This is a genomic window from Agrobacterium vacciniicorymbosi, assembly GCF_040427045.1.
GTDB lineage: Bacteria > Pseudomonadota > Alphaproteobacteria > Rhizobiales > Rhizobiaceae > Agrobacterium.
Genome location: NZ_JBETMF010000001.1, coordinates 511450 through 567637, shown reverse-complemented (window position 1 = coordinate 567637; position 56188 = coordinate 511450). Strand labels below are relative to the sequence as shown.

The following is a 56188-nucleotide window of genomic DNA, read 5'->3' as shown; positions in this document are numbered from 1 at the left end:
ATAACCCGATGCTGACCCGCATCTACGGCACCGCATGGGCCACGCAGGAAGAGCTGGACCAGTATCTCCACATTCTGGCCGAAGCCGAAAAGCGCGATCACCGGAAGCTCGGCCGCGAAATGGACCTGTTCCATTTTCAGGAAGAAGGTCCGGGCGTGGTCTTCTGGCATGGCAAGGGCTGGCGCATGTTCCAGACCTTGACGGCCTATATGCGCCGTCAGTTGGAAGGCACCTATCAGGAAGTCAACGCGCCGCAGGTGCTGGACGCTTCGCTGTGGGAAACTTCCGGTCACTGGGGCTGGTATCAGGAAAACATGTTCGCCGTAAAATCGGCCTATGCCTTCACCCATCCGAAGGACGAGGAAGCGGATAACCGCGTTTTCGCCTTGAAGCCGATGAACTGCCCCGGCCACGTTCAAATCTTCAAGCACGGGTTGAAGTCTTACCGAGAACTGCCTGTTCGCCTTGCGGAATTCGGCAACGTTCACCGCTACGAAGCTTCCGGCGCGCTGCATGGCCTGATGCGCGTTCGCGGCTTTACGCAGGACGATGCGCACGTCTTCTGCACGGAAGAGCAGATGGCGGCGGAATGCTTGCGCATCAACGACCTCATCCTGTCGGTTTACAAGGACTTCGGCTTCGACGAAATCGTCGTCAAGTTGTCCACGCGCCCTGAAAAGCGCGTCGGTTCCGACGACGTCTGGGATCGCGCCGAAAGCGTCATGACCGATGTTTTGAAGTCCATCGAGGATCAGTCCGAAGGCCGCATCAAGACCGACATTCTGCCGGGCGAGGGCGCGTTCTATGGTCCGAAATTCGAGTACACGCTGAAAGATGCCATCGGTCGCGAATGGCAGTGCGGAACGACGCAGGTCGACTTCAACCTGCCGGAACGCTTCGGTGCCTTCTACATCGATCAGGCCTCGGAAAAGCGTCAGCCAGTCATGATTCACCGCGCCATCTGCGGTTCGATGGAGCGTTTCCTCGGCATTCTCATCGAGAACTTCGCCGGTCACATGCCGCTGTGGTTCGCCCCCCTGCAGGTCGTCGTCGCCACCATTACATCGGATGCTGACGATTACGGTCGCGAAGTGGCAGAAGCCCTGCGCGACGCGGGCCTTTTGGTCGAAACCGATTTCCGCAACGAAAAGATCAACTACAAGGTCCGCGAACACTCGGTCACCAAGGTCCCGGTCATCATCGTCTGCGGCAAGAAGGAAGCCGAAGAACGCACCGTCAACATCCGCCGCCTGGGCTCGCAAGCCCAGACATCCTATGCGCTGGACGAGGCGATTGCCAACCTCGTGGATGAGGCGACGCCTCCGGACGTGAAGCGCAAGCGCGCGGCGAAGGCTGCGAAGGCAAAAGCTGGGTAGCTGAGGCGATGCCTCACTCTCAAAGTGGTCCTCGGGCGCGCCCGAGGACACACTACCGGGCGATTTGGATCGTTCAAACTTTGGAAGTGCTGACGCGTCCGGCTCGGACGGCGGCTGCGAGACGCTTTCTTATTTCCAGAAAGAAATCTTTGGGTACGTTTCCGTAGTCGCAGCGAGAGGGATTGTTTGGTAGTGGTTTGATACGGTCTGAAGGCCACTCGAACCGATTTACCTCACTCAGTCGGACGTAATTGATTTCCTCGTCCAAACCTATTGCTTTGCAGATGTCTTCGGGTATCTGTAATGATTGGTCTTCTTCCCCGATATCTGGGTAGGAGTGAGTAATGGGAACAACCGTTACAATACCTGTTTCACTCGAGGCCAGAACGATGGCGCAGGGTCGCTCTTTTTTCAAATGGTTTCTGTGCCAAGTGTAATCGAACCGGATGACGAGACCCGGAGTTGGGTCTGGCAGGGTCACTTGGATATTACGCCATACTCTGCGTTTTCAATCTCATTGAGCAGTTTGTCATCGATCTCGCTAACATGAAGTACTTGGACTTCACGTCGCTTAAGACGGTTAAAATGCTCGAGTTCGGCTGCGCTAATGTACGCGCCGACGACACGGCTGTGCGACGTGACCTCGATCACTCCGGCCTCATGCACTGCTTCACGAATTCGTCCAAAGTGGCGAGAGAAATCTGATGCGGGTATTTGGAGCGCTGAGCCCATAATCTATCTCCTTACTGATCTAGAAATTACGTATTTTACGTAATTATGTCAATGCGGAGGTTTTATTCTTGCGATAGGGGGTCACAGGAGGGCAGAGAACAACCAGAACGACAGCTCAGCCCTACTCAAAATCCCCAGTCGTCTCTTCCGGCGCCTGATCCTTCATCAGCACTTCAACATCCGAGTCCTGGCCACCAGCGACCTTGAACGTGCGCTGGTAGACCTTGTCCTTGTTGCGGGCGATGGCTGTGTATTCACCATCAGCCAGCACCATTGTGGAAAACGCGCTGACGCTTTCGTTGACGATATCGCCGGAGCCGGTCAGGACCGACCATGCGGTGTCGGCAATGGCTTCGCCGCCATGTTCGGATACGAGTTTGAGCGTGACCTGCGCCGCATGGTGCTGGAGCGTCGCTTCTGTGAGCTTGCCTGCTTCCACCTGAATATCGGCGCGCACGACGGCGTTGATGCCGCCATATTCGGATACGACGTGGTAGGTGCCTGCATTGAGGCGGATGACGGTGTTGGGTTTGACATCCGACATGACCAGACGGCGCTCGCCATCTTCCTGCGTGTCGGAGGAGTAGACCGAGAACTTAAGCTGGTTGGGCGAGATGCGTTTGTCCGCGCCAGCCACCGCGTTCAAGACAAAGCCACCGGCATCGAGGATCAGCACCTGTTTGTCGATTTTGCCGCTGGTCGGTATGTTCAGCTTTTTGGTCACGCCCGCGCGGCCGAAGGAGACGTTGACGAAATATTCGCCGGGAGACAGATGAAATTCCGCCGAGCCGCCATCTGAGCTTGCCAGCATGGGCAGCTTGCCGTCCGAACCCGGAATGGGGCTGAACACGCGCCACGCCAGGCCTTCCATCATCGGTTCGCCATCATTTGTAAGTTTTGCTTCCATCACGACATCGCGGGATTTCGTTTCCTGCACGTCGGGCGCGATGGGGGCGCTAAAGGCGTTCAGCTTGGGCATTTTCGGCGTGCCGCCAAGCTGTTTGAATTCCTTGAAGGCATCCTGCGAGAAGGCAACGCCATGCGGCACGACACTGGAAATCAGCGCCACGCAAAGGCCAGCCGCAAATTTGATGGACGTCATTTCTCTCAACCGGATTGACTTCTTGTTTTTCTGGGACCACTTCAAACGCAATGCCGTGGCTATTTCAAGGCCCTTAATTTCATATGTACGACAATGGAACGGTTCTGACATGAAAGACAATATCACGCTCATCGATTATCTGAATGTACGCCGCTCGACACCGGCGCTGCAACTGGCCGAACCGGGCCCGGACCGCGCCGAAATCGAGGAGATATTGCGTCTGACGGTACGCGTGCCTGACCACGGAAAGATCGCGCCATGGCGCTTCATCGTTTACCGCGGCGAAGAGCGCAAGCGGCTGGGCGAGGCGAGTTTGAAGCGCGCGCTGGAAAAAACACCGCAGCTTGGCCCGGACCAGCAGGAAGTGGAACGCACGCGCTTTACCCGTGCACCTGTTGTCATCGCAGTCGTCAGCACGGCAGCGCCGCATGTCAAAATCCCGGAATGGGAACAGGTCATGTCCGCTGGTGCGGTTTGCCTCAACATGCTGTTCGCGGCCAATGCCAATGGTTATGCCGCCAACTGGCTGACGGAGTGGGTGTCATACGACGAAGCCCTCTGGCCCGACCTCGGTCTCAAGGCGGGTGAGAAGGTTGCTGGCTTTATCCATATCGGTTCCACGACATTCCCTGCTGTGGAGCGTCCGCGCCCGGAGCTTGCCGATGTCGTATCATGGGTGGGTGAAGCCTGATGTTTTACGCCACCGACAGCAATCTTCACGGCCTGCCGCATGATCCCTTTAAGGCCATCGTCGCGCCGCGCCCCATCGGCTGGATCGGCTCGAAGGGCAGGGACGGCTCGCTCAATCTCTCGCCCTATTCCTTTTTCAATGCCGTTTCCGATACACCCAAATTGGTGATGTTCTCTTCCAGCGGCCAGAAGGACAGCCTGCGCAATGTGCAGGAAAGCGGCGTTTTCACCGCAAGTCTCGTCAGCCGCCATCTGGTCGAGCAGATGAATGCTTCGTCCGCCCCGGTTGCCTATGACGTCAATGAGTTCGACATCGCCGGGCTGACCGCACAGGCGGGCGAACTGGTGGATGCACCCTTTGTGGCGGAGGCCTATGCCGCGCTGGAATGCCGGGTCACGCAGATCATCCGCCCTGTGGATGTGGATGGTGTGGAGGCGCAAAGCTGGGTCGTGTTCGGGCAGGTCGTCGGCATCCATCTGGATGAAGCTGTCATTGAAGACGGTCGCATCGATATGGCTCGCGCCCGTCCTATCGCGCGCATGGGTTACCGCGATTATTGCGACGGCGGTGTGGACGTCTTCCAGCTCGCAAGGCCGGGCGCACGCGGATCCTGATGTCTCCAGGCGGTTAATTTATATGGTGAACCAAACGTAAACCTTTTGCCCCTAGTGTCGCCGATGGGTGGCAGGGGCAAAAAACTCGCATGTGAGTCGGTCCCCGCCGAAACAGTCGGTATTGTCTGTTGTTGGGGCGCGCAGGGTGATCGTAAAAGCATTTCTTCGTTGGTCTGAAAAGGCCGGATCGAGCGACCGGTCCAAGGCGGCTACCGCGCTGGCGCAGGCCTATCTGCAATCCTCCCTGCCGCAGGACCGTCACGATAGCGCCTATGACGCGATGACCTATCTGCTGGATGATCCATCGCCAAAGGTGCGTCTTGCGCTTGCTGAAACGCTTGCCTTTTCGACGGAAGCGCCGCGCGCCATCATTTTCTGCCTGGCGCAGGATCAGCCCGAAATCGCCTGCCTCGTCATCATCCATTCGCCTGTGTTGCGGGAAACCGATCTGGTTGATCTCGTCGGTAATGGCACCGCGATCACCCGCGCCATGATCGCCGCTCGTCCCTCGCTGGAGGCTGGCGCTTGCGCTGCCCTCGCCGAAATCGGTGAGGTTCTGGAGCTTTCGGTGCTGCTGGAAAACCGCAGCGCCTGCATAACACCCTTTACCTTGCGACGTGTTGCCGAGCGTTTCGCTGATGATGCGGAAATCCGTGATCTGCTGCTGCAGCGCGATGATTTGCCGGCGGACGTACGCTACGCCATCGTCGGGCATATCGGTGCCGCCCTGGCGACGTCCCATCTCGTTTGCTATGCCATGACACCCATGCGGGCCCACGGTGTTATTCGCGAAGCCTATGAAGCGGCCACCGTGGTCATTGCCGGTGATGTTACGGCTGAAGCCATGCCGATGCTGGTCGAACATTTGCGCGAAAGGGGCGATCTGACGCCCGCTTTTCTGATGAACACACTCTGCTCCGGCAAACTGGATTTCTTCGCGCAGGCCATCTCCAATCTCTCCGGTCTTGTCGAACGACAGGTCCGCTCCATCCTCGCAACCGGACGGCATCACGCCCTGAAGGCACTGTTCCATTCCGCCGGTCTGTTCGGCGCAGTGCTGGATATCTTCATGGAAGCGACGTTGCTGTGGCGCGATGTTGTGGAGACGCCTTATTCAAACCCGGTTGCTGACCTGTCTTCCGGCCTGCTGGCAAAATTCGCCCATGTCGATGGTGATGCAACGATGCGCGAGCTTCTGCATATGGTCGAAAAATTGCAGATGTCGCAACACAGACAGCGTGCCCGTTCTCTTGCCAGCGATCTTGTTGCGGAAGCGGCTTAATCGTCATAGCCGCCTACCGTCACCCGCATCGAGTGCGGGATGGCGAAGAGGAGGGTGCAGCGCCGCCAAAACATCTGGCGACCCTAATCTCACTTCGTAAAACGTCGGGCGATCCACGAATAGCTGTCTTCCACCATGCGCACCGGCTTGCCCAGCACTTCCTTCACGCCTTCGGTGGAGGGCAAAATTCTGCGCACGCGGGTTATGGCCCGCTGGGTCAGCGTCTGCTCTTCCTGTGCTTCCAGAGCGGGTGTCGTGGCCGTAGCATCCGGCGTCTGGCTGTCTGTCTTGGCCGTTTCCGTTTTCGGCGTTTCCGGTGTCTGGCAGACCGCAACGACGACAGGATAGGATGCGTTGGCGAAATTGCCCAGCTGCTTTTCCGATTCGGCATCGCAAAGCTCTATGCTCGTCCAGCGCTGCTGCAACGTTGCGATATGCTGGCAATCGGTTGCGGTGTCATCGCAGCCGAGAATGGTCATCAAAACAAGCGCTGTTCTCATTGTCGCTCTGTTGCCTCTGGCAGGGAAAGTGTCTTACAAGCCGCAATGATCTAGCGGAATTGCAGTCTTATTGCGACGCGGAACTCCGCATTCACAAAAATAAACGGGAACCAGCATGCCAGTCTCCATCACCCTTGAAAGCCCACGCCAGCCCGAGATCATTCGTCTTCTGGAGATGTCGGATGCCTATGCTGCGTCGCTTTATCCGCCAGAAAGCAACCATCTGGTCGATATCACCACGCTGGAAAAGCCGAATGTTTCCTTCTTCGTGGCCCGAAATGATGGAGAGATCGTTGGCTGCTGCGCGCTTGTCGAGGCGGGTGATGGCACGGCAGAAATCAAGCGCATGTTCGTTGATCCGCAAGCCCGTGGCCTGAAAATCGGCAGGTTGATGCTGGAGGCCTTGGTGGAGTTTGGGCGGCAGCATGGCGTCACGGCCATTCGTCTGGAAACCGGCATCAGCCAACCGGAAGCCATCGGTCTGTACCATAAGGCGGGTTTCGTGGATATCGAACCCTTTCCGCCTTACAAGCCGGATCCGCTCAGCCTATTCATGGAACTCAAGCTCTGAGTTCTGAAACGACTGTTTCCTAGGAGGCGGTTTTTCGAAGCGGTGGAGGTGCATCGATCTCCACCTCGGCTTTGATTGTCTCCGCTTCGGCTTCTGCTGCGGAAAGTTCGACTTCGCGCACCCATTCGCGCCACACGGCAACCAGCAGCGCCATCAGCACCGGGCCAATGAACAGACCAAGGAAGCCCATCGTCTTCACACCACCGACCAGACCGAAGAAGGTTGGAAGGAAGGGAAGCTTGATCGGCCCGCCGACGAGGCGTGGGCGGATGGTCTTGTCGACGATGAAGAGTTCCACCGAGCCCCAGGCAAACAGAGCGATGCCTGCGCCGACGGAGCCGCTGGCAACCAGATAGACCGACACCAGCGTGAAGGACAGCGGCGCACCGCCGGGAATAAGGGCCATGACGCCGGTCAACACACCGAGCGTGACAGGTGAGGGCACGCCTGCAATCCAGTACGCAATACCGAGAATGATTCCTTCACCGATGGCGATCAGTGTCATGCCGGTGACGGTGGAGCTGATGGTGGCCGGAACGACGCGCGAGATGCGCTCCCAGCGCGTCGGCAGAATACGCTCGCCCACCAGATCGATCTGCCGCGCAAAGGCAACGCCGTTGCGGTAGACGAAGAACAGCGCGATCAGCATGAACAGCAGCGTGAGAATGAGGTGGAACGCGCCGTTTCCGGCGGCGACGATGGCGCGGTAGATGTTGCCGATATTGGCGCCGCTGACCAGTTGAATGACTTCGCCAATGGCACCGGGCGTGCCGATATAACGCACCCATTGCTCGCTCATCCAGGCACCGACGCCGGGCAGCGCGGCGATCCAGTCTGGCACGGGTGCGCCGACCTTGTTGACTTCCACGGCCCAGCCAAACCATTCGCGGATTTCGCTACCCGTGTAGGAAGCGGCAATGAAAATGGGGACGATGAGGAAGGCGATGATGAGAAGCAGGGCGACCGTTGCGCCAACCGTGTTGTTGCCGCCAACACGGCGCAGCAATTCACGATAAACGGGCCAGCTTGCAAAGCCGATGACGAGTGCGGCAAGCACCGGCACGAGGAAGCCGTAGAAGAAGTAGATTCCGGCAGCGACAATCAGAACCAGAAGCCAGCGGGCCGCAGAAATGGACGGCACGAGTGCGGTGCGTGCATGCGTGGCAGGGCCGAGCCAACGTGGCTCACTGGTCTTGCGTGGATTGTCAACCTTACTCAAAATCGCGTCTCTTTCGCATTCCCCGAACAGTTTGCAGTCTGCCATCATTTGGTAGACAGATTACAACATATTCTGCCAGCATTTCGTTTTTATATTGTTCGCACATCTTATTGGACGATTTTGGTAAAAATAACGCAACGCGCCTTGGCCTCTTTACACAAATATGAGAGTTGAAGGCGAATTTTACAATCGCGACGGCGGCAACGCTGTTATGGACACGATCATGCTTGCCCGTTTCTTCGCCTATTATCGTCCTTATCGTGGTCTGTTCATTCTGGACTTTTCCTGCGCTGTGCTTTCCGGCCTGCTGGAGCTTGGCTTTCCGATGGCGGTCAAGGCCTTCGTGGATGTGCTGCTGCCGGCTGGCGACTGGCCGGTTATCGTGCTGGCCTCCATCGGGCTTCTGGTGATCTACGTACTGAATACGGGGCTGATGGCGACCGTGACCTATTGGGGCCACATGCTCGGCATCAATATCGAAACCGATATGCGCCGCCGCGCCTTCGACCATTTGCAGAAACTGTCCTTCCGCTTTTTCGACAATCAGAAGACCGGGCATCTGGTTGGTCGGTTGACCAAGGATCTCGAGGAAATTGGCGAGGTGGCGCATCACGGGCCGGAAGATCTGTTCATCGCCATCATGACCTTCCTCGGTGCATTCCTGCTGATGCTCTCCGTCAACGTGCCACTGGCGCTGGTCACCGCCGCCATCGTTCCCATCACCGCCTGGGTGACGAGCCGTTACGGCAGCCGCATGACCAATAATTTCCGCGCACTTTATGGCCGCGTCGGCGCGTTCAACGCCCGCATTGAAGAGAATGTCGGCGGCATGCGCGTGGTGCAGGCTTTCGCCAATGAGGACCATGAGCGGGCGTTGTTCGAGGCGGATAACCAGCGTTACCGTCGCACCAAGCTCGATGCCTACAAGATTATGGCGGCAAGCACATCGCTAAGCTATATGAGCATGCGCCTGACGCAGATGATCATCATGATCTGCGGCGCCTGGTTCGTGCTGACGGGTGATCTGACCAGCGGCGGCTTCATCGGTTTCCTGCTGCTCGTCAACGTGTTCTTCCGCCCGGTGGAAAAGATCAATTCCGTCATCGAAACGTACCCGAAGGGCATTGCCGGTTTTCGCCGCTTTACCGAGCTGATCGATACCGACCCGGATATTGCCGATGCGCCTGACGCCGTCGAGGCACCGGCTCTGCGCGGCGAGATTGCCTATGGCAATGTCAGCTTCGGTTATAGCGATGGCAAGCAGGTGCTGCGTAACATCGACCTGACCATCCGGGCAGGGGAAACGGTCGCTTTCGTTGGCCCTTCAGGGGCGGGCAAGACAACGCTCTGCTCGCTGCTGCCACGATTTTACGAGGTTACGGGCGGTGCGATCAGCATTGATGGTATCGATATTCGCAAACTGACGCTTGCCTCGCTGCGCAGCCAGATCGGCATCGTGCAGCAGGATGTGTTCCTGTTCGGCGGTACCATTCGTGAGAATATCGAATATGGCCGTCTGGGTGCCAGCGATGCCGACATCTGGGAAGCGGCGCGCCGCGCCCGGCTGGATAGCGTCATCAACGATATGCCTGAAGGCATGGACACGGTGATCGGGGAGCGCGGCGTCAAGCTTTCCGGTGGCCAGAAGCAGCGTATGGCAATTGCCCGCATGTTCCTCAAAAATCCACCGATTCTCATTCTGGACGAGGCGACATCGGCGCTCGACACGGAAACCGAGCGCGCTATTCAGGCGTCCCTAGCCGAACTCGCCAAGGGCCGCACGACGCTGGTCATTGCCCACCGTCTGGCCACCATCCGCGATGCCTCGCGCATTGTGGTGGTGGACGAAAGCGGCATCGTGGAGACGGGCAACCATCAGGAGCTTCTGAACTCCAAGGGCCCTTACAGCCGCCTTTACGAAGCGCAGTTTGGCGCGCAGTTGCTGGTTTAAGGGTTCACTGGCGCTTCGATGCCGGGGTTCGGCTCCGGCTTGCCGGGATGCGAGGTGACGAGATAGGTCACCCCGACGGCGCTGGCCGCGACGATCAGCGTGCCGATGACGATGAGGGTGAATGTCCACGGCTTCGACCGGCGTCGCGACCAGACGATGCGGCGACCGCGCACGCGCTTCTTTTCCGGGTCATCGTGATATTCCGGTCCGAGATTTTCCGTGTTGGCCATGGTTCCCTCCGAATTCCGATTTTCTGTTTAGGCCAACGCCTCAGTGCGAGAGAAGTTCAATCAGCGAACGCCTTGGCCGCTTGCAGACTTGCCGGAGCGGAACGACCGGGCCATTGTGCGCGGAAAGCGAGACGATTTGCCTTGAGGGAGGACAGAGTTGATTTCCAATCCGCGCGCGTTTCTGGAGGAACTGTTTTTTGCTGCGGTGAAGGCAGCCGATCCCTATGAGGCGATCCTTCGCCACCTGCCGGAACCGCCCAAGGGGCGCACCGTCGTCATTGGCGCAGGCAAGGCGGCAAGCCAGATGGCGCAGGCCTTCGAGCGCGCCTGGCCGCACCCTTTCGATGGGCTGGTAGTGGCGCGCCACGGGCCGGTGGCCGAATGCCAGCGCACCAGAATTCTGCAATCCGGCCACCCGGTCCCTGACGAGGCAGGGATTACGGCAGCGCAAGCGCTGATGGCGCATGTGAGCGGGCTGACGGCGGATGATCTCGTCATCGCACTGGTTTCCGGCGGCGGCTCGGCACTTTTGCCCGCCCCGCCCGAAGGTTTTTCGCTGGTCGATGAGATTGCGCTCAATGAAGCGCTGCTGGCTTCCGGAGCGCCGATTTCGGCCATGAATGTGGTGCGCAAGCATTTCTCCCGCATCAAGGGCGGCAGGCTGGCGGCGCTGGCGCATCCAGCCCGAGTCATCAGCCTCGTGGTATCGGACGTACCGGGCGACAACCCCGCCTTCGTCGCTTCCGGCCCGACAGTGCCGGACGAAAGCGATGCGCAGGATGCACTGCGCGCCATCCGCGATTATCGCATCCACTTGCAGGAGCGCATTGTCGAGAGCATCCGCAACGTCGTGGCGCCCAAGCCCGATGACGCGGCCTTTGCCGGACACGAAGTCCACGTCATCGCCTCGGCGCGCGTCTCGCTGGAGGCCGCCGCCGATCTTGCCCGCAGCAAAGGGATTCATCCGCTGATCCTCTCCGATAGTATCGAAGGCGAGGCGAGAGACATCGGACGCATGCATGCGGCACTGGCGCGCGAGTTCGCGGCAAGCACCGCTTTCGACAAGCCTATGGTCCTGCTCTCCGGCGGCGAAACCACAGTCACCATCGGCAGCGGACGTTACGGCAAGGGTGGCCGCAATGCCGAATTTCTCCTCTCCGCCACCCTCGACCTGCAAGGCACCTCCGGCATCACGGCACTGGCAGCGGATACGGATGGCATTGATGGGTCTGAAAACAATGCAGGCGCATTCGCCGATGGCGACAGCATAAGCCGCATCCGCGCCGCTGGCGGCGATGCCCGGGCGCTGCTTTCCGGCCATGATGCGTGGTCTGCGTTTAATCTGGCCGGTGACCTCTTCGTGCCGGGACCGACGGGAACGAATGTGAATGATTTCCGGGCGTTTTTGCTGGAGTGATTTTTGGAGGTGGGCTGTTTAGGCATTAGCTTCCGCCTCGGAATGGATGTGCTGCGTTGCGCCCATCGTCTTTAAAGGATGGTGCCTGCCGCCGCCCGCTCCATAGACCCCATCAAAAACCGCTTGCCTTTGCTCGCAATATGGCCGTTAAGAGTGCGAAATCTGGCCGGGAGGTATTGTCTGGCCAAGAAACACGTTTGCGGCATAGCCATGGAGAGCCGAGATTATCAAGATAATGGTATTGCTGCACAGCGCCAACGGCGTCGAATGGCAGTCACCGCCGAAAGGCACCGGCCTGAAAACACTGGCCGAAGCCGAAGAGCAGGGTTTCATCCAGATCCGCGGCGAGTTTCAAAAACGACAGTTTCGCTTGACAAGCCTGGGTCTGGAATATGTCAACCGCGACAAGCGCCGGTTGGAAGCACGACGGACGTAAATGGATTTGGCTGGATAGGCTTGTTGGCACCAACACAGCCTTCTCAGGCCGCGCCCTTATGCAGCGCTGCCGCTGTGCCAGCCGGATCAACAGAAATCACCTTCAAGTAAGCCCGAGCGGGTTGATCCGGCTCGCTGCGGCTTTGCTCCCAATCCCGCAATGTCCCAAGTGGGATTTGGTAGCGAGCCGAAAACTCTTCCTGAGTGAGCCGAAGCGCCCGGCGGATGACTTTAACCTGCGGCATACGAGGAGCAGACCGAAGTTGCTCTTGCGTCACAGGCGGATTGTCAGCATCGGATTTCGCGTTTGCTTCTGCTTCTTCGTCGGTCATGGCTTCGAGGCAGGTCCACTAGTAATTCATATGATTCAGGTATTTCCACACCCGTCTTTTGTTTCTTGTTGCCTAAGCGTGCTCAGTCGTCTTGGTGAGAAAACAGATCGTCTTCCTTTTTTGTGTAATGCTGGTCGAAATTTTTTATTATGTTCGGGTTATAGAAATTCTTGCTGCTGCTGCCTTTCTTGCTTGGATCAAGGTATCTTTTGAGGCAGAGCTTCGTATCTTTTTCTAGAGTTTTCCTAAGCGTATGATATGTGGAATTTATGATAAAGTTCGAATATCGCTTCCTCAGCTTGCCGCAAAGCGTGTTGTAATCCCATGCATATGCAGGCGGAACCTTTCCATCTTCAACGATTAAAGTCAGATCCGGATCGACATTCACAATAGATGCCTTAACAGCATCATCAGCTTTACTCTTGATAAGGTCGAATTGTACCTTCACTGAGAATGAATAGTCGGACGAAATTGACGCTAAACCAACTTCTGATGCCTTCATATGCGCAAGGAATTTTATTACCGCGTCAGGAGATTTCTTGGCAATCGCCTCCACTTCATTTTGATCAAGATTGAATGAAATTGGAATTGAGGCGATGTTGAGATCCGAAAAGCTGACGGAAAACCACTTCTGAATTGAAATGACGTAATTTTTTACTGATGCAAGTGAGATTTCCACGAGTGCTTGCTGCAGAAGTGGGTTGTTATTGACGAAATGGGTCGCGCTGTCCCTGATATCTACAAGTGCTTCGATGTTTTTGAGGCAGTGTTGGTCAATTCGATTCACTGGATAGCCAGCAACTAGATTACAGCACTTTTCGAGACCAATAGTCATCGGCGAACCCGACTTGGTTGTCTTCAGCTCCTTGAATTTACTGGGAGTTCCATCCTTCCGCTTTTTCTGACGAAACTCATGAAGACTTGAAACTTTTCCGTTGTTAGCTTGCATGATGCGAGCCTTGAGAAGTAGTTCCCAAGCATTAATCATAAGTATGGAAAAAGATTCTTCCCGATACTGACACGATGCTCTGTTGTAAGTCTCAATCGCTGCCACACATGCAGCCCGCGATTTCTCTACAAGCTTAAAATACCCCGCCCGTCTCAAAGTAACTCCCAGCGTTCGAATCTTTACCGATTGATCAGCCCAGCTAGGTTTCAACGTTACGTTTATTTTTTCAATACTAAAATATGCCCGATTGGCAAGAGAGTAGCCGCGAGAATGGTTGTTCGACTTCATTACAAAAAAATATCCGGGCACTTATGGTGTCCGGATATTCATGATGAAAGTTCATTTGTTGTGGAGTGTTAGCTTAACTGCAACCGCTCGTCGCACCACAAGTATCGCATTTCTCACACGTCCCATTACGCACCATCGTAAAGTTCTGGCACTCGGAGCACATGTTGCCCGTGTATCCCTGGGCAATCGAGCGGATGCGGCGTTCGGCTTCCTTCTTTTTGGCTTCCGTCTTGGCGGAGGCGGCGTCTGCTGCTGCCTTGTCGGAGAAGAGGGCCGTTGCGGCCTGTTCGGATTCGGTGGCGATGGCCTCTTCGGCGATGTCTTCGGCCAGTTCCTTGGCGCGCTCCTCGTAGTCACGCTTGAAGGCGACGACTTCGGAGGTGGAGATGGCGACGGTTGGTTCCAGCTTGCGGACCGTGTTGCCGGAGATCGACGTTACGTTGCCGGAGGCGCGGGCAGGGGCGGCTGTTGCCGAACCCTTTGGCTCCGAACCGCTACGCTCGCTGCCGGTGTCGGAAACCAGCGTTGGCTTGTAGCCGCGGGTCCAGCCGGTGGAGAGCAGGTTGGTCTTGCCTTCCTGAATGCCCTTGCCGAGTGCCGTCTGCGAGAAGTCCGACGTATCCACATGGGCCAGATCGTGACGGCCGAGGTAGGAGACGGCGAGTTCGCGGAAGACGTAGTCGAGGATCGATGTTGCGTTCTTGATCGCATCGTTGCCGATGACCATGCCGGCTGGTTCGAACTTGGTGAAGGTGAAGGCCTCCACATATTCTTCCAGCGGCACGCCATATTGCAGGCCAAGCGAGATGGCGATGGCGAAGTTGTTCATCATGGCGCGGAAGGCGGCGCCTTCCTTGTGCATGTCGATGAAGATTTCGCCGATGCGGCCATCACCGAATTCGCCGGTGCGCAGGTACACTTTATGACCGCCGACGGCTGCCTTCTGGGTGTAACCCTGACGGCGGTTCGGCAGCTTTTCACGCTCGCGGCTGACACGTTCGATTACGCGCTCAACGATCTTTTCCGTCAGCGTCACGGCCTGGGCGGCCTGTGGCTGGGCGATCAGATCATCCAATGCGTCTTCGTTGTCGTCATCTTCGACCAGCGATGCATTGAGCGGCTGGCTGAGCTTGGAGCCATCGCGGTAAAGCGCGTTGGCCTTCAGCGCCAGCTTCCAGGACAGCATGTAGGCTGCGCCGCAATCTTCCACCGTTGCATCGTTCGGCATGTTGATGGTCTTGGAAATCGCACCCGAGATGAAGGGCTGCGCTGCCGCCATCATGCGGATGTGGGATTCCACCGAGAGGTAACGCTTGCCGATCTTGCCGCAAGGGTTGGCGCAATCGAACACGGGCAGATGCTCGTCCTTGAGGAACGGTGCGCCTTCCAGCGTCATCGCGCCGCAAACGTGCACGTTGGCCGCTTCGATGTCCTTCTTGGCAAAGCCGAGATGTTCCAGCAGGTTGAAGCTCATGTCGGCGAGTTGCTCGTCGGAGACCTTCAGCGTTTCCTTGAGGAAGTCAGCGCCGAGTGTCCACTGGTTGAAGACGAACTTGATGTCGAAGGCGGCCTTCAGCGCGCCGTTGACGGCTTCGATCTTCTCATCGGTAAAGCCCTTGGCGCGCAGCGTCGAGGCGTTGACGGCAGGTGCCTGGTTGAGATTGCCGTGACCGACAGCGTAGGCTTCGATTTCGGCGATCTGGCTTTCGGAATAACCGAGCGAGCGCAGGGATTCCGGTACGGCGCGGTTGATGATCTTGAAGTAACCGCCACCGGCCAGCTTCTTGAACTTTACCAGCGCAAAGTCAGGCTCGATGCCGGTCGTGTCGCAATCCATGACGAGGCCGATCGTGCCTGTCGGCGCGATAACGGTGGTCTGGGCATTGCGGTAGCCGTTGATTTCGCCAAGCTCCAGAGCCTTGTCCCATGCAGCAACGGCGTGGGTGATGAGGTCCTGATCCGTGCAATCGGTGTGGATGAGCGGAACCGGGTTTACCGACAGGCCTTCGTAACCATAGGCCAAGCCCTGAGCGGCGCGGCGGTGGTTGCGGATGACGCGCAGCATGTTGTCACGGTTCGGTGCAAAGCCGGGGAAGGGGCCGAGTTCGCCAGCCATTTCAGCCGATGTTGCGTAGGATACGCCGGTCATGATGGCGGTCAAGGCACCGGCAATCGCACGGCCTTCATCGCTATCGTAAGGAATGCCGGAGGACATCAGCAGGCCGCCGATGTTGGCATAGCCGAGGCCGAGTGTGCGGTATTCGTAGGAGCGTTCGGCAATTTCCTTGGATGGGAACTGCGCCATCATGACGGAGACTTCGAGAACGACGGTCCACAGGCGAACGGCGTGTTCGTAGTCGGCAATGTCGATGTTCTTGGTCTTGGCGTCCTTGAACTGAAGCAGGTTCAGCGAGGCAAGGTTGCAGGCCGTGTCATCGAGGAACATGTATTCCGAGCAGGGGTTGGATGCGCGGATGGGGCCAGCGGCTGGCGATGTGTGCCAGTCGTTCATGGTGGTGTTGAAGTGCAGGCCCGGATCGGCAGATGCCCAAGCGGCGTGGGAAATCTTTTCCCAGAGATCGCGGGCTTTCAGCGTCTTCATGACCTTGCCGTCCTTGCGGGCGGTGAGGTTCCAGTCGCCATTGTCTTCCACGGCGCGCAGGAAGTCGTCCTTCAGCGAGACCGAGTTGTTGGAGTTCTGGCCAGACACCGTGAGGTAGGCTTCCGAATCCCAATCGGTGTCGTAGGTCTTGAATTCGATGTCCTTGTAGCCCTGCTGGGCGAACTGGATGACGCGCTTGACGTAGTTTTCAGGAACCATGTCCTTCTTGGCAGCACGGATTTCGCGCTTCAAGGCCGGGTTCTTGGCAGGGTCGAAGCAATCGCCATTATCGCCTTCGCAATTGACGCAGGCCTTCATGATGGCCTTCAAGTGCTTGGCGACGATCTTGGAACCGGTGACGAGAGCGGCAACCTTCTGCTCCTCGTTCACCTTCCAGTCGATGTAGGCTTCGATATCGGGGTGATCGGCATCGACGACGACCATCTTCGCTGCTCGACGAGTCGTGCCGCCGGACTTGATGGCGCCGGCTGCGCGGTCACCGATCTTGAGGAAGCTCATGAGGCCGGAGGACTTGCCACCGCCGGACAGCTTTTCGCCTTCGCCGCGCAGGTAGGAGAAGTTGGAGCCCGTGCCGGAGCCGTATTTGAACAGGCGCGCTTCACGCACCCACAGGTCCATGATGCCGCCTTCATTGACCAGATCGTCTTCGACGGACTGGATGAAGCAGGCATGCGGCTGCGGGTGTTCGTAAGAGGACTTGGACTTGGTCAGCTTGCCCGTAAAGGGGTCGACATAGAAGTGGCCCTGGCTTGGACCATCGATGCCATAGGCCCAGTGCAGGCCGGTGTTGAACCACTGTGGAGAATTCGGCGCAACGCGCTGGGTGGCGAGCATGTAGGCAAGCTCATCCTTGAAGGCTGCCGCATCTTCTTCGGTCGAGAAATATTTGCCCTTCCAGCCCCAGTAAGCCCATGTACCGGCCAGACGGTCGAAAACCTGACGCGCATCGATTTCAGAGCCGTAACGCTCGTCTTCGGGAATGTCCTTCATCGCCTTTTCATCGGCAACGGAACGCCACAGGAAGGACGGAACGTCGTTCTCTTCGACCTTCTTCAGGCGGGCAGGAACGCCTGCCTTGCGGAAATATTTCTGCGCCAGAACGTCTGTCGCGACTTGGCTGAACTGCGCGGGAACGTCGATATCCGCCAGACGGAAAACGACGGAACCATCCGGGTTCTTGATCTCGCTCACGGCCTTGCGGAACTCGATTTCCGCATAGGCAGACTGGCCGGGCTTCGTGAAGCGACGTTCGATGCGCATTGTCTTTGTCCTCGTCCTTGGGCGCCTCTGGGCAGGGCGCAAAAATTCGTTCCAGCGTCGCACTTCATCGCGCGCCGCCGGTTTGTGGCCGTATCAGGTAAAACCATCATCCGTGGATGATGCTCCCTCTATCTCGTGGTGATTTCGGCTGCAAGCATACTATATATAGTATTAACAGTTTGTTGTCGCCATATATCCCGCATTTTGTTTTGGCAGCAAAAGCCAGCTCACAGACAACCGATTGCGCTCCATCCCCTCATGGCTGGAACGCATACAAACGCGTGAACTGAAACTGATGAGAACCGAAGGTGGAACACCCGATTCCGTTGCCGCCGCAACATGAGCATTACCTTGCGGATATGCAGTGATTCCGTCAAGGCCTAGTTTGCAATCGTTTGTTAACCACAAGATATTGTGTGGGGTGGCTGTGGAAAACGGGGAAAGAAAAACCGCCCATAAAATTCAGTAACTTGGATGAATTTTAGAAAGTCCGATGCCGACTACCTTACGTTACGGAGGGCCCGTTTATCGCGATTTTCTCGATTTTTTCGAGTGTGGTGTACATGCAACAACACCTGATTTCCACAATTGCCGGTTCATATGCAGTTAGGGCTGGACAAACGAAAAGAGGCAGCGGCAGCGCGCAGGTCCTATCTGAATTGAGGCGACGGTTCTGCCGCAAATGTCGGTTATGTTACTCCCGCTTTGACGATTTTTTTTCCGATAGATACTTTCTGGAAAGATCGGATGATTCCGATTTTGTTGCGAAGACTAGGTGGTTTGAGACAACGCATCCGCTTTGCGCCAATAGGAGACATTGAAAGACAATTCCGTTAGGTTGGCATTCGCGGGGCGGAGAGGAACAATGCTTATAATTTTTGGCGGACTGCCTGGATCAGGAAAAAGCACCGTTGCTCAAGCGTTGGCGCGGAGAATTAGAGCGCTTTATCTGAGAGTGGACACAGTCGAGCAGGCAATCCGGACATCCGCACCATTCGCGGAAAGGCTGGATGTTGGCCCAAGCGGGTATGTGACAGTCTATCGATTGGCGACCGATAACCTGCGGCTCGGGCACACGGTGATCGCAGACTCCGTGAATCCTTTACCTACAACCCGAAATGCATTTCGAGACGTAGCCGCTGACTCTGGTACTAAATTCATCGAGGTCGAAATCGTTTGCTCCGATGCTGCGGTCCACCGCCATCGCGCCGAGACAAGACCACCTTCTGTTGATGGACTATCCCCGCCATCATGGGCGGCAATCCAGAACAGGCACTATGAGGCTTGGATACCCGATCTGCGCATAGATACCTCTCTTCTGTCTGTCGAACAAAGTGTTGTGGAAATCGTGAGGAAACTGGGCGAATGACCGCTATGGGCCAAAAGCGGGCTTTCACGTTTGTCGTAAAACTTCCCATTAGATCGACAGTTTTTCGACGTCGCAAATCGCAAAGACTCGCGACGGTTGGGAGCATAGAATGCTTCTAGAAGATATTTTCAGCGAGATTGATTTAGCGCTAGTATCTGACTGAATTTCAGATCTGAGTTAAGGGCCACCCGCAGGCAGCCCTTTCAAATCCATGAAGCTTGCTTGAAATCAGCCCGGTGCGCCCTTGGCGATGGGTTCCTGATAAGTGAAGCCGAGGTCCCAGGGGAAATAGATCCACGTGTCCTGGCTGACTTCTGTGATGAAAGTGTCGATGGTGGGGACGCCGCTTGGCTTGGCGTAGACGCAGGCAAAATGGGCCTTTGGCAGCATTTCGCGCACTTCGATGGCGGTCTTGCCGGTGTCGGTCAGATCGTCGACGACGAGGATGCCTTCGCCTTCCTTTTCCATCAGCTCCGGCGAAATCCCCTTCAGCAGCAGCGTATCGCCCTGGTTGAGGTAGTCATGGCGGGTAGCGATGCAGACGGTGTCGATGAGGCGGATGTTGAGTTCGCGCGAGATGATCGCTGCCGGAACGAGGCCGCCGCGGGTGATGCAGACGATGGCCTTGAACTCCTGGTTCAGGCCGGCCAGACGCCAGGCAAGCGCACGGGCATCGCGGTGAAATTGATCCCAGGAGACGGGAAAAGCTTTATCGGGAAGGGACATGGGGTGTCTACCATCTGGTCAAAATTGTCGATGGCTTTGGCTAATAGCGGCAAGAATGCCTGAAAAGCAAGCACATCGCGCCGCTCCCCAACGGGTTTCTTGCCGCATTCCTAAAAAAAGAGCGTGTGCCTTCTACTGGTTCTTATCTACGAAAGCGCCAATGACGCGGTTTCGCCCGGCATCCTTGGCGCGGTAGAGCGCGGTATCGGCACGGCGTAGCAATTGCTGCAGGCGCTCGCCGGGGCCAGCCTGCACCACGCCAAAGCTGCAGGTGATGCGACCATGCGGCAAAGGCTCCACATAGCTGGCCTGGAAGGCAGCGCGCAGACGCTCAGCGATTTTCAGCGCAGCTTCGCCCGAGGTACGCGGTAGAACGATGCAGAATTCCTCGCCGCCGATGCGGGCAGCCAGATCATAGGGCCGCAGAGAATCCTTCACGATCTCACCGACGATCATCAAAACATTGTCGCCAGAATCATGGCCGTAATCATCATTGATCTGTTTGAAATTATCGAGATCGAACAGGATGAGGGAAAGCGGCTCCTTGGCACGCTCGGCCTGTGACTGAAGAGCGGGCACCTGTTCTGTCAGCCAGCGGCGGTTTGCCAACCCGGTGAGAAAATCTGTGGTGGCCTGATGCTTGAGCTTCTTGGTTAGCTCCTCAACCTGAAACAACATCGACTTCGTCGCATCGGTCACTATGGCGATTTCATCTGTGCCGCTGGACTGAATTTTAAGAACGCTTTTGTCCTCCGGGTACTTTTTCAAAGCCACGGCAAGGTGGTGCAGGGGGCGAATGAAGTGCCAGATGGCGAACAGGCAGACGCCGGTGCCGACAACGGTGGCCACGAGTATAAGGCCAAAGACCGGAATCGGGCTGGTATCGAAACCAAAAAGCAGATGAACAATCAGTGCGATAAGCGGAACGTGAACGCTCAGGAAAGAAACGAGGAAAATTTTTGCGATCAGGGATCGTTGGAGCATGGGCATTATCCGTCGTTTTCACAGTCGTCATCCGTCACCGCGTCGGCAATGGATCATTCTCTAAAATAGCAAGATCGAAATCAGCCTCGAAAAAAAGCTATTCGATGGCGAGATGTCGGTTAACTTATGATGGGCAACTTATTTTTCAATTCCAGATATTAAATCCCATCTTATAGGCTCCTTTTTCCGATTTTACTATTTTAAGTGGTGCGCCACTGAGGTGTTTCCTCAAAGTGCAAAAGTACACGCTTTTAGCGCTCAAAAACGCAGGACCAGTAAGCCGGATTCGCCGCCATCTCGGCATGAACGAGCCGATTTCCCCTCCAAAAGCTCTTATCCACAGGCAAAATAAGCCTCTGTTTTGAATGGATAATCCTTGTTTTTCAGGGCTTCTCGCCCGGTCCGTCATTTTTTTGTCAAAAGGCGCATTTTCTTGCTTGCGGTATCGAAAAGCTCTGACTATAAGGGCGCCACACCGCAAGTGTTACGCGCCCTTCGTCTATCGGTTAGGACGTCAGATTTTCATTCTGAAAAGAGGGGTTCGACTCCCCTAGGGCGTACCACTTGGGTCTCCTTCATTCAATAAATTGAGCTATGTGCTGCTGTACGTTGTTGAGCCAATGCGCTTTTGCCGTTGAGATTGCAGTACGACGTTTGCCTTCTAAAAGCCGCTGAGAACCTGTTTTTCTACTCGTGACTGGCAAGCGCGATCGTTTCGTCTGTGACAGGTACGGGTCTCTGATCCCAAAGTACTGAAATGCGGGCTAGGTCTCGCATTTCTTGATCGTCAAAAGGAATTTCAACTCCAAAATATTCTTTCATTTTCTTGGCATTGCGGCCGGCAAAATTTAGTAGCCAAGCTGCCAAATTTTCCCGCTGTGCAATCGCCCAAAGCTCTGGAGTTACGGTATCGATCTCGCGGAGTTGCCCAAGCCTTCGGCTGTGTCCTTCGATGTCGGTTATAGGGGAACCAAATTCCTCACGAAGAATCGTGTGTACTTGATTGTGGGCAGTCATTAGGGCACCTTGAATGCCAAACCGGCTCACACACATGTCAAACAAAAAGTATGTGTCCATCCTCGACTTGAGATCAGAAAAATCAATTTTTTGCCCTAACGCTTTATGTTGGTCGATAAGCGCAGAATAAAGACTCCAGACTTTTGTCCATCGATCCTTATCTGCAAATCTACCTTCAGTGATTTTGCTCATGACGGCTTCCGCCGTATAGATGGTCACAACATTTTCTAAACGAGCAATTAGGTCAGCCGCTTCTTTTTGCTTATCTTCCCAAAGCTCTGCCTCAAAACCTAATCCGCTAAAACGTTTGAACCGTGACAAGTTTGCGTAAAGAAAACTGAGAAACGCAAAACCAAACACAACACTTGCTTCGGTAACTTTTCCGCCCTGAAGGAAAAGATAAAAGTGATAGAGCGCGAAAAAACCCACCGCAGAGAAAACAATACCCTGCCAGTTATTTCTAATGAATTTCATCGTCTTCCCCGTTTCCGAGTAACAGATACAGCACAGGGAGCAATTCATTGTCCAGCGCAAGGTATGAGGATTTACCCACTATTATACCGCGCCCCGCGGCTTCAATTACTATTGGCTATTCGCAGCTAAGTCCTCGCCAAATACGGGTTGAGTTTCGCAGTTGACCCGGCGCGCGAGAACGCGATTGTAGCACTGGCATCTTGGAGGAGATATCAGTGACATCAGGCATACCGTTTTCCCTTGTCGGCATCGATCACGTCGTTCTTTTGGTTGATGACATGGACAAGGCGCTTCGTTTTTATCATGAGGTTTTGGGCTGCCGTCCCGGCTACACCTATCCGGCGCTGGGCATGGAGCAGGTGTGGTGTGGAGCATCGCTTATCGTTTTGTGGGATATTACGCATCCGGGCGGGCAGAAGGCGGCACCGCCGGTGACGGGTGGGCGTAATGTGGACCACATCTGCATCGCGACTGGCCCTTTCGAGCATGATGCCCTGCGGGCGCATCTGGAAAGCCACGGCGTGAAAATCCATCGTGAGGCCATGCATGGCGGCGCGCGGGGCATGGGCCACTCCTTCTATATATACGACCCCTTCGGCAACATGCTGGAGATCAAGGGACCGGCTGAATATCCGGACGGGCGATCTGCGGTGGTTTGAGGCCGCAGTCGAACACGGTTTCATGATGGGGCGGCATGCAACCGCGAAGCTGGAATGGCGTTGTTCTGAAAACAGAATTAACGGAGCATTAACCATGTCCAGTTTCCTTCGCCCACTTGCCGCCACGTTGGCCTTTTGCGGACTCAGCGCATGTCTCGTTCAAGAGGCGAAAGCCGAAACGGCAGTGGTGCCGACGCAAATGTCGCATTATCAGGGCAAATGGCTGGAAATCGGCCGCACGCCGATGCGTTTGACCGATGGCTGCGTGGCTGGCTTCACCATTTACAAGAAGGGCTCTGCGCCCAATGAGGTGATGGTGCAGGATGGCTGCCGCGAGGGAACGCCTCAGGGCAAGCTGAAAACCATCGAAGGCATCGGCACGCTGACGGATTACAAGGCGACGAACGCAAAGCTGCGGGTGCGATATCCGCTGTTCATCACCTTCAATTATTGGGTCCGCTATCAGTCACCCGACCGAAGCTGGTTCATCAGTTCCAACCCTGACATGACCAACCTTTGGATCTATTCGCGCAACGTGCCATCCAAGAGCAGGCTGGCGGTGATGGTGAAGAAAGCTGAAGAGCTTGGATATGATACAAGCAAACTGGAATTTCCGAAGTTTTGAGATTGGATTTTTGATGCGAATGAAAAATGCCTGCGGAGACGCAGGCACCTTTGTTTGTGGTGTCGGGTTCGAGTGGTGTTTGCCTCGCGAAAAAAGTCTCTTTGGAACAAAAACTTGGTCTGAAAGTACCGGCTCAGGGACGATGGAAAGAGACGAGGTCGCGTCTTAAGACTAATCCATGCAAAAATGCCCGCGTTTTGCGCGGGCATTTGCAGTCAGTTTTAAGGCCCAAGCCGTTATTCAACGATTGTTTCGCGGCGGCGTTCTGTGTGGGCAGCACCCATGTTGCCGCCGAAGAGGGCCGCGACGGCGCCGAGGAGCAGTGCGCCGAAGGCGACGTAAGAGCCGGTGGAGACTGCTGTCGCGGTTGCCTGAGCAGCTTCCGTTGCGCGGGTCTTGGCCTGTTCTACGGCCTGCTTATACTGGGTCTCATATTGTGTGACCTGCTGGCGGGCCTGATCGACCGGGATGCCCTGCGCGCGTGCCAGAGCATCGGCAGCGCGGTTGCGGGCATCGTCTGCCTGAGCCTGATCACCTGTCAATGCGGCGCGAACGGCGCTGACGGCTGCATCGCGCAGAGCCTGCGGATCATTGCCGCCGCTTGCTTCACGAATGCGCTGTTCGATGGTGGAGACGGGGTCGCTGGCATTGGCAAGCGAAGGCGCTGCGGCTGTCGCTGCCGTGGCAATGGTGGAACCGGCACCGGAAAAAACGCTGGTGACGCCAGAGAATGCGCCGCCGACCAGCGCGCCGACTGATGTCGTCAGAAGGTAGAAGACGACAAGCGTGGTAACGGCCCAGGAGGTCAGACCATGCAGCGCGCCTGTGGAGCGGACGACGCGACCGGACATGCGGCTGGCAACATAGGCACCGATGAAGGCTGCGATGATGCCACTGACGATCATCCAAATGACCGAGCCCATGGAGAGCGATGCGGCGGTGGGCGTGTCGTTCTGTGCAGGGTCGATAACGCCTGCGCCTATTGCCAGGCCAAGAAGGTTCAACAGCAGGTGCAGGGAAAGGGCAATTGCCACACCGGCAAACACGCCGCCCCAAGAAATATTCGTAACAGTGTCCCGCGCTACAGGAGCGTAAACGCCTGCCGTGGATGTCGCATATCTTGTCTGATCAGTCATTTTGATCTCCTGTAACACACGCGGGTTCGCGTTGTGCCACTGAAACGGGCAGAATATGCGTTTGTTCCGCGCTAAAACAGGAAAATCTAATTGTTTTCAGTCGATTCCGTATTCAATATAATCGATTTAATTCAACCATTTGTGGATATTTATTGAATTAATGCCAGGACGCGAAAAAGCTTAGCGCACAATTGGTTTGCGCAGCCTTCCGGCGGCATCCTGAATGTACTGCCACGCCACGCGACCGGACCGACCGCCACGGGTCGTTGCCCATTCCAGCGCCTCGTGGTGCAGCGTTTCGCGCGGCAGGCCGAGATCGAAATAGTCGGCGTACCCATCGATCATTTTCAGATAGTCATCCTGGCTGCATTTGTGGAAACCAAGCCACAACCCAAAGCGATCCGACAGCGAGACTTTCTCCTCTACCGCTTCAGACGGATTGATGGCGGTCGATTGCTCGTTTTCCATCATGTGGCGTGGCAGCAGGTGGCGGCGGTTGGAAGTGGCATAAAAGAGAACATTTTCCGGTCTGCCTTCAATGCCGCCATCGAGCGCTGCCTTGAGAGACTTGTATGCAGTGTCGTCATGGTCGAAGGAGAGATCGTCGCAGAAGAGAATGACGCGCTGATCGGATGATTTCAGAATATCCAGCAGGGCAGGGAGGGTGTGGATGTCTTCGCGATGGACTTCGACCAGCTTCAAAGCCACGCCACTTGCGGTACGCACGTCTTCGTGAACAGCCTTGACCAGCGACGACTTGCCCATGCCACGCGCGCCCCACAAAAGCACATTATTAGCAGCATAGCCTTCGGCAAAGCGCAGGGTGTTTTCGTGGAGAATATCGCGGACATGATCCACGCCGCGAATGAGTTGAAGAGCGATGCGGTTGGGTCGCGGCACTGGCTGAAGCCAGGCATTGGCGGGAACCCAGACGAAGCAATCGGCGCTATTCCAGTCGTTTACAGCGGGAGCGGGGCCTGCGAGGCGCTCAAGGGCGGCCGCAAGGCGGCGAACTTCGGAAAGCAGAGCCAGGTTTGTTTCGTCCGGTGTCATCTTAATGTCTCCTGCAAACATTCAAGGCTGCGCTTCGCACTGTATGGAGGCGGCACAACAGTAGAATTTCTGCGGGTTAGCATGGCGTTTATCGCCTTGAAAGGTTATGAGGCGTGGAAACGGTACGGCGTACTGTCTGTGTCTGTTGCATTCTAGGGGATCGCAACTATATTCCGGCGGCTTGAAAGCTGGCCAGTGGCTAAGACTGTGCCCGAAAATCTGAGGAGTTCTTTATGTTCATTAGCCAAGCGTTTGCCCAGGATGCGGCAGGCACACCATCTGCATTCGGGTCTGGCCTTGAGATGCTTTTCCTGTTTGCCCCGCTGATGGTGGTCTGGTATTTTTTCCTGATCCGTCCGCAGCGCGCGCAGCTGAAGAAGCGTCAGGAAACGCTGACGGCCATTCGCCGTGGTGATCAGGTCGTTCTCGGCGGCGGCATCGTCGGCAAGGTGACCAAGGTCATCGACGACAACGAGCTGGAAGTCGAAATCGCCGAAGGCGTCAAGGTCCGTGCATCGCGCAGCTACATTGCCGAAGTACGCGTCAAGGGCGAGCCGGTGAAGACCGAAGCGCCTGCAAACGCCAAGTAATAATAAGCAGGTTGCGGCAAACGCAGCCTGGGTTCTGACACCCAACCTTGACCGAGACCTAAATGCTTCATTTTTCCCGCTGGAAAACAGCCTTCATCTGGCTGGCCGTGCTGATAAGCGTCGTTATCGCTTCTCCAAACCTGTTTACCGACAAGCAACTGGAGGGCATGCCAAACTGGTACAAGGACAATAAGGTAACTCTAGGTCTCGACCTTCAGGGTGGCTCCCACATCATGCTCAAGATCGAGCGTTCCGACATTGTGAAGGAACGTCTCGAAACCATCGTCGGCGATGTGCGGACCCAGCTGCGTGATGCCAACATCAAATATTCGGGCCTTGCCGGTAACGGCCAGCAGGTGCAGGTTCGCATCAGTGATCCGGCCCAGTATGAGGCCGCAAAGACCGCGCTTCGCGATCTGACGCTGCCCGTATCTTCCGGTACCCTGGTTGGCACGTCGATCACGGAAGTGACGATGAGCGATGGCGGCGATAGCCTGCTGCGCCTCAACCTGACCGATGACGGCATCAATTACCGCCTGTCTTCAGCTGTTTCGCAGTCCATCGAAGTCGTTCGCCGCCGCGTGGACGAAGTCGGCACGACCGAACCGCTGATCCAGCGTCAGGGTACAGACCGCATCATCGTGCAGGTTCCCGGTCTGCAGGATCCGCAGCGTCTGAAATCGCTGCTGAACCAGACTGCCAAGCTTTCCTTCCGCATGGTCGATACGTCCATGCCGGTGCAGGAAGCTTTGAATGGCCGCCCGCCGGCCACGTCTGAAATTCTCTATTCGCAGGACGATCCGCCGGTTCCTTATCTGGTGGAGCGCCGCGCACTGGTTTCGGGCGACAACCTCGTCGATTCGCAGGCCAGCTTTAACCAGCAGACCAACGAGCCGGTCGTGACCTTCCGTTTCGACAGCCGTGGTGCACAGCGTTTTGCGCAGGCCACCCAGCAGAATGTAGGCAAGCCTTTCGCCATCGTTCTCGACAACCAGGTGATTTCTGCTCCCGTGATCCGCGAGCCGATCATCGGTGGTTCCGGCCAGATTTCCGGCAACTTCTCGGTTCAGGGCGCAAACGACCTTGCTGTTCTGCTGCGCGCCGGTGCGCTTCCGGCAACGCTGACCGTTGTCGAGGAACGTACCGTTGGCCCAAGCCTTGGTAGCGACTCGATCAATGCCGGTCTGATGGCCAGCGCCATCGGCGCCGTTGGCGTCGTGCTGTTCATGTTCATTTTCTACGGCTTCTTCGGCCTTCTGGCGAATATCGCGCTGATCGTGAACATCGTCATGCTGCTAGCGGTGCTGAGTATCATCGGCTCGACGCTGACCTTGCCAGGTATTGCCGGTATCGTTCTGACCATCGGTATGGCTGTGGACTCCAACGTTCTGATCTATGAGCGTATCAGAGAAGAGGTGAGGAGCGGGAAGCCGTTGATCTCATCACTGGAGAACGGCTTTACGCGCGCCTTCGCGACCATCATCGACGCCAACCTGACGACGCTGATCGTTGCCAGCGTGCTGTTCTACATGGGCACCGGCCCGGTCAAGGGCTTTGCCGTAACGCTGGCCGTCGGTATCGTCACCACCGTCTTCACCGCCTATACGCTGACAGCGTGGCTGTTTGGCGTTTGGGTTCGCAAGAGCCGTCCAAAGCATCTGCCAAAGGGTATCCGCACCGCGATTTTCGATGGCAAGGACATTCCTTTCATGCGCTATCGCCGTTACGTCTTCATCATCACCGGCGTGGTGATGCTGGCGTGCATCGGCGGCTTCGTGACCAAGGGTCTGAACCTGGGTATCGACTTCCAGGGCGGTTCGGTCATCGAAGTCAAGGCCAAGCAGGGTGATGCCGATATCGCGGATATTCGCGAAAAGCTCAGCCAGCTCAACCTCGGTGAAATACAGGCTCAGGGCTTTGGAACCTCGCAGGACGTGCTGATCCGCATTCAGGCGCAGGAAGGCGGCGAAAATGCCGAGCAATCTGCGATCACCATGGTGCGCGGCGAACTTGAGGACAAATACGAATTCCGCCGCGTGGAAGTTGTCGGTCCTGCCGTTTCGGGCGATCTGACCTTTACCTCCACCGTGGGTATTGCTTTGGCCATGGTGGCCATCATGGCCTACATCTGGGTTCGGTTCGAATGGCAGTTCGCGCTGGGTGCGATCATCTCGATGGTCCACGATGTGGTGTTCACCATCGGCCTGTTCGTCTATCTCGGCATCGAATTCAACCTCACCAGTATCGCGGCGATCCTGACGATTATCGGTTACTCGCTCAACGACACGGTCGTCATTTATGACCGTGTTCGCGAAAACTTGCGGCGTTACAAGAAGATGCCGCTTTCGATGATCATCGACGTTTCGCTGAACCAGACGCTGTCGCGTACCATCCTGACCGGTTTGACGGTCATGCTGGCGCTGCTGGCGCTCTACCTGTTCGGTGGTGAAGTCATTCGCTCCTTCACCTTCGCCATGCTGTTCGGTGTCGGTATCGGCGTCTTCTCGTCGATCTACATTGCCGCACCGGTGCTGATCGCCTTCAAGCTGCGTCCGAATGGCAATGATGCCGAAGACGACAAGGCTGATGCCAAGAGCGGCGCTATCGGCGGCAAGCCGGCCGTCTGATGGCAGGTGGTATAGAAATACGCCCGGCCCATTTTCCCGGCCGGGCGCCCATCGATGCTTATGGCAATGGCGGATTTCGCTTTGCCGACATGTCGCATCGCGGATCGCTGTTGTGTCTTCCCTCCGGCATTCATGGCTGGGATGTGGAAGACAACACGATGCTGACGGTCGAGGCTTTTTCCAGGATTCTCGAACAGGCTGGTGAAATCGAATTTCTGCTGGTCGGTACGGGAGACGGCATGCGTATTCTTCCCAAGGAGCTGAAAGCCGCTTTGAAGGAAGCCGGTATTTCGGTGGATGCCATGAGCACGGGCGCAGCCGTGCGGACATACAATATCATGCTCTCGGAATCGCGTGCCGTAGCGGCGGCGCTGATTGCCGTGGAAGGCTGAAAGAGCGGAACAGCAATGACAGAGCCGGCAGGGATCAAGGACGCGTGCCTGAGCATGTTGCGCGAGACCGACCGCGACCGGTATCTGGCATGCCTTTTATCACCCGAAGACAAGCGTCCCGCGCTCGCCGCTCTCTATGCCTTCAATGCCGAAATCGCCCGCATACGTGACCTCGTGCGCGAACCACTGCCGGGTGAAGTGCGCATGCAATGGTGGAGCGATCTGCTGGAGGGCACACCGCGTGGCGAAAGCCTTGCCAACCCCGTGGCTGCCGCGCTGCTGAGCGCCATCGACACTTACAATCTACCGCGCAAGACGCTGATCGACATGATCGAAGCGCGCATTTTCGATCTCTACGATGATGTCTTCGAAGACCGCAATGCGCTGGAAGGTTATGCCGGTGAAACCGCGTCGGCGCTGATCCAGCTTTCCAGCATTGTTCTGTCTCCCACTGACGCCGCAGCGAGCGCGGAAGCGGCTGGCCATGCGGGTGTGGCGCAGGCCATGGCTGGCATGCTGTTGCTGATGCCGCTGCACCGGCGGCGAGGCCAAGTCTATGTGCCGCAGGACATGCTTGCCGCCGCCGGTCTCGATCGCGAGAGTTTTCTGGAAGGCAAGGACACGGCCCGCATCGGTGCTGCTATCGAAATATTCTGCATGCACGCGCAGGGCCATCTGGATAAGGCCCGCGAGGCGCAGGTGACGAAGTCCGTTTTCCCGGCCTTCATTCCGGTTTCGCTGGCAGGCAAGGTCATTGCCGACGCCAGGCGGGCAGGGGCAGGCCTGTTCGATCATGACATCCAGCCATCTATGCTGCGCCGCCAGTGGCAGCTCGCAAAAGCCTCATTCTCCAAACGCTTCTGACGGCTCAATATTCGCGCAAGGCTTGGTGGTTAAGAACCGGCACGTATGAGAGTCTTACCATCCATCAAGATGAGCCGCATGGAGCGACGTCGATGAACCCTGCAATCTGGTTACTCATTCTCGTTCCGCTGGGTTTCTTCGGCGTCTATGTCTGGCGCCTGCAGCGCGACCCTGATGATGACGACCGGCACGATACCGGACAGGCGATTCTCGATTTCGCTCGAGCTTTTCCCACGGAGGCGATCCGCAGCCTGCATATGACCGCTGACGGCAATGCCGTGTTCGTACGTCTGCACGACAACAAGGCCGGGTTCATGCGCAACATGGGCAAGCATCATGCCTGCATGCTGATCGATCCCGAGCGCATTACGGTCGAACATCTGGAAACCGGCGATGGTTTCGTGGTGACCTTTGTCGATAACCCGAAATATAGCGGTGCTTACCGGTTCAAATCAGCAGGGGAAGCGGCGGAAGTGTCGCTGTGGTTGCTCGGCAGCTATCTGGAAGCTGCCGAACAGGAGCCGAAGGCTGATGCCGATCAGGCCGCCGAGGATTCCGTCTCTGCGCCATCGCCGTCTACATCTACCTGAGCGAAGACCGGGGCGGGGACGCCCAGCCATGCGGCACAATCGGTCAGCGCACGTCTGGCCATGAGCTGACGCTTCATGATGGTCTTGTCCTTGCCGCGAAAGCGCTTGACGCCTTCGGGTTTGACGATGGAGCCCGGTGCCAGTTCTGGGAACAATCCGAAATTGACATTCATCGGCTGGAAGGAGCGCTTGCCCGGCTCCTCATCGGTGGACAGATGGCCGCCGGTAATGTGGTTGAGCAACGAGCCGAGAGCGGTCGTCGCAGGTGGCAGGCTGAGCGGCTCGCCCTTGCGTTCAGCGCTGGCGAAACGGCCGGTGAGAAGGCCGATGGAGGCGCTTTCTACGTAACCTTCGCAGCCGGTGATCTGACCGGCAAATCGCACGGATGGGCGCGATTTCAGCCGCAGCGAAGGATCGAGCAGGATCGGCGAATCGATGTAGGTATTGCGGTGCAGGCCGCCGAGGCGGGCGAACTCGGCATTCTCCAGACCCGGAATCATGCGGAAGATGTCGGCCTGCGTGCCGTATTTCAGCTTCGTCTGGAAACCGACCATGTTGTAGAGCGTGCCGAGCGCATTGTCCTGCCGAAGCTGCACGACTGCGTAGGCCTTGACGGTGGGATTGTGGGCATTGGTGAGGCCCATGGGCTTCATCGGGCCATGGCGCAGGGTTTCGCGTCCGCGTTCCGCCATGATCTCAATTGGCAGGCAGCCGTCGAAGTAGGGCGTGCCTTCCCACTCCTTGAAGCCCACCGTATCGCCCGCCACCAGCGCATCGATGAAGGCGTTATACTGCTGCTCGTCCATCGGGCAGTTGATGTAATCCTTGCCATTGCCGCCCGGGCCGACCTTGTCATAGCGCGACTGGTACCAGCAGATATCCATGTTGATGCTGTCGCGGTGGACGATGGGGGCGATGGCATCGAAGAAGGCGAGTGCGTCTTCACCGGTTTCAGCCTGAATGGCGGCGGCGAGATCTGGCGAAGTCAGCGGGCCGGTCGCGATAATGGTGTTGTCCCATTCCTTCGGCGGCAGGCCGGAAATTTCTTCGCGGACGATGGTCACCAGCGGGTGAGCCTCAAGCTGCGCCGTCACGGCTGCAGAAAAGCCATCGCGATCCACCGCCAGCGCGCCACCGGCGGGCACCTGATGCCTGTCCGCACAGGCCATGATGAGCGAACCGGCAAGCCGCATTTCGGCGTGAATGACACCCACGGCATTGGCGGTCGCATCATCAGAGCGGAAAGAGTTGGAGCAGACGAGTTCGGCCAGCGAATCTCCCTTATGGGCTTCGGTGCCGCGCACACCACGCATTTCGTGCAGAATGACGGGGACGCCAGACTGGGCAATCTGCCAGGCTGCTTCCGAACCGGCCAGCCCGCCGCCGACGACATGAATGGGGGAATAGGTCTTGTCTTGCATCGAGCACCCGCACCGCCATGCAGCAGATCAAGTGCTTCCAGGCGGACATGTTTGTTTGATTGTGAAGCCTGCCATTCTCAGCAGGCAATTTTGCGGATGCAGTACCACGGGAGAGGGTGGAGGCCAAACTTTTTCGGTGGTGGGGGTTAGAGCAGGAACCGTGAGTCTTACTACCGTCTTCCTCGGGCTTGTCCCGAGGATCTGACCACGTTGAATGTTGGGGTTCGTTAGATCCTCGGGACAAGCCCGAGGATGACGAAGGTGGGAGAGGCGGCAACGAGGTGTTCTACTAAGCCCTCAACACCGCATTATCCGGATCAAACGGGCTCTCTACGACCACTTCCGCGTCATAGAGATCGCCCAGTATTTTGATCTTCAATCTGGTGCCAACCGTTGCATGATCCGGCGAGAGCATGGCCAGCGCCAGCGACTTGCCGATGCGCCAGCCGAAGCCGCCCGAGGTGGCGCGACCGACGACATTGCCAGATGCGTCGTAGATGGCTTCCGAGCCGCGCGCATCCACAGTTGTGTTGCCGGAGACAACGAGGGTAGAGAAAATCCACTTCAGGCCTTGTTCCTTGCCCGCGACAACGGCGTGGCGACCGATGAACTGCTTTTCAGGTTTGATGAAGCGATCGAGGCCCGATGTATAGGCATTGTATTCGACCGAGAGTTCGCGGCCCATGTTGCGATAGGATTTCTCCAGCGACATGGAAACCATGGCGCGGATGCCGAAAGGCTTGATGCCGAATTCGGCACCTGCTTCCATCAGCCGGTCGAAGATATAGGCCTGCATTTCGATGGGGTGGTGCAGTTCCCAGCCCAACTCGCCAACGAAGTTGACGCGCAGCGCATGCGCCGTTGCCACGCCAACGGAAATTTCCTTGGCGGTGAGCCATGGGAAATCCTTGTTGTCGAGGCTGGTGCGGGTGAGCTTTTTCAGGACCTCTCGGGACTTCGGGCCGGCCAGTGCCAGCACGCCGTATTTCTGGGTGATGGGCTGAAGAATGACGGAGCCATCGGTGGGCGCGAGGCGGCGCAGGACGTCATGGTCGTGGTTTTCAAGGCCACCGGCGGAGACGAGGTAGAAGCGGCCCGGTGCCCACTCATAAACGGTGAATTCCGCTTTCACGCCGCCATCCTTGGTCAGAAGGTGGGTCAGCGCAATGCGACCACGCTTCTTGGGAATGGCATTGGCGAGGATCGAGTCCAGCCACGCACGCGCGCCGGGGCCGGAGACTTCCATTTTGGCGAAGGCCGACATATCCAGCACGCCGACATTCTGGTTTACGTTCTTCACCTCGTTGCCGACATGTTCGAAATAATTCGAACGGCGGAACGACCATTTTTCAACGATGCGACCATCATCCAGCGCAGGCGCGTGGTTATGGTTGGTGATGACGTCGGCACCCACGCCCAGCTCTTCAGGCTTCAATGCGTAACCTTCAGGCACGAACCAGTTGGCGCGCTCCCAGCCATAAACGGAGCCAAAGACGCCGCCCAGTTTCTTCAGACGATCATAGATCGGCGTGGTCTTGAGCGGACGGGCGGCGGCGCGCTCTTCATCCGGGTAGTGCATGGTGAAGACGTTGGCATAGGCCTCTTCGTTCTTTGCGATCAGGTAACCCTCGGTCGCGTAAGGACCGAAGCGGCGTGGATCGACACCCATGAGGTCGAGCGTCGGCTCGCCATCGACAATCCATTCCGCCAGCTGCCAGCCCGCGCCACCGGCAGCGGTGATGCCGAAGGAGTGGCCTTCGTTCAGCCAGAAATTCTTGAGACCCGGTGCGGGTCCGACGATCGGGTTACCATCCGGCGTATAGGCGATCGCACCATTATAGACCTTCTTGATGCCCACTTCGCCGAAGGCCGGAACGCGGGCAATGGCTGCTTCGATATGCGGCATCAGACGGTCCAGCTCTTCCTGGAACAGCTCGTATTCGCTCTGGTCCGAGGGACCATCGACATAACATACGGGAGCGCCGACTTCATAAGGGCCGAGGATGAGGCCGCCCGCTTCTTCACGCATGTACCAGGCGCTGTCGGATTCGCGCAGCACGCCCATTTCCGGCAGGCCCTGTTTGCGGCGTTCCAGAATATCCGGGTGCGGCTCGGTGACGATGTACTGGTGCTCGACCGGAATGACGGGAATGTTGATGCCGACCATCTCGCCGGTCTTGCGGGCGAAGTTACCGGTGCAGGAGATGACGTGCTCGGTGATGATCTCGCCCTTGTCGGTCGTCACCTTCCAGTGACCACCCTCAAGCTGCTCCAGCGCAGTTACGGTCGTATTGCGGTAGATGGTGGCTCCACGGTCGCGCGCACCCTTGGCCAGCGCCTGCGTGAGGTCTGCGGGCTGGATGTAGCCATCGTCAGGATGCTGGATGGCACCGAGCAGGCCATCTGTCTCACAGAGAGGCCAGACTTCCTTGACCTCTTCCGGCGTCAGCATCTTGACGTTGACGCCGATAGTTTCGGCGATGCCGGAATAATACATATATTCGTCCCAACGGTCCTTGGTGCGGGCGAGACGAATGTTGGAGACCTTGGAGAAGCCGACATTCATGCCGGTTTCTTCCTGAAGCTCTTCATAGAACTTCACCGAATATTTGTGGATCTGGCCGACAGAATAGCTCATGTTGAACAACGGCAGCAGGCCTGCGGCATGCCAGGTGGAGCCTGATGTCAGCTCCTTGCGCTCAATCAGAACAGCATCGCTCCAGCCCTTCTTGGCCAGATGATAGAGCGTCGAAACACCGACAACGCCGCCACCGATCACCACCGCCCGCGCATGTGTCTTCATGATGCAAGTTCCCCTTGAGGCATATTCGCTCGCTTTATGCGGGCTTTATCGAACCAGTTTGGGCCAGACTATGCAATGTCGCACCGTTGCTCAAACGCCTGATTACGACATGCAAAAGGCTCGCCGCGACGGCGAGCCTTTTGACGATTTTCAAGGCTTTTGAGCATCAGCCTCTGCGGTTGCGCGCAGAGGGTCTTGCCGTCTCGATTTCGGTATCTTTGACGGCAGGTTCGGGCTTTGGAATGTCCTGCTTTGGCGCGGCCGGGGTTTGAGCCGCGACGGGCTTGTCGCCATCATCCAAGAGCGCGGCCAGTGCATTGGGATTGTTGTCTGCATCGACGTGAATGTTCAGATTGCGCTGCTTCATGGGAATGCTGATGCCTTCCTCATGGAACCGCTTCAAAATCTCCATACGCAGATTGTTCTTGACCGTGAGGCCATGGCTGAGATCGGCGAGATGGAAACGCAGCTCGAAATCCAGTGCGAATTCTCCGAACCGCAGGAATTCCACATGCGGTTCCGGGTTGCGCAGAACCGGGGTCTGCTTCTTCACCAGTTCCAGCAGAATATCCATGACCCGCTGCGGGTCGGTGTCATAGGAAACGGAAACGGGAATTTCCGCGCGCTGGATGCGGTTTCTATGCGTCCAGTTGCCGACGGAGGAATTGATGAATTCCGAGTTCGGCACGATGATGGACTGGCCGCGGAAGGTTTCGATCTCGGTTGCACGCACTGACAGACGTTTGACGGTGCCTTCGACCGTGCCTGTCACCACCCAGTCACCCACCTTGAAGGGGCGCTCGACCAGCAGGATGAGACCGGACACGAAGTTCGACACGATGTTCTGCAAGCCGAAACCGATACCGACCGACAGTGCCGAGGCGACGAGCGCGAGGCTGGAGAGGTCGAGACCCGCAGACGAAATACCGAAGATCGCCGCGACCACGACGCCGAGATAGCCGATGCCGGTGCCAACGGAGTTGCGCACGCCCGCATCCACCTGGCCGCGCGCCATGACGTTTCTGTCCAGCCACTTCTGGAACCAGCGAGTGACCGCGTAGCCGATGACGAAGACGAGAATGCCGGTGATGATGCTGATGAGCGAGATGGAGGTTTTGCCGATGGAAAAGCCCGTCAGCAGGCGATAGGCCCAGCTTTCAATATCGCCGGGCTGGAAGCCCCAGGAAAACAGAACGAGCGGTACGCCGAAGATGAGCGCAATGCAGTAGATGCCGAGCCCGGCGGCAAGGCCTGCCTGATCCAGCGGCACGGGACCGAGCCCGAAGCGCTTGCCCAGATAACGCCCCACCAATGTCTCTGCAAACACGCCCTGTTTGGAAATGGCCCGGCCAGAGAGAATGCCGATATACATGGTGGCGATGACGGCACCGGTGGAAACGATCTGCGTTGCCAGAAACCGTGCAAGCCCCACATAGCCGGTCAGGCAGGCACCGATGAGCAGCAGGCCACCGAAGCGCAGCAGGGCCGAAAGCCAGCGCGGCATGGGGTGGTCTCTGACATCCTCATCACCTTCCTTGCTGGCCAGCGGCTTCACGAAGGACAACGTAAAGAGAATGATGCCGATGAAGATGGAGGCGACGAAGCTTTTGGCGACGGTGAGAATGAGCGGCGAATTCAGCGTTTCACTGATGGTGCTGAAGAGGTAGTCGAGACCATTGACCAACGCCATGACAAGCATGGCCGAAGAGATGATATGCGCGCCGCGCGTGGACACATTCAGCAGCCGCCATTCCGGCTGCGTGGGCGCGAAGATCGCGTAGGTAAGCCGCGATACGAAATAGATAAAGGCAACGATATACATCGCCACGAAGAAGATCGGCGCTATGTCCGGCCTCAGGACGCCGAAATTATCGAGCAGAAAGACCGAAGCGCCCATGAACAGGAAGACCGACATGGACTGCACCGTGGTCGACCAGAAAGCCACCGACAGACGCCGCAGATAAGATGGCTCTCCCGAGAAGGCCTTACGCTCCATTCTGTGCCCCAGCAGGCGGTAACCACCCACCATGAACAACAGCGCCGCAAATACGGACAGTGAAACCGCGCCGAACATGGACAGGCGCTTGTAGTTCCAGACGAAGATTGCCCAGCCGGTCAGCGAACTGCTGAGCGCTGAAATCTCGCCACCGAAGGCCTTTGCGGCATCTGCCAGAACTGGCAGCGAAATTTCCGTGCGCTTGAAAAGCGTGGCGGCAAACAAGGTGCGCCGGATGGAGGTGATGTTGTTGGAGAGGCGCGCGGCATTGGACGCGACGCTTTCGGCATCTCCCAGCACCGCGTTGATCTGGGCCTTCTCGGCGTTCAGCTTCGTGCGCTCGTCGGTCACAACGCTTGCTTCGGGCGGCTGGCCGTCCTTGGGTGGTTCACCAAGTGAGGTGATGCGGGAGTTGATTTCATCCAGACGGGCGCGCAGGTGGCCGACGGTGGCGGCGGCGTTGCCCGCCAGATCATCCGCTTTGCCTTTGAGATCGACGAGCTTGGTGTCGTCGTTGCGCTGGTTTTCCGTCTGCTGGGTGATGTCAGCCAGAATGGCCTTGTTTTCCACCATCCGCGCCTCGGCGCGTTGTGCCACGGGCAGGGAGGTGTCTTCGGTAACAGAACCGGGCGCTTGCGCCATAACGGACGGGGCGGGGAGCATCCATAGGGCCACGAAGGCCAACAGAATCGGCAGTACCCGGCACTGCCGTATGGAGAATGTCATCGTGAACGCCCTTCTGCTCTTTCCGAATCACTGCGCCAAGGTAGTAGGCCGCTTAAAGGTTTCAAGCTTGTCCTGCTCATGGCGCCCCAGCGCCACCTTGAAGAAAATATTAGAATCGCCAAATATGATTGTGCAGCAACCGAGGAGGAAATCATGGAATCTGCTGGAATTGGCTGGATCGCCGCAATCATCATTGGTGGCATAGCCGGTTGGCTCGCCGAAAAATTCATGAAGAGCAATATGGGTGTTTTCATGAACATCCTTCTCGGAATCGTCGGCGCCATCGTCGCCAACGCGATTCTGGCAGTATTCGGCATCGTTCTGACGGGATGGATCGGATATCTGATTGCAGGCTTCATCGGCGCTTGTATCCTGATTGCGATAGCGCGCGCTTTCAGGCGTTGACGACGAATAAAATTATCGGGTGAAAAAGCCCGGTTTTTCAGGCTTTTCCAGCGTGGGTGTCATTTTTCCGACGCAAAAATCGAAGAAATTTCATTTCCACGCTGGACAAGCAGAATGATCGTCTTTATACGGCCACTCACACCGCCAGACACGGCGGCGGCGGGTGATTAGCTCAGTTGGTAGAGCAGCTGACTCTTAATCAGCGGGTCGTAGGTTCGAGCCCTACATCACCCACCATTTTATCTAACGATCTCAATTCGTTATGTGTCTCTTAAGGCGATCCCAAACAAGCTGGAATAGTTGGACTTGGTTGCTGAAATCTGCAATGATTTCGTATCTCAAGTGCTACGTTGTTAAATGCGACGTCATCGGTGAAGCGAGCCTCCATGAGGCGTCTGACTGACCATCGACCTGCTCTCGTCTTCAGTATCTCCTAAAATCGCTATATCTTTTCTCGCGCAAACTAAAATCTCGTTTTCGCTCTGTACTTCGAGACGCTGACCACGGTCTTCAGCCCGGAACAAGCCGTTGCTTTTTTTGCGGAATTGTTCATTTGATGCCTATCCAATTTGCCTTTGGGGTAGCGCATGGACGGGACACGTCTTTTCGAACTCGTGATTGCGATGTTGCTCGCGATCATCGTTCTTCATTATATCGCGCAACGTCTGGGTCTGCCGCCATCGGTGGCGCTTCTGGCTGGCGGCGCGATGCTGGCATTCGTCCCCGGTCTGCCTCCGATTTCAGTCAATCCTGAACTGATTCTGGTGATCTTTCTGCCGCCGCTTCTGCTGGATGGTGCATGGTCGATTGCGGTGGACCGGTTGAAACGGCACGTCTTCGGGATAGCGTCGCTCGCCATTGGCGCTGTGTTGTTTACGACGATCATTGTTGCGGTTGTCGTCCACTTCCTGATGCCATCCCTGCCATGGGCGGCCTGTGCGGCGCTTGGGGCCATCGTTTCACCTCCCGACGCGGTTTCGGCGCGGGCCGTGCTGGAGCGTGTCCATCTGCCAAGGCGACTACAGATACTTCTGGAGGGCGAGAGCCTGCTGAATGACGCCAGTGGACTGGTGTTGTTCCGGTTCGCTGTCGCGGCTGCTGCGGGCGGTACGTTTAGCACGATAGACGCTCTCGGTACCTTCTTCGTTCTGGCTATTGGCGGCGCTGCGGTGGGCGTTGTCGTTGCGTTCGCATGGGTGAAACTCGTCCGCCGATTGGGTGACGAGTATCTTATGATCGCGGCGACGGCAATTATGTCATGGGTTTCTTATCTCGTGGCGGAGCAGATCCATGTATCGGGTGTCATCGCCACCGTGACTGCGGGGCTGATAGCATCATGGCACCAGCACACGGTCTTGTCCGCAGCGACGCGAATGCGCGGCACGTCCTTCTGGAACGTTCTCGTCTTCTTAATGGAGGCTGCGGTCTTTATCCTCATTGGGCTGTCGCTTCGTGATGTGGTGGAACGAGGGGGCGGTTTCGGTGCACTTGTCCAATCGATGGCCCTTCCGGCCGCCGTGATCCTCGTTACGCTTGTGGTGGCAAGGTTTGCCTGGATATTGGGAGCAGACCTCGTCATCAGGCTGTTCCACTCCACCGGACGAGCACGCACCGTGCCGATTGGGGCGGGTGGCGTGGCCGTGCTGGGTTGGGCCGGCATGAGAGGCGTCGTGACGCTGGCGCTCGCCTTGAGCTTGCCGGGAGATTTTCCGGGCCGCGACTTCATCCTCGTAATGTCATTCGCGGTTATCGTGGGAACGGTTCTTTTACAGGGAACGACGCTTGGGCGGGTGGTCGCCTGGGCGGGCCTTGGAGACATCGAAACGGAGCGAGCACCGCTGACGATGAGTGAGGCGGAAGCTGCTATGGCAGACGTGCAGCTCAAGACGGTGCAAAATCTTGCCTATGACGGCGATGGTCAACTCGTTCATCCACAACTGCTGAAGAGATATGAGCATCGATTGGCGGCAAGCGTAAGATATGCCGAGCGCACGGAACATTATTCACCGCTTCTTCACGCCCATTTCGACGTCGTTCTGGAAGCGGTTGCGGCGGGCAGGCGGGAGCTGATCAGGCTCCACCGCGCTGGACAGATCGACGACGAAACGCTTCGGGAACTCGAACGTGATCTCGATCTCGAAGAGCTGAGCGCGATCTCGGCGAAGGACTGAGGTGGATATTTTTGAAGTGTCCGTTCGCATCTGATGGGGCCGGGAGAAAGCTTCTTTAGTGTCCTGCCGAGTCTCAAATCCTTGCCCCAATGACTATCGTCTCAATCCTGCAACACATATATTAAACATCGCAAATAAGCCGTTCCCTCCGCAAAGCTGTCTCATTCTCCATCATAATCTAGGGAATGAGAGTTGTTACCAACATATTGATCCTCGTTGCGGGTGCGGTCGGAAGCGGGCTTGCTGCTGCCTTTACGGTGACCGTGATGGCGGAGGCGGGCGCGCTTGGATCTTGCTTCGAAGGAAGCTGTGCCTATGCTGGGCTGTTCATGGCGTTTCCCCTGACATGGTTCATCCTGTTTTCGCTGTTTCTGATGGCGATGCTGATCTGGCGGCGAAAGCCGAGACGGGATTATTAGGGCTGGACAAGGGGATTTCACACGTCCTATCATATGTCACCTACCGGATACACGCGGTTCGCGCGTGGAAAAGCTGGGAGAGTGTATCTGCACGCCCTTCATGAACTTGACACATCCGCACATATATCCGACTCTCCGACCCGCTGGGGATTCGTAGTTCTGATGCCTTTTCATCATCATGATGGACAGGCGTTCGAGCGTTTGAATGTGCGCGTCTCCTGACATCATGCTCAGGCGATGCGATAGAATGGAGTGCTTTATGCGCGCTTTGATCAATTCTCCGTCGCTTTCAGTCGACACCATGGATTATCAGGCCGAATGCCAGTTTGCCCTCGAGCCATCGATCAATGGGCTTCTGGAGAAGGCCGAAGGTGCGGGCTGGGATCGCCAACATGCCGTGCTGGCCATTGTGGCGCTGGCCAGCAATCAGGTTCCGGAAAGCAGCTTCACGGACGATCGTTCGCTTTCCTGAAGCGTAATACTTCGTTTTTGAAGTGTTTCAGCTTTTGTCGAATCGCGAATCGATTTTTCTTCCGATTTCGGGTGGTGTGGTGTTAGCCACCGCCGACGATATGGCCCCTGAAATCGGCATTAGTGCACGATATTGCAGGCAGACAACAATAAACCCGCCGATCATCTCGGCGGGTTTGTTTTTGGATCGATGATGCTCGCTTGAAAGTTAAGCGGCTGCCTGCTTTGGCAGGCTCTTCATGTCGATGACGAAGCGGTAGCGCACGTCGCTTTTGATCATACGCTCATAGGCTTCGTTGATCTGGTCGATATTGATCATCTCGATATCTGCAGCAATGCCGTTTTCAGCGCAGAAATCCAGCATTTCCTGGGTTTCTGGAATGCCACCGATCATGGAGCCGGCGAAAGTCTTGCGGCCGGGGATAAGGCTGAAGGCGTGAACCGACAGTGGCTTTTCCGGTGCGCCGACCTGAACCAGGGCACCATCGCGCTTGAGCAAAGCGAGGTAGGAGTTGATGTCATGGTCCGCAGCAACGGCGTCGATGATGAGATCGAGGCTGGAAGCCGCCTTCTTCATCTGCTCCGGGTCCTTGGAGACGATGACTTCATGTGCGCCAAGCTTCTTGGCGTCATCCGCCTTGCCGGGGGAGGTGGTGATCATGACGACCGTGGCGCCCATGGCATTGGCCAGCTTGACCGCCATATGGCCGAGACCGCCAAGGCCCACGACGCCGACGCGGGTGCCGGGCCCGGCATTCCAGTGGCGCAGTGGCGAATAGGTGGTGATGCCAGCGCAGAGCAGGGGTGCTGCCGCCGCCGGATCGAGGCTCTCGGGGATATTCAGCACGTAGCGATCATCCACGACCACATGGGCGGAATATCCACCCAGCGTATGCGCATCTCCGCCCATGGCTTTGTCAGGGGCGTTGTAAGTGCCAGTCATGCCCTTTTCGCAATAATTCTCAAGACCTTCGGCGCAGCTTGGGCAATCGCGGCAGCTATCCACGATGCAGCCAACGCCGACGCGGTCACCGGTCTTGAACTTGGTGACATCGGAACCGATGCGACCAACGCGCCCGATAATTTCATGGCCGGGAACGCAAGGGAACAGCGAGCCTGCCCATTCAGCGCGGGCAGTGTGGATATCCGAATGGCAGACGCCGCAGAATTCGATTTCAATTTCTACATCACGCGGGCCAGGATCACGCCGCTTGATGGTAGCGAGTTTCAGCGGAGAAGAGCCATCGTCGCAGGCATAGGCTGAAGTTGTGAACATGTGATGTCACCTATTTTATGGTTTATCGGATTGAGCAAAGGGCCGGATGGTAATCCAGCTTTGCGGAGCGAAGAAACGTCGGTCGATGCAGAAGGTTGCCGTGGGCATCAGCCCGCAGGATTGGCCACTTCGTTTTCCGCTGCGCCAAACACTTCCTCGAAGGCTTCGCGCAACAGAACATCGACATCTTCCATCATAACCGGCAATCCCAGATCGACAAGGCTGGTTACGCCATATTGCGTGATGCCGCATGGAACGATGCCGGTGAAATGCGTCAGATCCGGCTCCACATTAATCGACAGGCCGTGGAAGCTGACCCATTTGCGCAGGCGAATGCCGAGTGCTGCGATCTTGTCCTCACTCATGCTGCCATCTGGCAACAGCGGTTTTTCCGGGCGGCGCACCCAGACACCGACGCGGTCTTCGCGCCGCTCGCCACGCACATTCATCTTGTCCAGCGTGCGAATGATGACGTCTTCCAGCGCAGCAACATAGGCGCGCACATCCTGTTTGCGGCGTTTGAGGTCCAGCATGACATAGACTACGCGCTGGCCCGGGCCGTGATAAGTATATTCGCCGCCGCGACCCGTGGCGAAAACGGGAAAACGATCCGGCTCTATAAGATCGGCGGAATCGGCGCTGGTGCCAGCGGTGTAAAGCGGCGGATGCTCCAGTAGCCAGACAAGCTCATCCGCTTCGCCTGCCGCAATGGCCGCAACTTCGCGTTCCATCTCGGCAATGGCATGCTCATAAGGCACAAGCCCGTCGGAGATTCGCCAGCGAACCGGCGCAGAACCGGGCTCGGCAAACATATTTGTCTGGATATCGGTGCGTGTAAGCATGAAAATGTCCTTTCCACAGCCTTCTCGCAGAATGATTTCAGCGCTGCAAGTCCAGCGTTTGCGGGCTTCTTCGATATAGGGATGATGTGGGCGGTTTTTAATTTCAAAAATCTGTCATGACGCTCTTGTGCACCCAAAATCCTTTTGCTACATGCACCTCCGTCGGCGCAAGTCGGCATCTACCACGATGCGGTCGTGGCGGAATTGGTAGACGCGCAGCGTTGAGGTCGCTGTGGGGCAACCCGTGGAAGTTCGAGTCTTCTCGACCGCACCAAAGAAACCCGCTTCGGCGGGTTTTTTCTTTTTTACCAGTATTTTCCGCGCATTTGTTAAACTGAAAATCCAGCGCAATTTCAGCTTTGGATGGACCGCTTACGCTTCGTGCGTTGGATATCTGCTCATGCCAGCGCGTTTAACGCTGGCGGCTTCTGGCAGCGGCAGTGCGGCGTTTGCTGACCTGTTTCTTAGCCGGTGTGGCTTTGGGTTTGCGTGTCGTTTTGCCACCCAGTGCGGCTTCGAAAATGCTGCCGACGAGGCCGCCTCCAAGCGACGTGTTGGCCTTGGTCCGACGCTTGGTGCGTCTGGTTTGCTTCACGCCGGTTTTCTTGAGGATTTCGGACATGGCGCCTTTGACGACGCCGCTTATCAGCTGATCAACAATTTTCGACAAATGCGCCTCTCATGCCTATAAAATGTCATCATTTATAATATAGGTGCGGCGCCCAACATCAAGCGATCTTTCGGGGTTGCCCGTTTCAGGATTGCTTCTCATGGCGAAGGTTTCGTCGCGACTCGTCTTTTATTTTCCCGGTTTCGATCCCCTGGATGCGGCGGCTCATCAGCGCCGCTATGAGCGCAGTGCCGTGCAATCCGGCAAGACCTTCGGTGTCGATTTCACCGTGGGCGGCGTTGGGCAGACGGAAGCGGGGAGCCGCATGGACGTTGGCGCGCAGCATGATGGCCACGCGACACAATCCACCGTGTTCATACACGACCATAATGATCTGATCTCACGCTTGCGAGCTGGGTCCATCTGGAAACAGATTGCGCTTGGCTTCAAGGCTGGTGGCGGGATTATCCGTGAAGGTGGAGCTTTCGCCTATTTCTGCCATGCGTGGCGCTTCGGGCTGTTTTTCCTGTTTCCGTTCCTGCTGATTGCACTGGGTGTAACCGCCGCTGTTTTAATTGCCGCGCTGCCTTTGCTAGTTGGCGTTTCGGTGCTTCTCTGTCTTCTCACCGTCCCGCTCGGCTATCTCTTCTTCGTGAAGGGCGTGATGCCGTATTCGGAGCGGTTTCATACGCTGCATCTTTTTGCCGACTGGCGTTTTGCGTTGGCCGTGGGGCGTGATGCGGCCATGGCGCGTGACTGGATCGAGGACAAGGCGCGGGCCGTGCTGCTGGCGCTGGAGCAGGCTTCAGACGAGGTTCTGTTTGTTTCGCACAGCATGGGCGCAAGTCTGGCGCTGGCCGTTGCTGGTCGGGTGCTGGAGCTGAAGGCGGATGCCTTCGATAGCAGGCGCGTCGCCTTCGTGACGCTTGGCGGTGCAGCACTTCAGTGTGGGCTGCTTTCCAGCGCTTCACGCCTGCGCCAGAGCATCGGCGTGCTGGCGCGGCATGGAGATGTAAACTGGTTCGATATCCAGTGTCTGACCGATCCCATCCATCTCTACAAGTGCCATACGGCCAAGCTGACCGGGCACGGCAATGCCCGTCAGCCGAAGATCGTGCCGATCCGTTTCAAACATTCGATGTCGGACGAGCGCTACGGCAAGAACCGACGCAATTTCCTGCGCATGCACCGCCAATATGTGCTGGGCTCCGACCGTAAATCCGGTTTCGATTTTACGCTGCTGACGGCTGGCCCACTGCCTGCGGCATCCTTTGCAGATCTGCGTTCAGATACGCCGCCGGACATGTTTCGGTAAAGCAATTTAGGTTGCCACTCACTCCGTCATTCCGGCCTTGAGCCGGAATCCAGTCAGCCCGAGTCCTTGGGCTGAAGAGACTTTCCTCGCCGCGCAGACGCGCGGCGGCTGGATACCGGCTCAAGGCCGGTATGACGGAGGTTAACTGGACAATAAAAAAGAAAAGCCCGCGCGAAGGTCTCGCGCAGGCCTTTGATCTTGAATGCGGACGTTTGATTATTCCGGTGCTGACGTCTGCAAGGCGAGGGCGTGCAGAACGCCGCCCATGTTGCCCTTCAATGCGTCATAAACCATCTGGTGCTGCTGTACGCGCGTCTTGCCCTTGAAGGCTTCCGCGACGACTTCTGCCGCATAGTGATCGCCGTCGCCGGCGAGATCACGAATGGTTACTTTTGCTCCGGGAATTCCGGCCTTAATCATGTCCTCTATGTCGCCGGGCTTCATGGGCATGGTGTTCACTCCTCAATTCTTATTCTGCAGCGACGAGAGTCTCGCCGTCCATGAACTGAGGGAACCATGATTCATGGGCCGAACGCAATTCATTAATCTCGACGGCGCGGGCCTTACCCAGCTTAACTGTAGAGCCGCCGGTCTTGCCGATCGCGACCAGCGAAACACCGGCGGAAGCGGCACGGGATTTCACGGTTTCGAGATTGGACTGGCTGACCGTCAGCACGTAACGGCCTTGATCTTCGCCGTAGAATGTCAGCACCGGATTGTGGCCTTCGACCGCATCCACAGTGGCGCCGATGTCGGATGCAATCGCCATTTCGGCAACGGCAAGTGCCAGACCGCCGGAGGAGCAATCGTGGACGGCGCTTGTCAGACCATCGGTGATGATGGCGCGGACGAAATCGCCGGTCTTCTTTTCGTGGGCCATATCCACATGCGGGGCAGGGCCGTCGGTGCGGCCATGGACATCGCGCATATACACGGACTGAGCGATATGTTTGCCCAGACCTTCCGGCGCGCCTGCGAGAAGGATGACGTCATCGGCGGCGGCAAAACGAATGCGCGCCATCTTGGCCCAATCCGACAAAAGGCCGACGCCACCGATGGTGGGGGTTGGCAGGATCGCCTGACCATTGGTCTCGTTGTACAGCGAGACGTTGCCGGAAACGATGGGGAATTCCAGAGCAAGGCAGGCTTCGCCGATGCCTTTGATGGCATGAACGAGCTGGCTCATGATTTCAGGCTTTTCAGGGTTGCCGAAATTGAGGTTATCGGTCGCGGCCAGCGGCAATGCGCCTGTAGCCGTAATATTGCGCCAGCATTCGGCCACAGCCTGCTTGCCGCCTTCAAACGCATCTGCTTCGACGTAACGCGGGGTGACGTCAGAGGAGAAGGCGAGTGCCTTGGTGGCATGGCCTTCGACGCGTACCACGCCTGCATCACCGCCTGGCAACTGCAAGGAATTGCCCTGAATAAGCGTGTCGTACTGCTCGTAGACCCAGCGGCGCGAGGAATTGTTGGCGGAGCCGACAAGCTTCAAAAGTGCATCGGCAATGTCGGCGTCCGGCACATCATTTTCCGCCAGTGGTGCAGGCACCTTGGCCGGTGTCCATGGGCGGTCGTATTCCGGGGCTTCATCGCCCAGTTCCTTGATCGGAAGGTTGGCGACTTCTTCGCCGTTATGCAGAACGCGGAAGCGCAGATCGTCTGTCGTCTTGCCGACGATGGCGAAGTCCAGACCCCACTTGACGAAGATCGCCTTGGCGACCTCTTCCTTGGAGGGTTCCAGAACCATGAGCATACGCTCCTGGCTTTCCGACAGCATCATTTCATAAGCGGTCATGCGCTCTTCACGAACCGGAACCTGATCGAGGTTCAGTTCGATGCCGAGATCGCCCTTGGCGCCCATTTCGACAGCAGAGCAGGTGAGGCCAGCGGCGCCCATATCCTGAATGGCGATGACGGCGCCGGTCTTCATCAGTTCAAGGCAGGCTTCCAGCAGGCACTTTTCGGTGAAGGGGTCGCCGACCTGAACGGTGGGGCGTTTTTCCTCGATGGATTCGTCGAATTCGGCTGATGCCATGGTAGCACCACCAACTCCATCACGGCCCGTCTTTGCGCCGAGGTAGACGACCGGCAGGCCGACGCCCTTGGCTTCCGACAGGAAGATGGCGTCGGACTTGGCAAGACCGGCTGCGAAGGCATTGACGAGGATGTTGCCGTTGTAACGTGCGTCGAACTCGACTTCGCCGCCAACCGTTGGAACGCCGAAGGAGTTGCCGTAACCGCCGACACCGGCAACGACACCGGCCACGAGGTGGCGGGTCTTCGGGTGGTCGGGGGAACCGAAACGGAGCGCGTTCATGGCAGCGATGGGGCGCGCGCCCATGGTGAACACGTCACGCAAAATGCCGCCGACGCCGGTTGCCGCGCCCTGATAGGGTTCGATGTAGGATGGGTGGTTGTGGCTTTCCATCTTGAAAACGACGACATCGCCATCATCGATATCGACAACGCCTGCGTTTTCGCCGGGGCCTTGAACGACGCGTGGGCCGGTCGTTGGCAGGGTCTTCAGCCACTTCTTGGAGGATTTGTAGGAGCAGTGCTCGTTCCACATGGCGGAGAAGATGCCAAGCTCGGTAAAGCTCGGCTCGCGGCCGATCAGGTCGAGGATGCGCTGGTATTCATCGGGCTTGAGCCCATGGGATGCAATGAGTTCCGGGGTGATCTGAATATGATTTGGAAGTGTCATAGGTCTCACGGGGTTCGAGCCGGTACGGGAGTTTCCGGTTCTTTACCGCAAGAGACGGGAAGGTGCGACAGGAAAATGTCATCGGGCCACGCCAAAAGCGACCTTTTGCCGGTTATCCAGACTTTCACGCGGTGTCAGGCCACACCTTCGTAGCCTGCTGAACCGTTGTCGAGCAGTTGCCGCAATATGCCGAAGGCTTCTGTCAGTTCTTCACGTGTTTTGGGTGCGGAAAAACTGATGCGGACGCGGTGGAAGACTTTTTCCGAACGCCCCGCTTTGAACTCATCCTCATCATCGATGAGGATACCTTCTTTCATGGCCGCACTTCGGAAGGTGCCAGACAGCCATGGTTCCGGCAGCTTGAGCCAGAGGAACGGAATATCCGGCATCGAATTGAATTCGAAGTCAGCAAAGGCGCTGCGGGCAATCTGTTCGCGGGCATTGATCTCTTCGGTGACGTCTTTGCGGATATTATGTGCATCGCCGCTGTTGACCATGCGGGCGCTGAGTTCTGCCAGCAGGAAGGGCAGGCCGCCGGTCATCATGGCGTGGGAAATGCGGATGCGCGAAGCGAAATTCGACGGGCAGGCGACCCAGCCGCCACGCACGCCAGCCGAAACGGATTTCGACAGGCCCCCAACGACGAAGGTCTGGTCGGGCGCGAACTGCGCAATCATAGGCGGCTGATTCATGACCATCGCGCCATAAAGATTATCTTCGATGATCCAGACATTGTATCGGTGGGCGATGTCGGCGATGGCGCGGCGACGATCCTCAGGCAACACGGCGCAGGTCGGGTTCTGGCCTGACGGCATGAGGAAGATCATCTTCGGGTGTTGCTGTGCACAGACCCGCTCGAAATCTTCAGGGATGATGCCTTGGTCGTCACTCTCCACCACCGATGCACGGCGACCGGCGAGGATGGCGGCTCTGGCAATCTGTGAATAGGTGACTTGCTCGAACACGATCCGGTCTCCCGGCGAGGTCATGGCGGTGATGACGCCCATGATCGCCGCATGCGCGCCGAGGGTGGGCACAATGTTGTCGACCGTGGGCGACCAGTCACCCTGGCTTAACCAGCGAACACCGGCCTGCACCCACTCCTGCGGAACCGCCCGCGCATAATCGGTGATCAGTAGTGAGCAGTCCCTGACGATATCCGAGATGTGCCGGTCGATCAGCGCATTCTGGCCGATGTTTGGTGCTGCGGTTGTGTTCAGGCGAAATCGGTTGGGTGTATCGGACGCTACGCGTGTGCCTCCAAGAGGAGGAATTACTCTCCCCACTTTCGATTCCGGGCTGGGCGTCTTGCTTGCATTGACATAGGTGCCACGCCCCACTTCGCCGCTGACAAGGCCGCGCTCGTGGATGAGGGAATAGGCGCGGCTGATGGTGCCGATTGTCACCCCCAGATCGAAAGCAAGGTTTCGCTGCGGCGGCAGCTTGGTGCCGGGCGCTAACGTGCCTTCGGAAATGGCGGTTTCAATATGGTCGGCAAGCCGCACGTAAATCGGGCCGGTGCCTTGCGATAAATCTGGGAGCCAATTTGTCATGGTGACAATTTATGCATTGTACTCGTTTATAAGTCAATTGTATTGATTGTCTCAATTGAGCTATTTCTGAAAATCCCTAAGGGGTACAATATGCGTAAGCTGGATCAATATCTCTCGACAATCGATACAATGTACCCTGATGGCTACACGCGGGAACGTGTTTTCCGCGATGATGGCGAGATGGTTAGCCCCGCGCCGTTTCAGGCACAACCGCGCAATCTGGTGGAGCGGCTGCTCGGTGCATTCGGCCAGTGGCAGCGCAAGCGTGCCAGCCGGCTAGCGCTGCGGGATATGACAGCAGAAGAGTTGGCAGACATTGGAATTACGCGGCAGGATGCGATGCGTGAGTTTTCCAAGGCGCGGCTGTTTTCACTGCCGCGCTCGTTCTGAGGTGGATCAGCAGCCCTTGCCGCCATTGACCCAGCGCTTCACATCCGTGGTGATGCGGGCAGCATGCGGTTCGTTCATGGCAGGACCGAAGGCATCAACCTTGGCGGGGTTGCCTTCTGCCTGAACGACGAGCATCGGGCGTGATTCCGGGCTGTTGCGCGGCACCAGCAGAATGCGGGGACGACCGGAGAAGGAATTCAGTTCAGGCGCAAGGCGATAGGCCTTGAAGGCCGGGTCGCCCGATTTGAACCAGCAGGCATTGGCGCCCAGCGCTACGCGTTCCATGACCGGCAAAGCGGCCTGCGATGAAGAGGATGACGCCGCCGGTTTTTTCTCGGACTGGCACGCTGCCAGAGACAGCGCGACGAGGCCAAGGCCTGCAATGTTAAGTGCTTTACGAAGGGGCAGGCGGTTCATCGCTTCAATCCACGAATAGGGGCCATGAAAGGGAAATACAACAAAGCCGGTGTAACCCGGCTTTGTTAATATTTACGCTGCGATGACACCGAGGGCCGAGGCAAATATGCCGCGGCCATCATTACCGCCATGCGCGGCTTCAATGAGATTTTCCGGGTGTGGCATCATGCCGAGAACATTGCCCTTGGCGTTGATAACGCCGGCGATATCGTTGAGCGAACCGTTCGGGTTTGTGCCTTCGGCATAACGGAAGACGACCTGGCCATTGGCTTCGATGGATTTCAGTTCTTCCGGCTCCACGAAGTAATTGCCATCATGATGGGCAACGGGAGAGCGGATGATCTGGCCCTTGTCGTAAGCGCGGGTGAATTCCGTGTCGTTGTTGACGACTTCGAGCTTCACTTCGCGGCAGACGAATTTCAGCGATGCATTGCGCATGAGAGCGCCCGGCAACATGCCTGCTTCAACCAAAATCTGGAAACCGTTGCAGACGCCCAGAACCTTGACGCCCTTTTCGGCTTTCTCGCGGATAGCCTGCATGACGGGCATGCGCGCGGCAATGGCGCCGCAACGCAGGTAATCGCCATAAGAAAAGCCGCCGGGAATGACGATGAGATCGACATCCGGGATTTCGGTTTCGGTCTGCCAGATGGTGACCGGTGCCTTGCCGGAAATCCGTGTCAAAGCCGCGATCATATCACGGTCGCGGTTGAGGCCAGGAAGCTGGACGACTGCGGATTTCATAGGGCGGCTCCTGAACGTCAGAGAATAGCGATAGAGTAGTTTTCGATCACCGTGTTGGCGAGCAGCTTTTCGCACATCGCCTTCAGGTCGGCTTCGGCTTTCGCCTTGTCGCTGGCGTTCAGTTCCAGATCGAAGACCTTGCCCTGACGTACCTGGCCGACGCCATCGAAACCGAGGCTGCCGAGCGCGCCTTCGATTGCCTTACCCTGCGGATCGAGAACGCCGTTCTTCAGCGTAACAGTCACCCGTGCCTTGATCACCTGATGCTCTCCTGAATTTACTTGACCAGAACCGGGCCGGTGCCGCGGATTGGTTCATTTTCGTTGATGATGCCGAGACGGCGCGCAACTTCCGAATAGGCTTCCAGAAGCCCACCCATATCGCGGCGAAAACGGTCCTTGTCCATCTTTTCCTGCGTTTCGATGTCCCACAAACGGCAGCTATCCGGGGAAATCTCATCGGCCAGAACTATACGCATCATGTCGCCTTCGAACAGACGTCCGCACTCGATCTTGAAATCGACGAGCTGAATGCCGACACCGAGGAACAGGCCAGAGAGGAAATCGTTGACGCGAATGGCAAGCGCCATGATGTCATCGAGTTCGGCGGGATTTGCCCAGCCAAACGCCGTGATGTGCTCTTCGGACACCATAGGATCTTCGAGAGCATCGGACTTGTAATAGAACTCGATGATGGAGCGCGGCAGAACCACGCCTTCATCGATGCCCAGACGCTTCGACAGCGAGCCGGCGGCGACGTTGCGCACGACGATCTCAAGCGGGATCATCTCCACTTCCTTGATCAACTGCTCACGCATGTTGAGGCGGCGGATGAAGTGTGTGGGGATGCCGATCTTGTTCAGGTGGGTGAACACATATTCGCAGATGCGATTGTTCAGCACACCCTTGCCGTCGATGACTTCGTGTTTCTTCTTGTTGAAGGCGGTTGCGTCGTCCTTGAAGAACTGGATGAGAGTTCCTGGCTCTGGACCTTCATAAAGGATCTTGGCCTTGCCTTCGTAAATACGGCGGCGACGGTTCATATTAACAAATCTCTTGGTTGGTGCCGGAGGGCGGCATTTGTTTCGTCAGTTGAAGCGGTCCCATAAAGGAAAAGAAGCCATTCCACAATGAGTCGGGGTCACCTTCGCATCAATTCTTAACCTTGCATGTGACTGCTGCGAAGGCCGTAATGCATGATTACGCTTTTTCAACAGTTTTATTTTACAACATAAGCGTCCCCACGAAGAGGACGAAAATAATAATCTAATAAAAACCGGGGTGAAATTATGTTTGCATTGAAAGAACGTGGTAAAGCACTCGAAAATATTTATTTCAACGAAGAGTATGTGACGTTTCGTCTTCATGCCATGCGCAACAAGCTTGTCGGGCTTTGGGCAGCAGCGCTGATGAAGATAGAAAACGCGGACGCCTATGCTAGCGAACTCGCTGGCTGTGCGGTGAATGGCAATGAAGAAGAAGCTGTTTTTCTGAAATTGCAGGCGGACTTCCAACAGGCTGCCGTGACTGTTGCTGATGATGAAATCCATGATCGTATGCGTGACTTGCTAAACTCTGCCGCCCAGAGCCTGCGCCAAGGGCTGGCAGAACCCGACATGAAGGCCGTCGCCTGATCGTCAAACATCTATTTCAGCCGCCGATCTACTTGCCTCCCGGCAGATTGGCGGCTTTTCTACGCACCTTTCGCTGAATATGCGTCGCTGCCGACCTCCAGGCCTCGGCGGCGACGAAGCTTGGCACCTGATCCCGGGGGATCGGGCGGCAGAGCGCATAACCCTGGAGCGAATCGCAGCCCATGTCCTGCAGGATGCGGATATGCTCCGCCGTTTCCACACCTTCCGCCACCACCTTGATGCCCAGCGAATGGCCAATATCAATGATGGAACCGAGCAGCTTGCGCTGCTCCGCAGATTCCGGCGTCAAGCGTACAAGCTCGCGGTCTACCTTCAGTGTGCTGGGGCTGACTTTCAAAAGGCTGATGATCGAGGCGTGGCCGGTGCCGAAGTCGTCGATTTCAATATCGATGCCCAGCGCGCGCAATTTTTGCATATTGGAAATGGCGATGTCATTGCCGTCATCGAGGAAGATGGATTCGAGCAGCTCGAAGGACAGCGTGCCCGGCTCGATATCCAGCCCGTCCAACGTGTCCGTCAGCGCCGGATCGTGCAGGCGCCGCGCTGACACGTTGACGGAGACGGTGGGTATGGCAATGCCTGACGCTTTCCATAGCTTGAAATCGGCCAGCGCTTTTTCGAGAATGATGCCGTCAATGGTGGCCACGGCATCGAGGTCTTCTGCAACGGCCAGAAACTTGTCTGGCGTCAGAATGCCCTCAAGCGGGTGGTTCCAGCGAGCCAGCGTTTCCACGCCGGAAATGTTGAGCGTCTGTGCGTCGAACTGGAACTGATAATAGGGAACGAATTCATCCCGCTCCAGCGCCATCAGAATTTCATCCGAGACGCGTTTGGTGTTGATGAGCCAATCCTGCGTATCGGCCGAGAAGAATTCGTAGCGATTGCGGCCGCGCTTCTTGGCATTGTAGAGCGCGATATCCGCATTCAGCAGAACCTGCTTGTAATCGATGTCGGCGCCTATGCCGCAGGCGATGCCGATGCTGGCGCCGAACCGGCATTCATGCCCCTCATGCAGAACCGGCTTTCGCAGTTCCTTGATGAGCCCGTCTGCCATGGCTGCTATTCTTCGGGTATTGCCGTTGAAGGGTGAGAGAAAGACGAATTCATCGCCGCCGATGCGGGCCGCGAATTCATCTGCCTTCAGGTTCTTACGCAGCAAATCCGCGACATGCTGCAGCATGACATCGCCGGTGCGGTGTCCCAGCGTGTCGTTGATCTGCTTGAAGCGGTCAAGATCGATATGGAGGATGGCAATGCCGCGTCTGCTTTTTCTTGCTCCCGGCGTCCGGTGCTCCAGCACGTCATCCAGATAGCGGCGGTTTGGCAGGTCGGTCAGATAGTCATGCATCGCATTATGCTCGATGCTTGCCCGCGCAGCTTCAAGCTCGACGTTGCGGGCTTCTGCGAGTGTCTTGGCACGCTCCAGCTCGTTGCGCAGTTGCACATCCGCCGTCACATCCCAATTGACGCCGATCATCTTCTTGCGGCCATCGATGTCAATGAAGGGAAGCGAGCGCGCCCGGATATAGCGCAGGGAGTTATCTGGCAGAACGATGCGATAGTCTTCCGAGAAGGGCTGAAGTTTTTCGATCTTGTCGGAGACATGCTTATCGACGCGGCGCAGATCGTCCGGGTGAACGCGCGATTCCCACAGGCCGCCGATCCTGACGGGGGTGCTGGGATCGACCTGATACATTTCATACATGCGGTCATCCCAGATGGTCTCGCCCGCGTCGAAATCCACCTCGAACACACCGACCTGCGAGGCTTCGAGCGCGACCTTCAGGTGACGCGAAATGCGCTCCATCAGATGTTCGGTGGCCTTGCGCTCGCTCACGTCAGTATCGGTGCCGACAATGCGCACGGGCCTGCCGTAATCATCGCGTTCTATACAGGCACCGCGACATTCGATCCACACCCAGTGGCCATCCTTGTGCCGCTCACGGTACTGGAAGGCGGTATAGGCGGGGTCGCCTGCATTTTGTCGTTCAATGCAGTGCAGCGTATGTTCCCGGTCATCCGGGTGCAGCAAATCCACCCATTTGTCGTAATCGGTCTCGATGGGTTCGTGCGGCGCCAGGCCACGAATGGCCTTCCATGTGTCCGAACCATACATTGCACCGGTAGCGAGGTTCTGGTCCCATACGCCGGATAAGGAACTGACAAGCGCGCTGTTCCAGCGGCTTTCGCGAAAAGCGATCTCTTTTTCCCGGTGTCGCTGCTCGGTGATATCGGTGAATTGCGCCAGCGTTCTGGCGCGAGTGCCAGAGCCGACTGCGCTTAAAGACAGGATGGCATGGCGATCCATGGTGTCGGTGCCGTGTAACCGGGCCTCCAACGCTGTGGATGAGGTTTCTGGCAGCCTCGCTAAGGTCTCTGTGACGCCTGCGTGGTCATCGGGGTGGATGAAATCCAGCAGATGGCCGGGCATGTCGCAGGAAGCGGCCAGACTGAAATTGGCCGGAACGAAAACGATATCGCCACTGGCCCGAAGGTGGAGGACGGGAACAGGCAGAGCTTCAAGAATATCTTTCAGCAACAGATCTTGGTTCACGCGATCCTGCCATATGTTCAATCGATTAAAATAGCGCACGAACGCACGCCGGAAATTCCCAGTCTATTCTCGCAGACTTACGTGGCAGTTAAAAGGGACGTGCGGAAATTTCTCTTTCGCACGTCATGGTCGAGAAATATTTGATATTGCTAATGAAATTATTCGGGGAACCCGGCAGGCGGTTTCAGCTTGCTGAGAAACTGCGCAAACACCATCGTCCCTTCAGGCCACGGGCCATGGCCCGACTCGGTATTGATATGGCCAGACATGCCCGCATCAATCAACGTCGAGCCCCAGGCATTGGCAATATCTCCGGCATGTTCATAGCTGCCGAAGGGGTCGTTCTGGCTGGCGATGGTAATGGTCGGAAAGGGCAGCGGCTCGCGCGGGTAGGGGCCGAATGTCATAAGATGTTTCGGGCGGATATCCGGGTTTGCCACATCCGGCGGGGCCACGAACATCGCACCGGCAATCTTGTCCTTGATCTGCGGCAGGGCGTGCATGACGGTTGGTACGCCAAGCGAATGGGCGACCAGCACGACCGGCTTGGTGCAGGCATTCACCTCCTCGATCAGCTTTGCCACCCAGTCTTCCTTGACCGGCTTTGTCCATTCCGCCTGTTCGACACGGCGGGCCGTGGACAGTTTCTCCTGCCAGCGGCTTTGCCAGTGTTCAGGGCCGGAATTGGTGTAACCGGGAACGATGAGGATATCTGCTTCTGATGCTTTCATGCCGCATATCTCGGTATTGTGGTTGGAGTTATCAAGGAGAAAATCTTTTGCCCCGCACCAGCCGCCAAACCCCTCACCAAGAAAATCTACGACTTAGCTTTCGCTAAGATCGTGATTTTCTATCCTCTCCCACAAGGGGAGAGGTAAGGAGCAAGCGGCTCGGCATTCGCCTATCTCTCCCCTTGTGGGAGAGAAAGCAATTTCAACATCTTGAGCTTTGCTCAAGTGTTAGAAATTGCATGTGAGGGGTTTTGCTTTTCGCTCAAGCTTTACCAAACACGCGATTGAAAATCGTGTCTACATGCTTG

The 56188-nt window shown here is 57.0% G+C and carries 52 protein-coding genes and 3 tRNA genes (2 of these 55 running past the window's edge); 26 read left to right on the top strand and 29 right to left on the bottom strand.

The annotated features are described in order from the left end of the window. A protein-coding gene (thrS, locus tag ABUK73_RS02850) for a threonine--tRNA ligase (RefSeq protein WP_353575937.1) crosses the window boundary here: on the top strand, positions 1-1376 show its 3' portion. 637 nt of this gene lie to the left of the window's left edge; the window shows 1376 of its 2013 coding nt (coding positions 638-2013); its start codon lies beyond the left edge, outside the window; the stop codon is at positions 1374-1376. Between the two features lie 477 nt (positions 1377-1853). Here thrS and ABUK73_RS02845 read toward each other — a convergent pair whose 3' ends face one another. Continuing rightward, on the bottom strand, positions 1854-2108 hold the full coding sequence (locus ABUK73_RS02845) for a type II toxin-antitoxin system prevent-host-death family antitoxin (protein ID WP_353575936.1): 255 nt from the start codon (positions 2106-2108) through the stop codon (positions 1854-1856). A 121-nt stretch (positions 2109-2229) separates the two neighbouring features. After that, positions 2230-3210, bottom strand: coding sequence for a hypothetical protein (locus ABUK73_RS02840; RefSeq protein ID WP_353575935.1), 981 nt, complete (start codon positions 3208-3210; stop codon positions 2230-2232). A 109-nt stretch (positions 3211-3319) separates the two neighbouring features. Between ABUK73_RS02840 and ABUK73_RS02835 the strand changes: the two genes are divergently transcribed. From ABUK73_RS02835 to ABUK73_RS02825, 3 genes are all read left to right on the top strand, one after another. Further along, a complete protein-coding gene (locus ABUK73_RS02835) occupies positions 3320-3901 on the top strand; it encodes a nitroreductase family protein (RefSeq protein WP_353575934.1) in 582 nt (193 codons plus the stop codon). Then, complete coding sequence (locus ABUK73_RS02830) at positions 3901-4515, top strand: flavin reductase family protein (protein ID WP_353575933.1); 615 nt, start codon at positions 3901-3903, stop codon at positions 4513-4515. Before ABUK73_RS02835 ends, ABUK73_RS02830 begins: the two co-directional genes overlap by 1 nt. Positions 4516-4660: 145 nt before the next feature. Continuing rightward, positions 4661-5797: a DUF2336 domain-containing protein gene (locus tag ABUK73_RS02825; protein WP_353575932.1), complete on the top strand. Its 1137-nt coding sequence runs from the start codon at positions 4661-4663 to the stop codon at positions 5795-5797. 89 nt (positions 5798-5886) lie between these two features. On the opposite strand, the gene ABUK73_RS02820 is transcribed toward ABUK73_RS02825, so the two are convergent. Beyond that, positions 5887-6297 carry a hypothetical protein gene (locus tag ABUK73_RS02820; protein WP_353575931.1) on the bottom strand — a complete coding sequence of 137 codons (411 nt, stop codon included), beginning with the start codon at positions 6295-6297 and terminating at the stop codon, positions 5887-5889. A 115-nt stretch (positions 6298-6412) separates the two neighbouring features. Between ABUK73_RS02820 and ABUK73_RS02815 the strand changes: the two genes are divergently transcribed. Continuing rightward, positions 6413-6868, top strand: a complete 456-nt coding sequence (locus tag ABUK73_RS02815; protein ID WP_353575930.1) for a GNAT family N-acetyltransferase — start codon at positions 6413-6415, stop codon at positions 6866-6868. A 19-nt stretch (positions 6869-6887) separates the two neighbouring features. Here the strand turns inward: ABUK73_RS02815 and ABUK73_RS02810 are convergent, their stop codons facing one another. Further along, positions 6888-8087 carry an AI-2E family transporter gene (locus ABUK73_RS02810; RefSeq protein ID WP_353575929.1) on the bottom strand — a complete coding sequence of 400 codons (1200 nt, stop codon included), beginning with the start codon at positions 8085-8087 and terminating at the stop codon, positions 6888-6890. Positions 8088-8310: 223 nt separating this feature from the next. Between ABUK73_RS02810 and ABUK73_RS02805 the strand changes: the two genes are divergently transcribed. Beyond that, positions 8311-10038, top strand: a complete 1728-nt coding sequence (locus ABUK73_RS02805) for an ABC transporter ATP-binding protein (protein ID WP_353575928.1) — start codon at positions 8311-8313, stop codon at positions 10036-10038. On the opposite strand, the gene ABUK73_RS02800 is transcribed toward ABUK73_RS02805, so the two are convergent. Continuing rightward, positions 10035-10268: a hypothetical protein gene (locus ABUK73_RS02800; RefSeq protein WP_353575927.1), complete on the bottom strand. Its 234-nt coding sequence runs from the start codon at positions 10266-10268 to the stop codon at positions 10035-10037. The genes ABUK73_RS02805 and ABUK73_RS02800 overlap by 4 nt on opposite strands. Positions 10269-10425: 157 nt before the next feature. Between ABUK73_RS02800 and ABUK73_RS02795 the strand changes: the two genes are divergently transcribed. Next, positions 10426-11685, top strand: coding sequence for a glycerate kinase type-2 family protein (locus ABUK73_RS02795; RefSeq protein ID WP_353575926.1), 1260 nt, complete (start codon positions 10426-10428; stop codon positions 11683-11685). A gap of 235 nt (positions 11686-11920) precedes the next feature. Beyond that, a complete protein-coding gene (locus tag ABUK73_RS02790; RefSeq protein ID WP_113087943.1) occupies positions 11921-12121 on the top strand; it encodes a hypothetical protein in 201 nt (66 codons plus the stop codon). A gap of 43 nt (positions 12122-12164) precedes the next feature. Here the strand turns inward: ABUK73_RS02790 and ABUK73_RS02785 are convergent, their stop codons facing one another. The 3 genes from ABUK73_RS02785 to ABUK73_RS02775 form a co-directional block, all read right to left on the bottom strand. Continuing rightward, positions 12165-12452, bottom strand: coding sequence for a helix-turn-helix domain-containing protein (locus tag ABUK73_RS02785; RefSeq protein ID WP_353575925.1), 288 nt, complete (start codon positions 12450-12452; stop codon positions 12165-12167). 82 nt (positions 12453-12534) lie between these two features. Then, positions 12535-13689 carry a DUF3644 domain-containing protein gene (locus tag ABUK73_RS02780; protein ID WP_353575924.1) on the bottom strand — a complete coding sequence of 385 codons (1155 nt, stop codon included), beginning with the start codon at positions 13687-13689 and terminating at the stop codon, positions 12535-12537. Between the two features lie 73 nt (positions 13690-13762). Beyond that, positions 13763-17572, bottom strand: coding sequence for a vitamin B12-dependent ribonucleotide reductase (locus ABUK73_RS02775; RefSeq protein WP_353575923.1), 3810 nt, complete (start codon positions 17570-17572; stop codon positions 13763-13765). Between the two features lie 865 nt (positions 17573-18437). On the opposite strand from ABUK73_RS02775, the gene ABUK73_RS02770 reads away from it, so the two are divergent. After that, a complete protein-coding gene (locus ABUK73_RS02770; protein ID WP_353575922.1) occupies positions 18438-18941 on the top strand; it encodes an AAA family ATPase in 504 nt (167 codons plus the stop codon). A gap of 228 nt (positions 18942-19169) precedes the next feature. Here ABUK73_RS02770 and gpt read toward each other — a convergent pair whose 3' ends face one another. Both gpt and ABUK73_RS02760 read right to left on the bottom strand, forming a co-directional pair. After that, complete coding sequence (gpt, locus tag ABUK73_RS02765) at positions 19170-19667, bottom strand: xanthine phosphoribosyltransferase (RefSeq protein ID WP_353575921.1); 498 nt, start codon at positions 19665-19667, stop codon at positions 19170-19172. 132 nt (positions 19668-19799) lie between these two features. Then, the gene (locus ABUK73_RS02760; RefSeq protein ID WP_162727624.1) at positions 19800-20651 is read right to left on the bottom strand and encodes a GGDEF domain-containing protein; all 852 of its coding nucleotides are present in this window, start codon (positions 20649-20651) and stop codon (positions 19800-19802) included. A gap of 488 nt (positions 20652-21139) precedes the next feature. Here ABUK73_RS02760 and ABUK73_RS02755 point away from each other — a divergent pair. Further along, positions 21140-21214: transfer RNA gene (locus ABUK73_RS02755), tRNA-Glu, on the top strand. A 124-nt stretch (positions 21215-21338) separates the two neighbouring features. On the opposite strand, the gene ABUK73_RS02750 is transcribed toward ABUK73_RS02755, so the two are convergent. Next, a complete protein-coding gene (locus ABUK73_RS02750) occupies positions 21339-22142 on the bottom strand; it encodes a hypothetical protein (protein WP_353575920.1) in 804 nt (267 codons plus the stop codon). A 215-nt stretch (positions 22143-22357) separates the two neighbouring features. Between ABUK73_RS02750 and ABUK73_RS02745 the strand changes: the two genes are divergently transcribed. After that, positions 22358-22801, top strand: coding sequence for a VOC family protein (locus ABUK73_RS02745; RefSeq protein WP_353575919.1), 444 nt, complete (start codon positions 22358-22360; stop codon positions 22799-22801). A 94-nt stretch (positions 22802-22895) separates the two neighbouring features. Continuing rightward, positions 22896-23426 carry a lipocalin family protein gene (locus tag ABUK73_RS02740; protein ID WP_454892313.1) on the top strand — a complete coding sequence of 177 codons (531 nt, stop codon included), beginning with the start codon at positions 22896-22898 and terminating at the stop codon, positions 23424-23426. Positions 23427-23662: 236 nt separating this feature from the next. Here the strand turns inward: ABUK73_RS02740 and ABUK73_RS02735 are convergent, their stop codons facing one another. Both ABUK73_RS02735 and ABUK73_RS02730 read right to left on the bottom strand, forming a co-directional pair. Further along, a complete protein-coding gene (locus ABUK73_RS02735; protein WP_353575918.1) occupies positions 23663-24562 on the bottom strand; it encodes a YrzE family protein in 900 nt (299 codons plus the stop codon). Between the two features lie 180 nt (positions 24563-24742). After that, positions 24743-25615 carry an ATP-binding protein gene (locus ABUK73_RS02730; protein ID WP_353575917.1) on the bottom strand — a complete coding sequence of 291 codons (873 nt, stop codon included), beginning with the start codon at positions 25613-25615 and terminating at the stop codon, positions 24743-24745. Between the two features lie 233 nt (positions 25616-25848). Here ABUK73_RS02730 and yajC point away from each other — a divergent pair, with 233 nt between their 5' ends. The 5 genes from yajC (at position 25849) to ABUK73_RS02705 (ending at position 30678) form a co-directional block, all read left to right on the top strand. After that, positions 25849-26205 carry a preprotein translocase subunit YajC gene (yajC, locus tag ABUK73_RS02725; protein WP_113085905.1) on the top strand — a complete coding sequence of 119 codons (357 nt, stop codon included), beginning with the start codon at positions 25849-25851 and terminating at the stop codon, positions 26203-26205. 62 nt (positions 26206-26267) lie between these two features. Beyond that, positions 26268-28832, top strand: a complete 2565-nt coding sequence (secDF, locus tag ABUK73_RS02720) for a protein translocase subunit SecDF (RefSeq protein WP_353575916.1) — start codon at positions 26268-26270, stop codon at positions 28830-28832. Next, entirely contained in the window at positions 28832-29224 is a 393-nt protein-coding gene (locus tag ABUK73_RS02715) for an Mth938-like domain-containing protein (RefSeq protein ID WP_353575915.1), read from the top strand. Before secDF ends, ABUK73_RS02715 begins: the two co-directional genes overlap by 1 nt. 15 nt (positions 29225-29239) lie before the next feature. Further along, on the top strand, positions 29240-30088 hold the full coding sequence (locus ABUK73_RS02710) for a phytoene/squalene synthase family protein (RefSeq protein WP_353575914.1): 849 nt from the start codon (positions 29240-29242) through the stop codon (positions 30086-30088). A 92-nt stretch (positions 30089-30180) separates the two neighbouring features. Then, positions 30181-30678, top strand: a complete 498-nt coding sequence (locus ABUK73_RS02705) for a hypothetical protein (protein WP_353575913.1) — start codon at positions 30181-30183, stop codon at positions 30676-30678. Here the strand turns inward: ABUK73_RS02705 and trmFO are convergent. The 3 genes from trmFO to ABUK73_RS02690 form a co-directional block, all read right to left on the bottom strand. Beyond that, a complete protein-coding gene (gene trmFO, locus ABUK73_RS02700) occupies positions 30627-32099 on the bottom strand; it encodes a methylenetetrahydrofolate--tRNA-(uracil(54)-C(5))-methyltransferase (FADH(2)-oxidizing) TrmFO (RefSeq protein WP_353575912.1) in 1473 nt (490 codons plus the stop codon). The two genes, ABUK73_RS02705 and trmFO, sit on opposite strands and share 52 nt — an antisense overlap. Positions 32100-32388: 289 nt before the next feature. After that, the gene (locus ABUK73_RS02695; protein ID WP_353575911.1) at positions 32389-34902 is read right to left on the bottom strand and encodes a GcvT family protein; all 2514 of its coding nucleotides are present in this window, start codon (positions 34900-34902) and stop codon (positions 32389-32391) included. A gap of 166 nt (positions 34903-35068) precedes the next feature. After that, positions 35069-37624 (bottom strand): mechanosensitive ion channel domain-containing protein, encoded by a 2556-nt coding sequence (locus ABUK73_RS02690; RefSeq protein ID WP_454892312.1) that lies wholly within the window; start codon positions 37622-37624, stop codon positions 35069-35071. 153 nt (positions 37625-37777) lie between these two features. Here ABUK73_RS02690 and ABUK73_RS02685 point away from each other — a divergent pair, with 153 nt between their 5' ends. From ABUK73_RS02685 to ABUK73_RS02665, 5 genes are all read left to right on the top strand, one after another. Beyond that, positions 37778-38029, top strand: coding sequence for a GlsB/YeaQ/YmgE family stress response membrane protein (locus ABUK73_RS02685; protein WP_113085935.1), 252 nt, complete (start codon positions 37778-37780; stop codon positions 38027-38029). A 161-nt stretch (positions 38030-38190) separates the two neighbouring features. Beyond that, a tRNA-Lys gene (locus ABUK73_RS02680) sits at positions 38191-38266 on the top strand. A gap of 350 nt (positions 38267-38616) precedes the next feature. Beyond that, a complete protein-coding gene (locus tag ABUK73_RS02675; protein ID WP_353575910.1) occupies positions 38617-40200 on the top strand; it encodes a Na+/H+ antiporter in 1584 nt (527 codons plus the stop codon). A 185-nt stretch (positions 40201-40385) separates the two neighbouring features. After that, positions 40386-40619, top strand: coding sequence for a hypothetical protein (locus tag ABUK73_RS02670; protein WP_353575909.1), 234 nt, complete (start codon positions 40386-40388; stop codon positions 40617-40619). Positions 40620-40878: 259 nt separating this feature from the next. Beyond that, positions 40879-41091 carry a hypothetical protein gene (locus ABUK73_RS02665; RefSeq protein ID WP_353575908.1) on the top strand — a complete coding sequence of 71 codons (213 nt, stop codon included), beginning with the start codon at positions 40879-40881 and terminating at the stop codon, positions 41089-41091. A gap of 207 nt (positions 41092-41298) precedes the next feature. Here the strand turns inward: ABUK73_RS02665 and ABUK73_RS02660 are convergent, their stop codons facing one another. After that, a complete protein-coding gene (locus ABUK73_RS02660) occupies positions 41299-42366 on the bottom strand; it encodes an NAD(P)-dependent alcohol dehydrogenase (RefSeq protein WP_353575907.1) in 1068 nt (355 codons plus the stop codon). Positions 42367-42473: 107 nt separating this feature from the next. Further along, positions 42474-43208, bottom strand: a complete 735-nt coding sequence (gene lipB / locus ABUK73_RS02655) for a lipoyl(octanoyl) transferase LipB (protein ID WP_353575906.1) — start codon at positions 43206-43208, stop codon at positions 42474-42476. Between the two features lie 189 nt (positions 43209-43397). Between lipB and ABUK73_RS02650 the strand changes: the two genes are divergently transcribed. Further along, positions 43398-43482, top strand: a tRNA-Leu gene (locus ABUK73_RS02650). Between the two features lie 138 nt (positions 43483-43620). On the opposite strand, the gene ABUK73_RS02645 is transcribed toward ABUK73_RS02650, so the two are convergent. Continuing rightward, a complete protein-coding gene (locus ABUK73_RS02645; protein WP_353575905.1) occupies positions 43621-43878 on the bottom strand; it encodes a hypothetical protein in 258 nt (85 codons plus the stop codon). A gap of 100 nt (positions 43879-43978) precedes the next feature. Here ABUK73_RS02645 and ABUK73_RS02640 point away from each other — a divergent pair, with 100 nt between their 5' ends. Continuing rightward, on the top strand, positions 43979-45133 hold the full coding sequence (locus ABUK73_RS02640) for a hypothetical protein (protein WP_353575904.1): 1155 nt from the start codon (positions 43979-43981) through the stop codon (positions 45131-45133). 216 nt (positions 45134-45349) lie between these two features. Here ABUK73_RS02640 and ABUK73_RS02635 read toward each other — a convergent pair whose 3' ends face one another. The 3 genes from ABUK73_RS02635 to ABUK73_RS02625 all read right to left on the bottom strand — a co-directional run bounded on the left by ABUK73_RS02635 (position 45350) and on the right by ABUK73_RS02625 (position 49390). Next, positions 45350-45583: a BolA/IbaG family iron-sulfur metabolism protein gene (locus ABUK73_RS02635; RefSeq protein ID WP_003507909.1), complete on the bottom strand. Its 234-nt coding sequence runs from the start codon at positions 45581-45583 to the stop codon at positions 45350-45352. A 19-nt stretch (positions 45584-45602) separates the two neighbouring features. Continuing rightward, positions 45603-47837, bottom strand: a complete 2235-nt coding sequence (gene purL / locus ABUK73_RS02630) for a phosphoribosylformylglycinamidine synthase subunit PurL (RefSeq protein WP_353575903.1) — start codon at positions 47835-47837, stop codon at positions 45603-45605. A gap of 134 nt (positions 47838-47971) precedes the next feature. Continuing rightward, positions 47972-49390, bottom strand: a complete 1419-nt coding sequence (locus tag ABUK73_RS02625) for an aminotransferase-like domain-containing protein (RefSeq protein ID WP_353575902.1) — start codon at positions 49388-49390, stop codon at positions 47972-47974. Between the two features lie 90 nt (positions 49391-49480). Here ABUK73_RS02625 and ABUK73_RS02620 point away from each other — a divergent pair, with 90 nt between their 5' ends. Next, positions 49481-49780 (top strand): DUF1127 domain-containing protein, encoded by a 300-nt coding sequence (locus ABUK73_RS02620; protein WP_353575901.1) that lies wholly within the window; start codon positions 49481-49483, stop codon positions 49778-49780. Between the two features lie 6 nt (positions 49781-49786). Here ABUK73_RS02620 and ABUK73_RS02615 read toward each other — a convergent pair whose 3' ends face one another. The 4 genes from ABUK73_RS02615 to purC form a co-directional block, all read right to left on the bottom strand. Then, on the bottom strand, positions 49787-50197 hold the full coding sequence (locus tag ABUK73_RS02615; RefSeq protein WP_353575900.1) for a hypothetical protein: 411 nt from the start codon (positions 50195-50197) through the stop codon (positions 49787-49789). Between the two features lie 72 nt (positions 50198-50269). Next, the gene (purQ, locus tag ABUK73_RS02610; protein ID WP_353575899.1) at positions 50270-50941 is read right to left on the bottom strand and encodes a phosphoribosylformylglycinamidine synthase subunit PurQ; all 672 of its coding nucleotides are present in this window, start codon (positions 50939-50941) and stop codon (positions 50270-50272) included. 17 nt (positions 50942-50958) lie between these two features. Further along, on the bottom strand, positions 50959-51201 hold the full coding sequence (gene purS / locus ABUK73_RS02605) for a phosphoribosylformylglycinamidine synthase subunit PurS (protein WP_027673420.1): 243 nt from the start codon (positions 51199-51201) through the stop codon (positions 50959-50961). A gap of 17 nt (positions 51202-51218) precedes the next feature. Next, complete coding sequence (gene purC, locus ABUK73_RS02600) at positions 51219-51983, bottom strand: phosphoribosylaminoimidazolesuccinocarboxamide synthase (RefSeq protein ID WP_062449937.1); 765 nt, start codon at positions 51981-51983, stop codon at positions 51219-51221. Positions 51984-52229: 246 nt separating this feature from the next. Here purC and ABUK73_RS02595 point away from each other — a divergent pair, with 246 nt between their 5' ends. Further along, the gene (locus tag ABUK73_RS02595) at positions 52230-52574 is read left to right on the top strand and encodes an ATPase inhibitor subunit zeta (protein ID WP_353575898.1); all 345 of its coding nucleotides are present in this window, start codon (positions 52230-52232) and stop codon (positions 52572-52574) included. Positions 52575-52602: 28 nt separating this feature from the next. Here the strand turns inward: ABUK73_RS02595 and ABUK73_RS02590 are convergent, their stop codons facing one another. From ABUK73_RS02590 to purB, 3 genes are all read right to left on the bottom strand, one after another. Then, positions 52603-55149, bottom strand: coding sequence for a sensor domain-containing protein (locus ABUK73_RS02590; RefSeq protein ID WP_353575897.1), 2547 nt, complete (start codon positions 55147-55149; stop codon positions 52603-52605). Positions 55150-55307: 158 nt separating this feature from the next. Then, positions 55308-55880, bottom strand: coding sequence for an RBBP9/YdeN family alpha/beta hydrolase (locus tag ABUK73_RS02585; RefSeq protein ID WP_353575896.1), 573 nt, complete (start codon positions 55878-55880; stop codon positions 55308-55310). 262 nt (positions 55881-56142) lie between these two features. Next, on the bottom strand, positions 56143-56188 hold the 3' portion of the coding sequence (gene purB, locus ABUK73_RS02580; RefSeq protein ID WP_353575895.1) for an adenylosuccinate lyase. It continues 1262 nt past the right edge of the window; only the last 46 of its 1308 coding nucleotides appear in the window; its start codon lies beyond the right edge, outside the window; the stop codon is at positions 56143-56145.

Bases quoted from the DNA above. Each gene is read 5' to 3' on its own strand.
- ABUK73_RS02845 (WP_353575936.1), bottom strand. From the start codon at position 2,108: ATGGGCTCAGCGCTCCAAATACCCGCATCAGATTTCTCTCGCCACTTT.
- ABUK73_RS02840 (WP_353575935.1), bottom strand. From the start codon at position 3,210: ATGACGTCCATCAAATTTGCGGCTGGCCTTTGCGTGGCGCTGATTTCC.
- ABUK73_RS02835 (WP_353575934.1), top strand. From the start codon at position 3,320: ATGAAAGACAATATCACGCTCATCGATTATCTGAATGTACGCCGCTCG.
- ABUK73_RS02830 (WP_353575933.1), top strand. From the start codon at position 3,901: ATGTTTTACGCCACCGACAGCAATCTTCACGGCCTGCCGCATGATCCC.
- ABUK73_RS02820 (WP_353575931.1), bottom strand. From the start codon at position 6,297: ATGAGAACAGCGCTTGTTTTGATGACCATTCTCGGCTGCGATGACACC.
- ABUK73_RS02815 (WP_353575930.1), top strand. From the start codon at position 6,413: ATGCCAGTCTCCATCACCCTTGAAAGCCCACGCCAGCCCGAGATCATT.
- ABUK73_RS02805 (WP_353575928.1), top strand. From the start codon at position 8,311: ATGCTTGCCCGTTTCTTCGCCTATTATCGTCCTTATCGTGGTCTGTTC.
- ABUK73_RS02800 (WP_353575927.1), bottom strand. From the start codon at position 10,268: ATGGCCAACACGGAAAATCTCGGACCGGAATATCACGATGACCCGGAA.
- ABUK73_RS02790 (WP_113087943.1), top strand. From the start codon at position 11,921: ATGGTATTGCTGCACAGCGCCAACGGCGTCGAATGGCAGTCACCGCCG.
- ABUK73_RS02785 (WP_353575925.1), bottom strand. From the start codon at position 12,452: ATGACCGACGAAGAAGCAGAAGCAAACGCGAAATCCGATGCTGACAAT.
- ABUK73_RS02780 (WP_353575924.1), bottom strand. From the start codon at position 13,689: ATGAAGTCGAACAACCATTCTCGCGGCTACTCTCTTGCCAATCGGGCA.
- ABUK73_RS02775 (WP_353575923.1), bottom strand. From the start codon at position 17,572: ATGCGCATCGAACGTCGCTTCACGAAGCCCGGCCAGTCTGCCTATGCG.
- ABUK73_RS02770 (WP_353575922.1), top strand. From the start codon at position 18,438: ATGCTTATAATTTTTGGCGGACTGCCTGGATCAGGAAAAAGCACCGTT.
- gpt (WP_353575921.1), bottom strand. From the start codon at position 19,667: ATGTCCCTTCCCGATAAAGCTTTTCCCGTCTCCTGGGATCAATTTCAC.
- ABUK73_RS02760 (WP_162727624.1), bottom strand. From the start codon at position 20,651: ATGCTCCAACGATCCCTGATCGCAAAAATTTTCCTCGTTTCTTTCCTG.
- ABUK73_RS02750 (WP_353575920.1), bottom strand. From the start codon at position 22,142: ATGAAATTCATTAGAAATAACTGGCAGGGTATTGTTTTCTCTGCGGTG.
- ABUK73_RS02740 (WP_454892313.1), top strand. From the start codon at position 22,896: ATGTCCAGTTTCCTTCGCCCACTTGCCGCCACGTTGGCCTTTTGCGGA.
- ABUK73_RS02735 (WP_353575918.1), bottom strand. From the start codon at position 24,562: ATGACTGATCAGACAAGATATGCGACATCCACGGCAGGCGTTTACGCT.
- ABUK73_RS02730 (WP_353575917.1), bottom strand. From the start codon at position 25,615: ATGACACCGGACGAAACAAACCTGGCTCTGCTTTCCGAAGTTCGCCGC.
- yajC (WP_113085905.1), top strand. From the start codon at position 25,849: ATGTTCATTAGCCAAGCGTTTGCCCAGGATGCGGCAGGCACACCATCT.
- secDF (WP_353575916.1), top strand. From the start codon at position 26,268: ATGCTTCATTTTTCCCGCTGGAAAACAGCCTTCATCTGGCTGGCCGTG.
- ABUK73_RS02715 (WP_353575915.1), top strand. From the start codon at position 28,832: ATGGCAGGTGGTATAGAAATACGCCCGGCCCATTTTCCCGGCCGGGCG.
- ABUK73_RS02710 (WP_353575914.1), top strand. From the start codon at position 29,240: ATGACAGAGCCGGCAGGGATCAAGGACGCGTGCCTGAGCATGTTGCGC.
- ABUK73_RS02705 (WP_353575913.1), top strand. From the start codon at position 30,181: ATGAACCCTGCAATCTGGTTACTCATTCTCGTTCCGCTGGGTTTCTTC.
- trmFO (WP_353575912.1), bottom strand. From the start codon at position 32,099: ATGCAAGACAAGACCTATTCCCCCATTCATGTCGTCGGCGGCGGGCTG.
- ABUK73_RS02695 (WP_353575911.1), bottom strand. From the start codon at position 34,902: ATGAAGACACATGCGCGGGCGGTGGTGATCGGTGGCGGCGTTGTCGGT.
- ABUK73_RS02690 (WP_454892312.1), bottom strand. From the start codon at position 37,624: ATGACATTCTCCATACGGCAGTGCCGGGTACTGCCGATTCTGTTGGCC.
- ABUK73_RS02685 (WP_113085935.1), top strand. From the start codon at position 37,778: ATGGAATCTGCTGGAATTGGCTGGATCGCCGCAATCATCATTGGTGGC.
- ABUK73_RS02675 (WP_353575910.1), top strand. From the start codon at position 38,617: ATGGACGGGACACGTCTTTTCGAACTCGTGATTGCGATGTTGCTCGCG.
- ABUK73_RS02670 (WP_353575909.1), top strand. From the start codon at position 40,386: ATGAGAGTTGTTACCAACATATTGATCCTCGTTGCGGGTGCGGTCGGA.
- ABUK73_RS02665 (WP_353575908.1), top strand. From the start codon at position 40,879: ATGCGCGCTTTGATCAATTCTCCGTCGCTTTCAGTCGACACCATGGAT.
- ABUK73_RS02660 (WP_353575907.1), bottom strand. From the start codon at position 42,366: ATGTTCACAACTTCAGCCTATGCCTGCGACGATGGCTCTTCTCCGCTG.
- lipB (WP_353575906.1), bottom strand. From the start codon at position 43,208: ATGCTTACACGCACCGATATCCAGACAAATATGTTTGCCGAGCCCGGT.
- ABUK73_RS02640 (WP_353575904.1), top strand. From the start codon at position 43,979: ATGGCGAAGGTTTCGTCGCGACTCGTCTTTTATTTTCCCGGTTTCGAT.
- ABUK73_RS02635 (WP_003507909.1), bottom strand. From the start codon at position 45,583: ATGCCCATGAAGCCCGGCGACATAGAGGACATGATTAAGGCCGGAATT.
- purL (WP_353575903.1), bottom strand. From the start codon at position 47,837: ATGACACTTCCAAATCATATTCAGATCACCCCGGAACTCATTGCATCC.
- ABUK73_RS02625 (WP_353575902.1), bottom strand. From the start codon at position 49,390: ATGACAAATTGGCTCCCAGATTTATCGCAAGGCACCGGCCCGATTTAC.
- ABUK73_RS02620 (WP_353575901.1), top strand. From the start codon at position 49,481: ATGCGTAAGCTGGATCAATATCTCTCGACAATCGATACAATGTACCCT.
- ABUK73_RS02615 (WP_353575900.1), bottom strand. From the start codon at position 50,197: ATGAACCGCCTGCCCCTTCGTAAAGCACTTAACATTGCAGGCCTTGGC.
- purQ (WP_353575899.1), bottom strand. From the start codon at position 50,941: ATGAAATCCGCAGTCGTCCAGCTTCCTGGCCTCAACCGCGACCGTGAT.
- purC (WP_062449937.1), bottom strand. From the start codon at position 51,983: ATGAACCGTCGCCGCCGTATTTACGAAGGCAAGGCCAAGATCCTTTAT.
- ABUK73_RS02595 (WP_353575898.1), top strand. From the start codon at position 52,230: ATGTTTGCATTGAAAGAACGTGGTAAAGCACTCGAAAATATTTATTTC.
- ABUK73_RS02585 (WP_353575896.1), bottom strand. From the start codon at position 55,880: ATGAAAGCATCAGAAGCAGATATCCTCATCGTTCCCGGTTACACCAAT.